The sequence below is a fragment of the Paraburkholderia sp. CI2 genome (genome assembly GCF_014201055.1).
Lineage (GTDB): Bacteria > Pseudomonadota > Gammaproteobacteria > Burkholderiales > Burkholderiaceae > Paraburkholderia > Paraburkholderia tuberum.
Map to the genome: position 1 here is coordinate 57,672 of NZ_JACHDL010000024.1, position 57,671 is coordinate 115,342.

A 57,671-nucleotide genomic window follows, 5' to 3' on the forward strand; every position below is an offset into this window, starting at 1 on the left:
TCGAGCAGCGCTTCAAGCCACGCCGTGCTGCTTGAACCACACGAGCGCGCGACGCCAGCCATCCTCGGCATCGGCCTTCCTGTAGCTCGGACGGTAATCGGCGAAAAACGCGTGACCCGCGTCGTCATAAACGACGAACTGCGAGGCGCGTCCTGCTTGCGGCCCTTGCGCGATCGCCTGCTTCATCTGCTCGAGCGTGTCCTGCGGATTGCTTTGATCCTGGCGCCCGTACAGGCCGAGCACCGGCGCATGAAGGTCAGCGACGAGATCGATCGGATTGGCCGGCGTCATCGCATTCTTCGCGCCGGTCACGCGACCGTACCAGGCGACCCCCGCCTTCACGCGCGGATTGTGTTCGGCATAGAGCCACGAGATGCGCCCACCCCAGCAGAAGCCGTTCACGCCGAGCCGGTTCAGGTCGCCGCCGTTTTCGCCGGCCCACGCGACGGCTGCGTCGAGGTCGGCCAGCACCTGCTCGTCGGGTACCTTGCTGAGCAGTTGCTCGCTCAGTTGCTGGATGCTCGTGTAGACGGTCGGATCGCCCTCGCGCTCGAACAGGTCCGGCGCGATCGCCAGATAGCCCAGTTTCGCGAAGCGGCGGCAGACGTCGGCGATATGCTCGTGCACGCCGAAGGCCTCATGCACGACGAGGATCACCGGCAGATGCGTCTTGCCCTTCGGCTGCGCGCGGTAGGCCGGTATCAGCGTGCCGAGCGAATGGAACGCCACCTCCCCTGCTTCGAGGCCGTCGCTGTCGGTATGAATGGTTTGCGCCGAGACCGGCAGCACCGCCGCCGCGAAGCCGGAGCCCAGCGTCGCCTTGATGAAGGTGCGCCGATCGAAAGGAACGTGCGGGATCAGACAGTCGACTTCAGGCTTCAGCATGGGGCGCTCCTCGAAGTATTGTTAGAGGCAACAGGATACGCCTTGCGCGCATCCCGTTGCACATTCAACTGAGGAGATCGTCCGCGCGCGTCAGTGCAGCTTGACGCGCGGCAGCGTGGTACGGCGCAACCAATGCGCGAAGGTGTCGAGCACCATGCGCGGATAGCCGTGCAGCGCCGCGATATGCAGCCGGTACAGCGACATGTACATGAAGCGCGCGAACAGCCCTTCGATCAGCATATTGCCGCCAATCACCCCGCCCATCAGATTGCCGACCGCGCTGAAGTGGCCGAGCGAGACCAGCGAGCCGAAGTCGCGATAAGTGAATTCCGGTAGTGGCCTGTTGTTGAGGCGCGCCGCCAGTCCTTTCATCAGAAAGCTCGCCTGCTGATGCGCGGCCTGCGCGCGCGGCGGCACGTTGCGCTCGTTGCCCGGCCACTCGCAGGCCGCGCAGTCGCCGAGCGCGAAGATGTTGTCGTCGATCCCGGTTTGCAGCGTACGGCGCACGACCAGCTGGCCGAGCCGGTTGACCGGCAAGCCGTCGAGCTGACCGAGCACCGCCGGCGCCTTGATGCCCGCCGCCCACACGGTCAGATCGGCCCGCACGGTGTGACCGCTCGCGGTGCGGATGTAGCCCGGCGCGACCTCGGCCACCGTCTCGCCGATCATCAGCTTCACGCCGAGCCTGGTCAGCAATTCGGCGGTGGCCGTGGAAACGCGCTCCTGCAACGCGGGCAGAATGCGCGGCCCCGCCTCGATCAGCACGATGCCGACGTCATGCCGCGGATCGAGCTTGTGCAAGCCATACGCGGACAACACCTGCGCGGTATTGCGCAACTCCGCCGACAACTCGACCCCCGTCGCGCCGCCGCCGACGATCGCCACCTGAATGCGCGGCTCGCTGGACGTCCACGTGCCGGGTCCCGGTCTCGACTCGACGGGCTCGTGTGCCTGATGCTCGGCGCGCATGCACGCCGCGATCAGGCGCTTGCGGAAACGCTCTGCCTCGCTAACCGTATCCAGTGCAATGGAGAATTCGGCCGCTCCCTTGACGCCGAAGAAGGCCGTGGTACTGCCGATCGCGATGATCAGCGTGTCGTACTCGAGCTCGCGTTCGGGCAGCAGTTCAGCGCCGTCGTCGTCCAGCACGGTGCCGAGCGTAATGCGTCGGTTCGTGCGGTCGAGTGCGGTCAGGTCGCCTTGCTGGAATGCGAAGCCATGCCAGCGCGCCTGCGCCGCGTACGGGAGCTCCTGCGTGAACGGGTCCATGCTGCCCGCCGCCACCTCGTGCAGCAGCGGCTTCCAGATATGTGTCGGATAGCGGTCGACCAGCGTCACCTGGGCCTGCGCGCTGCGCCCCTTCTTGTCGGCCCCATAGCGATCGCCAAGACGCGTCGCCAGTTCCAATCCTCCCGCACCTCCGCCAACGACGATAAATCGATGCATTGCACTTCTCCGTGTAGCCGATGAATTATCTGTCGCGACGCTGCGCATGAATGCGCCGTCCTGAACCGATTGTCCTCGACCCGCCTAAGAAGTCACAAGTCGCCAAAACCCATGTGTCACATGCGCACGACGTTATCGTGCGCATGTCACGGGCATGTCAATGCGCTTCCTCCCAGTTCAGGCCCGCACCGACCTCGGCGACGAGCGGCACCTTCAGCGCGGCGACGCCGCACATCAGTTCTGGCAGGCGCTTGCGGACTTCGGACAACTCAGCGTCGGGCACTTCGAGAATCAGTTCGTCATGCACCTGCATGATCATCCGCGTGCCGATCTTCGAGTCTTCGATCCAGTTCTGCACGGCGATCATCGAAAGCTTGATCAGGTCAGCCGCGGTGCCCTGCATCGGCGCGTTGATCGCGGCACGCTCGGCGGCCTGGCGGCGCGGACCGTTGCCGCCGTTGATCTCGGGCAGCCACAGACGACGGCCGAACACCGTTTCGACGTAGCCCTTCGCCTTCGCGCTCAAACGCGTCTCGTCCATATAGCGCGCGACGCCGGGATAGCGCGCGAAGTAGCGGTCGATATAAATCTTCGCCGCGTCGCGCGTGATGCCGAGGTTCGACGCGAGTCCGAACGCGCTCATGCCGTAGATGAGCCCAAAGTTGATGACCTTCGCGACGCGCCGCTGATCGCTCGACACTTCGAGCGGCGTCACGCTGAAGATTTCCGACGCGGTGGCGCGGTGAATGTCCTCGCCCTGCGAAAACGCGCGCAACAACGATTCGTCGCCCGAGATGTGGGCCATGATGCGCAATTCGATCTGCGAATAATCGGCGGAAACGAGCTTGTGCCCGAGCGGCGCGATGAACGCCTCGCGGATGCGCCGACCTTCGCCGGTACGCACCGGAATGTTCTGCAGGTTCGGATCGTTCGATGCGAGCCGCCCCGTCACCGCGACGGCCTGCGCGTAGTTCGTATGCACGCGGCCGGTGTGCGGATTGACCATGCGCGGCAGCTTGTCGGTATAGGTCGACTTCAGTTTCGACAGGCCGCGATGTTCGAGCAGAATCTTCGGCAGCGGATAGTCTTCGGCGAGCTTCTGCAACACCTCTTCGTCGGTGGAAGGCGCACCGCTCGGCGTCTTCTTGATGACCGGCAGTTCGAGCTTCTCGAAGAAAATCTGACCAATCTGCTTTGGCGAGCCGAGGTTGAATTCGCCGCCGGCCAGTTCGTACGCCTTGCCTTCGAGTTCGATCAGACGCGTGGCGATCTCACTGCTCTGCTGACGCAGTTTCTCCGCGTCGATCAGCACGCCGGTCCGCTCCATCTTGCGCAGTACGCGCGAAGTCGGCACTTCGATCTCGCGATACACGTGGTCGAGCGACTTCTCCGCGGCGATCTGCGGATACAAGGCCTGATGCAAACGCAGCGTGATGTCTGCGTCTTCGGCCGCATATTCGGCGGCTTTGTCGAGCGCGACTTCGTCGAAGCCGATCTGCTGCGCGCCCTTGCCCGCGACCTCTTCGTACTTGATCGTCTTCACGCCGAGATGACGCAGCGCGAGGCTGTCCATGTCGTGCGTGCGATGCGATTCAAGCACGTACGACTCGAGCAGCGTGTCATGCTCGACGCCGCGTATTTCGATGCCGTAATTCGCGAGCACCTGTTCGTCGTACTTCAGATGCTGGCCGACCTTCTTGTGGCCGGCGCTTTCGAGCCACGGCTTGAGCTTCGCGAGCACTTCGTCGCGCGGCAGCTGCACCGGCGCGTCGGGGCCGCGATGCGCGAGCGGCACATACGCGGCGCGGCCCGCTTCGACCGACAGCGACAAGCCGACGATCTGCGCGATCATCGGATCGAGCGACGTGGTCTCGGTATCGAACGAGGTCAGCTCGGCCGCATTGATCCTGTCGAGCCACGCGTCGAGCTGCTCCCATGTTTGCACGGTCTCGTAGTGGCGCTCGTGATCGACGGACAACGCGGGGGGCACGTCGGTTTCCGGACCTTCGACCGCATCGGCGATTTCGACTTCGCGCAGCCACGTCTTGAAGCCGTGGCGCGTGAACACCTCGCGCAACTCTTCGCGCGATTCGGGAAGGCTCGGCAAACTCTCCTCGATCGACACGATGTGCCCGGTCAGATCGCAATGACGCTCGACTGTGACGAGCTTGCGCGCCATCGGCAAAAAGTCCAGCGCGCGGCGCAGATTCTCGCCGACCGCGCCCTTGATCTCGCTCGCATGCCCGACGATGCCATCTAGCGACTCATATTGCGTCAGCCATTTGACCGCGGTTTTCGGACCGCACTTCTCGACGCCCGGCACGTTGTCGACGGTATCGCCGATCAGCGACAGATAATCGATGATGCGCTCCGGCGGCACACCGAACTTCGCGACCACGCCGTCGCGGTCGAGCGTTTCGTTGGTCATCGTATTGACGAGCGTCACGCGGTTCGACACGAGCTGCGCGAGGTCCTTGTCGCCGGTCGACACGACCACGTTCATGCCGAGCTTTTCCGCTTCGGTGCACAGCGTGCCGATCACGTCATCCGCTTCGACGCGATCGATCATCAGCAGCGGCCAGCCGAGCGCACGCACCGCGACGTGAATCGGCTCGATCTGACGGGCAAGATCTTCCGGCATCGACGGACGGTTCGCCTTGTATTCCGGATACCAGTCGTCGCGAAACGTTTTGCCCTTGGCGTCGAACACGCACGCGCTATACTCTGCTGTGACTTCCTTGCGCATGCGCCGCAGCATGTTGATCATCCCGTAGAGCGCACCCGTCGGGCCACCCTCGGGACCGCGCAGATCAGGCATCGCATGGTAGGCCCGGTACAGATAACTCGAACCGTCGACCAACAGCAGGGTCTTACCTTCAAGGCTTCGTTCTTCAGGCATTATGACTAAGAGAAAAGTGATTCCGAGTCTGCGATCGCTCGCAGATCAAGAGCGCGCAACGGCCAAGAAAGCCCGCGCATCGTGGCAGATGTTCACGATTATGGCAGAGTTTATCGAGGCGACCGAGTACCTGTCGGAGATTCGCCCGGCGGTCAGCATCTACGGTTCGGCGCGCCTGAAACCGAACTCGCCGTACTACAAACTCGCCACGCAGATCGCGCGCAAATTGTCGGATGCTGGCTTCGCGGTGATCTCCGGCGGCGGCCCCGGCATCATGGAAGCGGCCAACAAGGGCGCGCATGCGGGCAAGGCGCCTTCGGTCGGTCTGAACATCGAGTTGCCGCACGAGCAGTCGGGCAACCAGTGGCAGGACATCTCGCTGCGCTTCCGCCATTTCTTCACGCGCAAGGTCACGTTCGTGAAGAACTCGGACGCGGTGATCGTGATGCCCGGCGGCTTCGGCACGCTCGACGAACTGGCCGAAGTGCTCACGCTGATCCAGACCAAGAAGTCGCGCCATGTGCCGATCATTCTGGTCGGCGCCGAGTTCTGGGAAGGTCTGCTCGCGTGGTTCAAGAGCGCTCTGATTCCGATGGGTTTGATCAATCCGACCGACATCGATCTGATGCAGGTGATCGACAATCCGGACCAGGTGCTCGAAGCGGTGCTCAAGTTCTACGAAGACCGCGAGGAAGGCGAAGTTCATCCGGTCAAGTCGGAAGAAGACCGGATGTTCTACCTGTGATGGCAAGAGGCTGCGCGCCTCGCATTGCGCGTAGCACGATGCCCATCGTCGCGCACATGGCGGGCAGCCTTCGGGCTGCCCGCTTTCGTTTAGCAGGCCAGTTTGCGGCGCGCTGACTGTCAACCGGATTGGCGAACAAATCGTTTGCACGCTTGCCGTCCGGCGCTAACGTGCTCAGCTGGTACTCGAAGCTCGCAATCTGAACGAACTCACCTCACCCGAAGCCGCGCTCGCGCGCCGCGCACTCGTCGATGCTGCGACTGCCGCTGCTGCCGACGATGCTCGTGCTCACGCCGCTCAGCATTTATCTTGCTGCAAGGAGCGCGCGATGAACGACATGCTCGATTCCCTTGCGGCGATTTTTAGTCAGCTGTCGCTGCTCGCGTTCGGCGGCGGCAATACGATCCTTCCGGAGATGCAGCGGCAGGTGGTCGACGTGCATCACTGGATGCCGGCCAGCGAGTTCAGCGCGCTGTTCGCGCTCGCTCAAGCCGCGCCCGGCCCGAACCAGATGATCGTCACGCTGATCGACTGGCATGTGGCCGGCTGGGCCGGCATGCTCGTCACGTCGATTGCGAAGTTCGGGCCGTCGTCGCTCCTGACGATCCTCGCGCTGTATGCGTGGGACCGCTTCAAGGACCGTCCTTGGCGCCGCTTTGCGCAGCTGGGACTCGTGCCGGTGACGGCCGGCCTCGTCGCGGCGAGCGCGGCGCTGATCGCACGCGCGTCGAATCCGACCGCGATAGCGTGGGCGATTACTGCGTTCACGGCCGTGATGGCGACGAAGACGCGGATTCATCCGCTGTGGCTGCTGGCGGCGGGGAGCTTGATCGGGTTGACCCGGTTTCGGGCAGGGTTGAGCCGGCGAGCGTCACCTCGACAACCAACGAAGATTGGTTCCGACGTCGCTCGCGAGCCATCTTCAAAGCGGCACATCCAGCGTAAGCGGGCTGTTTATCAGTGCCTCGGCCTGAGTTACTGAAACGCGACTTCCGCGAAACTGCGCAGCTTGCGGCTATGCAATCGATGCAGCCCATTCATCCGCAGCAGTTCCATCGCCTTCACGCCGATCTGCAGATGCTGATCGACCTGCGCGCGATAGAACTGATCGGCCATGCCCGGCAGCTTCAGCTCGCCGTGCAGCGGCTTGTCCGACACGCACAGCAACGTGCCGTAAGGCACGCGGAAGCGGAAACCGTTCGCGGCGATCGTCGCGCTTTCCATATCGAGCGCGATTGCACGGCTTTGCGACAGCCGCTGCACCGGCTCGCGATGATCGCGCAGCTCCCAGTTGCGATTGTCGACGCTCGCCACCGTGCCCGTGCGCATCACGCGCTTCAGCTCGACGCCGTCGAGCTGCGTGACCTGCGCGACCGCGCGCTCGAGCGCGACCTGCACTTCGGCGAGCGCCGGAATCGGCACCCACAGCGGCAGATCGGCATCGAGCACATGATCTTCGCGCACATAGCCGTGCGCGAGCACGTAGTCGCCGAGACGCTGCGTGTTGCGCAGTCCCGCGCAGTGGCCGAGCATGATCCACGCATGCGGACGCAGCACCGCGATGTGATCGGTGATGGTCTTCGCATTCGACGGCCCGACCCCAATGTTGATCATCGTGATGCCGCTGCCGTCCGCGCGTTTCAGGTGATAGGCCGGCATCTGCGGCAGACGTGGCGGCAGCGTGCCCTCCTGCGCCTGCTCGCCGAGATTCTCGTTGTAGGTGATGACGTCGCCGGGCTCGACGAACGACGTGTATTCGCTGCGATAGGCGCGCAATTCCTCGTCGTCGGTACGGGCCATCATGCCCCGGCCGAGCTTGACGAATTCGTCGATATAGAACTGGTAGTTGGTGTACAGCACGTAGTTCTGCACATGCGTCGGCGAGGTCGCCGTGTAGTGCTTCAGCCGATGCAGTGAAAAATCGACGCGCGCCGCCGTGAACAACGCGAGCGGATGCGGCTCGCCCGGCAGCGGCTCGTACGTGCCGTTGACGATGCGGTCGTCGAGCAGCGCGAGGTCCGGTATATCGAAGATGTCGCGCATCAGGAACAGGCGCTCGCGGTCCAGATCGCCTTCGAGGTGGATGCCCTCGGCGAACGCGAAATGAATCGGAATCGGCTGGTCCGACACACCGACTTCGATCTGCACGTGATGATTCTTCGCCAGCAGCCGCAGTTGCTCGCGATAGTAGTTGCCGAACAGGTCTGGCCGCGTGACGGTCGTCTCGAACACGCCCGGCCCCGCGACGAAACCGTACGAGCGGCGTGAATCGACGTGCGTGTTGACCTCGGTACGCACGCGCACGAACGGATAACAGGCGCGCACGCGATGGTCGAACTGCTCGTTGCGGCGATAGCGCGCGAACGCATCGCGCAGGAACGACGTGTTCGCCTCGTAGATCGCGGCGAGGCGGGTGACGGCCTCGGCCGCGTCGTCGAAGCCTTCGGTTGGGAAGCTGTTGGCGGGAGTCTGCACCGTGCGCTGATTGATATCGTTGTTGATCATCATCGTTCACCCTTTTTGATGAGACGACATTACCACGGAACCCGCTGTTGCCAAATGTCGGCGGCGACGCTTGCAACAGCGCCCGCGAGAACGCGCAGGTTGCGCGAAACCGGCGCAAAATAAGGCTTGGCGCCCGTGCGTCAGGCCGGATTTGCTAGAATCCGGGCACCCAATCGGAGAATCACCATGAAGCTGCTCCTTCCCATCGCTGTTGCGCTGGCTCTGGCCTTCGGCAACGCCGCGATGGCTGCCCAGCCCGTCGACGAACCGCCGGCCGCCGGCGTGCCCCAGTCCGCCAATGAACGGGCCGGTCTGCCGGACCTGGACAAGATCAATCGTCCGGGCGCAGAGGTCAGCTCGAAGGTCGACATCAACGTTCCGCGCACGCCGAGCTTTCACGAAGTCAGCCCGAACGGCACCGAAATCACCGAATTCCGCGACAAGGGCAAGCCGGTCGAAATCGACGTGCATTCGAATTTCGGCACCCGCTACCAGATGAGCGCGTCGCCCGACACGTCGCCCACCGTCCACGACAGCGGCAAGCCCAGTACGCGCTTGCCATCGGTGAATCTCCACTATTGATCGTTACGAAAGCGGCACGCCGGCAACGGCGGCCGCGGCGCGAGCGCGCCCCCGCTTAATCCGATCGCGGCCGCTGCGCGATGAACCCGCGCTGAATGCGGCGACGCTTGCACTTCGCCGTTCCGCATTCGTCGCCCGCTCCGCCACATTCGTTTGTCTCACCTCGCACTGGCCGCACCGCGCCAGCCCGACCAACCTGATCCGACGTTTCCGCATGGCCGTCTTCACCGCTGTCAACGAATCCCAACTCGCAGAATGGATGAGTCACTACGATCTCGGCGATGTCGTCGAGTTTCGCGGCATTTCGTCCGGCATTGAAAACAGCAACTTCTTTCTGACGACGACGCGCGGCGAATACGTGCTGACGATTTTCGAAAAGCTGACAGCTGAACAACTGCCGTTCTATCTGAACCTGATGCGGCATCTTGCCGCGCATCGCGTGCCGGTACCGGATCCGATGCCGCGTCTCGACGGCGCGCTGTTCGGCATGCTGCTCGGCAAACCCGCGACCATCGTGACGAAGCTCGAAGGCACACCCGAACTCTCGCCGGGCGTCGAGCATTGCGTCGAGGTCGGCCAGATGCTCGCCCGCCTGCACCTCGCGGGCCGCGACTATCCGCGCTATCAGCCGAACCTGCGCAGCCTGCCGTGGTGGCGCGAAACCGTGCCGACGATCCTGCCGTATCTGGAAGGCGAGCAGCGCGATCTGCTGGCGTCCGAGCTTGCGCATCAGGAAGCGTTCTTCGCCTCCGTCGATTACGCGGCAATGCCCGCGGGCCCGTGCCACGCCGACCTGTTCCGCGACAACGCGATGTTCGCTCACGCGGCGCCCGACACCGGCCACGAAGTGCGGCTCGGTGGTTTCTTCGATTTCTATTTCGCCGGCTGCGACAAGTGGCTGTTCGACGTCGCGGTGACGGTCAACGACTGGTGCGTCGACCTCGCGACCGGCAAGCTCGACGCCGAGCGCACCGAGGCGCTGTTGCGCGCGTATCAGACGGTGCGGCCGTTCACCGTCGAGGAAAACCATCACTGGGGCGACATGCTGCGTGCGGGCGCATACCGTTTCTGGGTCTCGCGCCTGTATGATTTTCATTTGCCGCGCGCGGCCGAACTGCTGAAGCCGCACGACCCCGGTCATTTCGAACGCATTCTGCGCGAGCGCCTGCAGGGCGTCGCGAATCCAGGCATCCATACCTCATGCAACTGATCGAAGTCCCCGCGAAAACCGGCTATGTGTGGTTCCGCCAGGGTATCTGGCTATTCCGCAAGAATCCGCTCGCCTTTCTGACGCTGTTCTTCACCTATTTGCTGGTGATGACGCTCGTGTCGCAGATTCCGGTGGTCGGCGGCGTGTTGCCGCTATTGTTCATTCCCGGTGTCGCGGTCGGCTTCATGGCCGCATGCCGCAACACGATCGCGGGCAAACCGGTGTTTCCGACCATCCTTGTCGACGGCTTTCATTCGTACGGCCCGGTGGTCGCGCGGCGGCTGCTCGTGCTCGGCGTGCTGTATGTCATCGCCATGGCGCTCGTGCTGGCAGGCTCGGCGCTCGCCGACGGCGGCATGCTGCTGAAGGTGATGCTCGGCAACGCGTCGATGGACGAGAACACGATCGCCAACAGCAATATCCCGCTCGCGGTGATCACCGCGCTCGCGTTCTACATACCGGTCGCGATGCTGTTCTGGTTCTCGCCCATCCTCGCCGCCTGGCACGACGTACCGCCCATCAAGGCGATGTTCTTCAGCGTCGTCAGTTGCTGGCGCAATCGCGGCGCTTTCGTCGTATTCGCGGCGCTGTGGTTTGCGGTCGCAACGGTCGTGTCGATCGGGCTGTCCGCACTGATGCAGGCGCTCGGCGCGGCCGACTTCGCGTTCGCGATCCTGATGCCCGCGACGATGATCGTCACGACCATGCTGTACTGCTCGTTCTACGCGACCTATCGCGGCTGCTTCGGCGTGCAGACGCCGCAAACGCCGGATCTGCCGACCACGCCGGCGGCCTGATCCGTCGTTCCGGCGCGGGAGCCGTTCTGGCGCCCGCGCGCGCCGCGTGTTCCGCGCGCACCTTCCCGACGTCTCTGTCGACACACCTGTTCCCGACGCTCGGCATCCTGAATCGACTTGCGGCACAATGGTTTGCGTGCAATCCATTTGCACGCTCTTTTTGCCGAGATGAATCATGACCCAGCGCCCCGCTCTCCCCTTCACGCTCGACGAGCAACTGTGCTTCGCGCTCTACTCGACCTCGCTCGCGATGACGAAAGCGTACAAGCCGCTGCTCGAAAAGCTCGGACTCACGTATCCACAGTATCTGGCGATGCTCGTGCTGTGGGAAACCGACGAGGTCACCGTCAAGGACATGGCCGCGCGCCTGAATCTCGATCCGGCGACGGTCACGCCGCTGCTCAAGCGTCTCGAAGCGCAAGGACTCGTCGCGCGCGCGCGCGGCACCGACGATGAGCGCCTCGTCTACATTCGCCTGACGGGCGCGGGCAAGGCGCTCAAGCGTCAGGCGCGCGACGTGCCCGGCGAAATCTTCTGCGCGACGCAGCAGACGGCGGACTTCCTGCTGCGTCTGCGCGACGACCTCACACGCCTGCGCACGACGCTCAACGACTTCATGGACCAGTAGGGCGATAACTGAAAAGGACTAGTTCCGGTTCCATCGCAAAATTCATTTGCACACAAATGATTTGTGTACTATCTTGCTCACATGCCGCTTCGCTAGCGCTTCGCCAGACCGGCGAACCGGCAGCCAGCGGCAAACAAACCAACCCTGACACCCCAGACTAGGAACCGCACCATGAACATCCTCTACAAGGCAAGCGCAACGAGCACCGGCGGCCGCGACGGCCGCGCCGTATCGTCGGACGATGCATTGGACGTGAAGCTGGCGGCACCGCGTGAACTCGGCGGAAATGGCGCAGCAGGCACGAATCCCGAACAGCTGTTTGCAGCCGGCTACTCGGCCTGTTTCCTGAGCGCCATGAAGTTTGTCGCCGGCCAGCGCAAACAGGCCCTGCCGGCCGACACGCAGGTTTCCGCCGACGTCGGCATCGGTCCGAACGACAAGGGCGGCTTCGCGCTCGACATCGACCTGCGTATCACTCTGCCGGGTCTGGCTGCGGACGCTGCCAGGGAACTGGTGGATGCAGCGCACCAGGTCTGCCCGTACTCGAACGCTACGCGTAACAACGTCGCGGTTCGTCTGCACGTCGCTTGAGGTCAGGTCGGCCGTTGCGCCGATCAGCAATGCTCAAGAAGAACCGCTCACGGCGCATTACCCGGTGCCGTCGCGAGCAGCGCCCGCACCCTGCACAATAGGGCCGGGCGCTGATTGTTTTCGCGCGCACGGCACGCGTCCTGGGTAGCCGGTCCTCGACCACCTTCAGCCCGACCGCCTCTCCCGATGACATGCGCCCGCCGCCTGCACGACAGCTTCGACTCCGGCCTCGTCTGGTTCCGCCGCGATCTGTGCAGCACCGATCATGCCGCGCTGTAGTACGCGCCCAAGCATTGCGAGCGTGTCTGGTGCGTGTTCGTATTCGACACGACGATCCTGCAGCCGATTGTCGATGCCTGGCAGACGCGCCACCCAGGCGAGCCGGTGCAGGATCGCCACACTCGACCAGCTCGGCTTCGCGCCTGGCAACCTGACGGACTTGCAACTGCCCGCCGGCATGAGCGGCGCCCAACAGCCGCTCGACGATTTCCTCACGCGCATCGACAGCTACGCAGAACGGCGCGATTTCCCCGCTGCGAAAAGCCGAGCTGTCTGTCGGTGCATCTGCGCTTCGGCACGGTGTCGATCCGCACATTGGCGCGGCTCGCGTACGAGATGTCGCTGCAACCCGACGGCAAAGGCGCCGCGACGCGGCTGTCGGGACCGATCTGGTGGGATTTTTACTTCATGGTCCTCGCGCACCACCCGCGCCTCGCGAAAAGCGCGCCGTTCAAGCCGGAATACGAGCAGTTGCACCAGGAAAAAGGCCGCTCGGCCGACGCAGCGTTCGCCGCCTGGTGCGACGGCCGCACCGGCTATCCGCTCGTCGATGCCGCGATGCCGCAGTTGAACCAGACCGGCTATATGCACAACCGTCTGCGGATGGTCACGGCAAGCTTCCTCGCGAAGGATCTCGGCATCGACTGGCGGCTCGGCGAGCGATACTTCGCCGATTTGCTGAACGACTTCGATTTCTCGGCGAACAACGGCGGCTGGCAGTGGGCCGCCTCGACCGGCTACGGCGCGCAACCTTACCCCCGTATTTTCAATCCGGTCACACGATCCGAAAAATTCGACCCCGACGGCGCTTTATCAAACGATATCTACCGCAGCTCGCGAACTTGCCGGCAAAATGGATTCACGCGCGGTGGCTGGCCGGCGCGGAGCGGCTCGCGGAATTCGGTGCATGGTACTGGGCGGGAATTATCCCGAACGGATCGTCGACCAAGCAAAGGCCCGCGAGCGCACACTGGCCTGATACGGAAAGTGAGTGCCTGCTCACATTATTGAATAAGAAGGTCTGAAGGGGGCGAAGATGCGCCGTCTGCCGTCGCTGCTCGTGTTTTTGATCCTGACGCTGGCGGCCGGCTGGGCCGCGAGTCTGTCTCTGCCGGACGCGTGGTACACGGGCCTGCAAAAGCCTGTGTTCAATCCGCCGAACTGGGTTTTCCCACCGGTCTGGACCGTACTTTACGTGCTGATGGCGTTTTCCGCGTGGCGCGTGTGGAAGCGCGACGGCCTGACCGCGGCGATCGTACTGTGGGTCGTGCAGCTGGTGTTCAACGCCGCGTGGATGTGGCTGTTTTTCGGCCTGCATCGGCCGGAGACGGCGCTGATCGACATCCTGATTCTGCTGCTACTGATCGTGATGCTGACGTATGTGTTCTGGCGGCGCGATCGCCTCGCGGGCATTCTGCTCGTGCCGTATGTCGTGTGGGTCGCGTACGCCGCGCTTTTGAACTACGCGTTGTGGCAGCTGAATCCGGCTGCTTGAGTGGAGTCTGCCAAGCGAGAGCGAAGGCCGCGCGATGAGTAAAGGGGAGTGCGCGATGCGGGCAATGGCCTTGATGGCCAACCCCAAACACCAGCGCCTCACCACGCGCCGATGTTCCGATTGCTGACGGCCTGACGCCGATTACAGGCAGTCGGCTTAGCCGTAGTGCTGGCTCATCCACGACGGACGCGCGTTCGTCTCTTGATCGAGCTTGCGCATGCGGAATTCGAGATCGTAGAGATCGGTCGCTTCAGCGAGATAGGCGTCAGCGCGCTCCTTCGCGAGCTGGTCCGGCGACTTGGTCAGAAACAGGAACAGGCGGCTGATCAGATACATGGTTCACCTCGGCAGTGATAGCTAGGCGTTTACGCCCAAGGGATAACCCGCATTATAGGGAAAACCCTGATTTCATGCCACTGCTCATTTTCGAGGTGTTGCGCGGACGTCACCGCCCGACCGACGATGCCGCCAATCCTTCCGCGATGCGGCCCGCGTCCGTGCGACGCTGATGCCGGAAAAACTCCCACAGCATGGCGCTCGCGTCCGGGCCCTTGGACGAGTGGAAGGGCAGCGCATCGTCGCCGCCAGCCCATGCGTGACCCAGCCCCTGCACACGACAAACCCGTACCACGCGCCGCCCGCCGCGCAGATAATCGCGCATCACGACGCCATTTTTGCGGTCCTCGCGCGTCTCGCCGGCTTTGCGCGCGCCGTTTACGTCAATGAGGCGGTTCAGACGCAGAAACTGTGTCGCCAACTGGTCCGCGTTGACCGGCGCCACCACATGGTCGGCATCGCCGTGGACGATCAATGCCGGCATGCCCGGGTATTGCGCGACGTTCGTGGTTTCGTCGACGAGTTCCGCCGGCTCGCGACGCGCGCCGCGCCGCATCACGTCCATCGCGGTAATGCCGGAGCGCGCCTCGCCGAAAGCGGGGCCGGAATGCAGCGCGACCGCGGCGAAATGGCCGGGGTACTTGACGGCCAATAGCGCGGTCAGCCCCGCGCCCGCTGAAATCCCCGCCACGTAGACACGCGCGCGGTCAAAGCCGTGTTGCTCGACCAGCGAATCCACCAGCGACACGACCGCGCGCGCTTCCGCGCCGCCCGCGTTATCGCCGGCATCGTACCAATGCCAGCAGCGGTGCGAGTGCGCGTGCTTCGATTGCTCCGGATACACGACCGCGAAGCCGTAGCGGTCGGCGAGCAGGTTCATGCGCGTACCCTCGGCGAATTCGTCGATCGACTGCGTGCAGCCATGCAGCATCACGACCAGCGGCATCGCCTCATGCGCATGCCCGGACGGGATATAGAGCCCGTACTGCAGGTGATTGACCAGCCGGCCCGGCGCGGCCGGCGCGGAATGGAACGAGCGCGTCCACGCGCCGCTCGCCCACGCGGCCGCGCGTGGACGCACGCGCGACTCGCGCGGCGCTTCGCGTTTCATCGGCGTGCGTAGCGCGGCAGCCGGCTTCAGTGGATGAGCCTTGCTCGACGGTTTGGTGGTGGCGGCGCGAACCGGTCGCGCCTGCGCTCGCTTGGCGGTTTTTTGCGCGTGTTCGGTTTGGATCGCGAGCAGGCGCTTGAAACCACGCAGCCAGATTTTCGACAGGCTTTTTGCCATCGGCGATAACCTCGCAAAAGGGACAAAGGCGGACCCCAAAACTGCGGATCAGATGAAGTTGTGCAATGCACAATAACATCATTTTTCCTGCGGTGCTGAACACAGCGCCGCTCTTCGTGCCCCATTTCGATCGTCGCGAACCTTGCCGGGGCCCTGTCGTCAAACCACGTCGACGGCCGTTCGGCAGCTCACATTCGGCGTGCAAAAGCGCTGTGCGCCGCAAGACCGTCGCGCGACACCCGACTATACTGGCGGTTGATCTCCCGACGTGTCGATCCGGGCCGCATCGGCGTTTCGTGCCGGCCGCGCGCCGATTTCCACCAACCCGATTTCACGCGACCCGCGTCGCGCTCCCGCCATGCCCGATTTACCGATCCACCTGTGGTATTCGATCACCAGCCTCGGCGGCGCCGGCTTGACGCTGCCGCTCGCGCTCGCCATCGCGCTGTGGTTGGCGGTCGGCTACTCGTGGCGGCTCGCGGCCTGCTGGCTCGCGCTGCTCGGTACGGCGATCGGCGTCGTGACCTTGACCAAGCTCGCCTTCCTCGGCTGGGGCGTCGGCGTGCGCGAACTCGATTTCACCGGCGTCAGCGGTCACTCCATGCTGTCCACGGCCGTCTATCCGGTCGCGCTGTTTTTGATGCTATTGCCCGCGCGCCGCGCCGTCCGGCTGCTCGGCGTGCTCGGGGGGCTTGCCGCCGGCCTGGCGGTGGGCTTGTCGCGCGTCGTGCTGAGCGCGCATTCGCCGTCCGAAGCCGTGACTGGCTGCCTCGTCGGCGCGCTCACCGCGCTCGTGTTCGTGCGCATCGCGTGGAATGCGGAGCCGGGCCGGCTGTCGGCGCTCCCGGTCACCGTCAGCCTGATGGTGCTGGCAATCCTGATGCACGGCGTGCACGTGCCCACGCAGCGCTGGGTCACGCATATCGCATTGAAGGTGTCCGGCCACGACCGGCCGTTCATTCGCGCGAAATGGCTGTCCCCACGCGACATTCGACCGTCGGCCGCGCCGCTGTCGCAAACGCGCAATACGCTCCAGCCGATGCGCGCGTCGGACATCTGAGCACGCTGCGCCGGCCCTTCCGCCGCGTTTTCAAGCTTCCTTTTACAGTTTCGTAGCACTTCCCTCGCGCTTCACGCCATACGTGAAGCGCTGCGCCGAATCGACCGTTTCGCCCACCGCTATAACCGCGCATATATTACGATAGCGTTTTTAAGCTACTGCTTCCCGTTCACGTCAGACTCCAGGTCCTTCATGACACTCTCTTGCCATCTGAAGCAGTACGCGCTGTGCGTCGCAGCCGCCGTCGCCGTCGTGGTCAGCGTCAATGCCCACGCCGATGAACTGGTGGTCTCGGCCGCCGCCAGCCTGACCAATGCGTTCAAGGCGGTCGGCGACGCGTTCGAGCAACAGCATCCGGGCACCAAGGTTCTGTTGAACTTCGGCGCGTCCGACGTGCTGATGCAACAAATCGTCAAAGGCGCGCCCGCCGACGTATTCGCGTCCGCGGATCAGAAGGCAATGGACAAGGCCGCCGCCGAAAAGGTGATCGTGCCGTCGACGCGGCGCGACTTCGCCGCCAACTCGCTGGTGCTGATCGTGCCAGCCGACAGTCATTTCGCGCCCGCCAACCTCAATGCGCTGACGACCGCGAACGTCAAGCGAGTCGCGTTCGGCGATCCGGCCTCGGTGCCGGTTGGCCGCTACACGCAGGGCGCGCTTCAGGCCGCCGGCGTATGGGACGCGGTCAGCGCGAAGGCGGTGCTCGCGTCGAACGTGCGTCAGAGCCTTGATTACGTCGCGCGCGGCGAAGTCGACGCCGGCTTCGTGTTCGGCACCGATGCCGCGATCATGCCCGACAAGGTCAAGGTCGCGCTGAACCTGCCGACGCAAACGCCGATCGGCTATCCGATCGCGCAGGTCGAAGGCAGCCATCACGCGGCCGACGCGCAAGCCTTCATCGACTTCGTGCTATCGCCGGCCGGCCAGGCGGTGCTCGCGAAGTACGGCTTCAAGCCGGCGCATTGATTCACGGGGAGAGCACACGCTCATGCAACAGGCCTGGGTTCCGCTGCTGCTATCGCTGAAGGTCGCAGGATGGGCCACCGCGCTCACTCTCGTGCTCGGCGTCGCGGCCGCGCTCGGCCTGTCGCGCTGGCGCTCCGGCGCGCGCGACGTGATCGATTCGCTGCTGATGCTGCCGCTCGTGCTGCCGCCCACCGTGCTCGGCTATTACCTGCTCGTGCTGCTCGGCCGACGCGGCGTGATCGGCGCGTGGCTCGACCGCTTCGACATCCAGCTCGTCTTCACGTGGCAGGGCGCGGTGATCGCGTCGACGGTGGTCGCGTTTCCGCTCGTGCTGAAGTCCGCGCGCGCCGCCTTTGAAGGCGTCGATCCGCAGTTGGAGCGCGCGGCGCGCACGCTCGGCGTCAGCGAAGCCGGGGTGTTTTTCCGCGTGACGCTGCCGCTCGCCGCGCGCGGCATCCTCGCGGGCGGCCTGCTCGCGTTCGCGCGCGCGCTCGGCGAATTCGGCGCGACGCTGATGATCGCGGGCAATCTGCCTGGCCGCACGCAGACACTGTCGGTCGCGGTCTATTCGGCGGTGCAGGCCGGCGACGACAGCACCGCCAACTTCCTCGTGCTCGTGACATCGGTCGCGTGCGTGACGATCCTGCTGCTCGCGGGGCGTCTCGTGCCGCAGCACACGCTTCTGAGAGCCCGCTGACATGCCGCTCAACGTCGCCATCCGCAAGACCTTCGAGACCGCCGAGCGGCGCTTCACGCTCGACGTCGCGTTCAGCGCGAGCACGCAGCGGCTCGTGCTGTTCGGGCCGTCGGGCGCGGGCAAGAGCCTGACCTTGCAGGCGATCGCCGGCTTGCTGCGTCCCGATGAAGGGACCATCACGCTGCACGGCACCACCTTGTTCGATAGCGCGGTCGGCATCGATCAGAAGCCGCAGGCGCGCAAGATCGCGTATCTGTTTCAGGACTACGCGCTGTTTCCGCATCTGAACGTGCGGCAGAACATCGGCTTCGGGCTGCACCGGGGCTGGCTCAATCCGCGTGCGCGCGGCGCGCATGCGCAGGTCGATTACTGGCTCGATGCGCTCGAATTGAGGGGCTTGGCGGGCAATCACCCGGCGCAGCTGTCGGGCGGGCAAAAGCAGCGTGTGGCGCTCGCGCGCGCGCTGGTTTCGCAGCCGCGCCTGCTGTTGCTCGACGAGCCGTTTTCCGCACTGGATAGTGAGTTGCGCCAGCGCATGCGACGCGAGCTATCGGATCTGCAAACGCGGCTCGATATTCCGATGGTGCTGATCACGCACGATCCGGACGACGTCGCCGCATTCGGCGATCAGGTCGTGCAGGTCAGCAACGGCCGCGTGCGCGAGGATCATCCGTTCGCAGGATATGCGCGCAGCGAGGCGTCGCCTCGTTGAGCGGGTGGCATTGCGCCTTCGTTACGCCCCGGCAACCTCAATCCTTCACGCCAAGTATCACGCTCGACGCCTTGAACACCGCGACCGCGCTCGCGCCTTCCTGCAAACCGAGCATGTCGACGCTGCCGTTGGTGACGACCGCCGTGACCACCGCGCCGCCTTCGAGCCCGAGCGACACTTCCGTGTTCACCGCGCCGCGCTTCACGCTGTGCACGGTGCCAGACAACTGATTGCGCGCCGACAGGTTCAACGGCACATCGCGATCGCCATCACCCGGTACGAGCAAAACGACCCACGACGCCTTGATCAGCGCAAACGCCGCCACGCCGACCGCGAGCCCGAGGGCTTCGGTGCTTTCGTGCGTGAGCACGGCGACGATCGTATGGCCGCCGGGCAGCGCGAGCGACACTTCGTCGTTGACGGTGCCGCGCTCGATCGCCGACACCGTGCCGTAGAACTGATTGCGCGCGCTCGTCTTCACGCCGATGCGGCCGATCAGGTCCCAGTCCGTCGCGAAGCCCTCGCCAATCGCCGCGCCCGCGCGTTCGAGAAAGCGTCGATGCTCGCGCTCGACCGCGCGAAACGTCTCGATCAGCTTCACCGCGCGCGGCGTCAGCGTCGTGCCGCCGCCGCCCTTGCCGCCGGTCAGACGCACGACGAGCGGCTCGCCGGCGAGGTTGTTCATCGTGTCGATGGCATCCCACGCGCCTTTGTAGCTGATGCCGACCGCCTTCGCCGCGCTCGTGATCGAGCCGGTCTCGCCAATCGCCGCAAGCAGCGCGATGCGGGCCGCGCCGCCGAGCGTCTGCGTGCCCGCCTGAAACCAGACGGAGCCGCCGACTTCGAGGGCATCGCGGGGAGGATCGGGGCGGTCGACGGTCATGGCAGAGAGTGGTTGAGGGTACGTGGTAGGGCGGCGAATCATTATAGCGACGCGCTCTTCCGCCGCTGGCCCCTACGCTTGCCGCTCACCATGGCACGACTCTGCCGAGGTAGTCGAGGTAATGCAAACCGGCACGGCCGTCGTAAGCGTCGATCGTGCTGACCAGGTTCGGGATGCTTTCGTCGATGCCCAGACGCGCGTCCGGCCCGCCCATATCGGTTCGCACCCAGCCGGGCGCCATCAGCAGCAGGGTTCTGGTATCGCTTCGATGACGCGCGGCAAAGCTTCGCATGAACATGTTGAGCGCGGCCTTGCTGCCGCGATAGACCTCGTAGTTGCCATTCTCGTTGTTGGCGACGCTGCCCTGCCCCGACGACATCACGCCGATCGTGCCAGTCGGCCGAACGAGATCCTGCAGCGCCTCGACGACCCGCATCGGACTCAACGCGTTCGTCACCATCACGCGCACGAATTCGTCGGTCGATACATCCGCGATCGTTTCACTATCGTCGTTCTTGACGCCGGCGTTGACGAACAGCAGGTCGATCGGACGTCCTTCGAGGCGGCCCCGCAACGCGGCGACCTGTTCGGGCATCGTGATGTCGACCGTTTCGACTTCGAGTGCGTCATGTGACGCCGTCGCAAGCTGAAGGAGCCTGGTCGTGGAATTTTGCCTGCCGGTCGCGATGACTCGCCAGCCGCGCTTCAGATACTCCTCGACCATCGCGAAGCCGAGGCCGCGCGAGGCGCCGATCAGAAGCACGGTTTTTTGCTGGTTTGCGGGTTGCATGGAACGTTTCCTGTCGATGGACTCGGGTTAAAGCCGGTCCAGGAAATATAGTCCCGCGTGATACAGCGCGGAAGATGCAATGCTTGCACTTACCGACCGTGAATCGTCGACAATGAGCAAGCGCCCGAATCAGGAGACCGCGCGATGTCACCCTCTCGTGAATACTGGTTCCCAGCCAAACGCTATGGCTGGGGTTGGGGCCTTCCCGTGCGCTGGCAAGGATGGCTGACGCTGCTCGCGTATTTCGTGTCGCTCGGGGTGGTCGTTTTCCGGTTTCAACCCGCGGGTCATCCGCTCACGTTCGCCTTGCTGGTCGCGCTATTAACCGTGGCTCTCGTGGTCGTGTGCTGGCTGAAGGGCGAGCCGCCGCGCTGGCGGTGGGGTAAGGACTAGCAAGTCCGCTCAGCCACGCCAGCACCCACGTCTCTAGCCGGGTTTGCAGGTGGTCGGGTTCATTCGGTTTCGCTGTCGTCGGTGTCGGCATTGGAGTTGATTTCGTGTCGCATCGCCGAGCCTGCAAGTACGCTCGCTTGCAGGGGCGCGGCCTCCTTGCGCTCGCTGTACCGATCGGTCAGATAGTCCGAACGGTCCCGCACGAGCAGCGTGAACTTGATCAGTTCTTCCATCACGTCGACCACGCGATCATAGTAGGACGAGGGCTTCATACGGCCATCGGAATCGAATTCCTGGTATGCCTTCGCGACCGACGACTGATTGGGGATGGTCACCATCCGCATCCAGCGGCCAAGCACGCGCAGCGCGTTTACCGCATTGAACGATTGCGAGCCTCCGCACACCTGCATCACAGCCAGCGTGCGCCCTTGGGTCGGCCGTATTCCTGCGCTTTCGAGCGGCAGCCAGTCGATCTGATTCTTGAATACGGCCGTGAGATTGCCGTGGCGTTCCGGGCTGCACCAAACCTGCCCCTCCGACCACTCGGACAGCTTGCGCAGTTCGACGACCTTCGGATGATCTGCCGGGACGCTATCGGCGAGCGGCAGGCCGTGCGGGTCGAATACCCGCGTTTGCGCTCCGAAATGACGGAGGATGCGCTCGGCTTCGAGCGTCAGCAGCCGGCTATACGACGTTGCTCGCAGCGACCCGTAAAGCAGCAGGATGCGTGGCGGATGCGTTGAAGTCGTCACGGGTGCCAGCTTGTCCACGTCCGGTATATCGAGGTGAATAGGGCTGACGTTCGGCAGATCACTCATCACGATCCGTTTCTCCCCAAGTTGGGCGCGGCGTTCCGCTGCCCTGATTCGTACCATGCTTGCGAACGGTTCACGACCCCCACGACGAGCAGCATCACGGGGACCTCGATCAGAACCCCAACCACCGTCGCCAGTGCGGCACCCGAATGAAAACCGAACAGGCTGATAGCCGTGGCCACGGCGAGTTCGAAGAAGTTGCTTGCGCCAATCAGACTCGACGGGCCCGCGACGCAATGTGCGACGCCCAGCTGGCGGTTGAGCAGGTAGGCCAGTCCCGAGTTCAGAAACACCTGAATGAGGATTGGCACGGCGAGCATCGCGATCACCAGCGGCTGCTCAACGATCTGCTGACCCTGAAACGCAAACAGCAGGACCAGCGTTACGAGCAAGGCGCAGATGGACCAGGGACCGAGACGGGCAACGACGCTACGGAAATGCTCTTCGCCCTTTCGAAGAAAGCGTTGGCGCAGCAGTTGCGCGAGGATGACCGGGATCACTATGTAAAGGCCAACCGAAGCGATCAGTGTGTCCCAAGGCACTGTAATCGCAGACAGCCCGAGCAGCAACGCGACGAGTGGCGCGAACGCCACGACCATGATCGAGTCGTTCAGCGCGACCTGCGACAGAGTGAAATACGGGTCGCCCTTGCACAGCTGCGACCACACGAAGACCATTGCCGTGCACGGCGCGGCGGCGAGCAGGATGAGACCTGCGAGGTAGCTGTCGAGTTGCTCGACGGGCAGCCACGGCCTGAACACGTGACGAATGAACACCCAGCCCAACACGGCCATCGAGAACGGTTTGACGAGCCAGTTGACCGCGAGCGTCACGCCGATGCCGCGCCATTGGCTGCCGACCTGCTTCATCGCCGAGAAGTCGATCTTGATGAGCATCGGGATGATCATCACCCAGATCAGCACGCCGACGGGCAGGTTGACGTGCGCGACTTCCATGCGCCCGAGCGCCTGAAATGCGCCCGGCAACAACTGGCCGAGTATCACGCCTGCCACGATGCACAGCGCGACCCACACCGTCAGATAGCGCTCGAAGAAGCCGATAGCCGGGCGCGCGGCGGCACGAGCCTCAGCGCGACTCATTGGTTTCCTCTGCCGGACGCTCGCCAATGGCGCGCATTTCGCGCTGGATTGCGTCGTGGTTGAGCGCGTGCAGCGGCAGGTTCACGAACTGGCTCACGCGATTCATGATCTGTCGATAAACCTTGTCGAAAACTTCGCGCTTCTCGTCGTCGGTTCCCTGGCAGGCTGCGGGATCTTCAAAGCCCCAGTGCGCGCTGATCGGCTTGCCGGGCCAGATCGGGCAGACCTCGCCCGCGGCCTGATCGCATACGGTAATGACGAAGTCCATCTGCGGCGCGTTGGGGGTTGCGAACTCGTCCCAGCTCTTACTGCGCATCTTCGCGGTGTCGTAGCCCAGTGCCGCGCATTTCTCGATCGCGAACGGATTGACTGCGCCGGATGGATGGCTGCCCGCGCTGTACGCGCGAAACTGTCCTTTGCCAAGCACGTTGAACAGCGCCTCGGCCATGATGCTGCGTGCGCTGTTGCCCGTGCAGAGAATCAGTACGGAATATGGTTTGCCGCTCACGTGCGGCTCCGAAATGAAATGCTTGTCTGGGACGGAGCGCAGCAGGCTGCCGCGGATTCGTTTGCTGCCAATGCCTCCTGGGTATGAGATTGCCCATAGATGGGAGCCGATTCGAGGGTCAGAAAGGTTTCCCAGGCCACGCCTTGCGGATCGACGGTCCACGCCTTGTCCGACTTCGCGTAACAGCATGTCGTGCCGCTCTGGTGCTGCACGGGAACTTCAGCGGCGGCGAAGCGCGCGTTCATCTCTGCCAGTTCTTCATCGGTTTCGACCTGGATGCCAATGTGATCGACGCCAGGTTTCGCCCCGCGTTGCGAGATCGCGAAGTTCACGACGGGGTCGCTCAACTCCCACTTGCAGTAATCGCTCTTGATGACCGTCGGCTCGACGTTGCCAAACATCGCGCTGTAGAAGCGGATGCTGTCGGCAAGATTGTCCACAGCCACGTGAATGTGCATGCGTTTCATGTTTCGTCTCGGCAGCAGTTGGAAAGGTCGCTCGCGGCGCACGATGCACCGGAGCAGCAGTTCTCTGTGAGGAAGCCGATCAGCGACGTCATCGCGTCGAAGTTTGCGGTGTAGATGACGAAGCGCCCTTCCTGTCGCGGACTCACCAGTCCGGCGTGTGTCAGGTCTTTCAGGTGGAATGAAAGGCCGGAAGGCGAAATGCCTAACTGCTGCGCTATTTCACCAGCCGCCATGCCTTCGGGGCCGGCAACGACGAGCTGGCGAAAGATCGCGAGACGGGATTCGTGAGCGAGCGCGCCGAGCGCGCGTACGGCATTGATCGTGTCCATAAAGACACTATATCCACTTCATCGTTATATTTCGATATTTGTTGAAATATCGCAATTTGGTCGGTGGTTCGCTCTTTGATGACGCATGGCCGCTAGTCGGGACGGCTTGCGTACTGCGCAATCCCATTGCCGAACGACCAGTTCTCCTTCTCGACCTCGACGAGATTGATGAACACATCCTCGGACCGCACGCCCGGCGACTTCCCGAGTTCATCGACGATGCGCCGGTACAGCGCCTTCTTCTGCTCGACCGAGCGCGTGTTGCTGACGGTCAGCTGGATCACGACGAGATCGTCGCCGCGCTCGATATTCTGGTACTGCCGGTCGTAGATCATGTTGTCGGCCGTGTGCTCGGTGATCAGCATGAACATGTCGTCCTTCGGCACGTTGAACGTGGCCACCAGCGAGCGCTGGATGCCGGCGCTCAGCGCCTGGCGGTACTCGGCCGGCTTGCCGGCGCGCAGTGAGATCCGGGTGAGCGGCATGATGGCCTCCTTGTTTGCGGTGTTGGGTTGAACACAGCTTAGGCGCGCTCGGTCATAATAAACAGATATCCATGTCTATTTCATCCATTTCCATCCGAAATGAAAGTCCTCGATCTCGATGCGGTGCGCGCCTTCGTGCTGGTCGCCGATCTGCGCAGCTTCACGCGCGCCGCGGACGCGCTCGACACCACGCAATCGGCCGTCAGCCTGAAGCTGAAGCGACTGGAGGCGCACCTGGGCAAGCAGTTGCTGGAGCGCACGCCGCGCATCGTGCGTCTGTCCGCCGACGGCCACGCGTTTCTCGGCGCCGCGCGCGAGTTGCTGAACGCGCACGAGCGCGCGCTCGGCGCGCTGTCGGTGGAGCGGCGGCGGCTCGTGCTCGGGCTCAGCGAGCACGTTGCGGGCTCCGATCTGCCGCACCTGCTCGGCCGGCTCAACGCACACGATCCGGGCCTCGTGGTCGAGTTGCATATGGGCACATCGGCGGCGTTGCTCGCGCAGTTCGACGAACGCCGACTCGATGCGGCGATCGTCCGCTACGGCGCCGACGAACCGCCGCGCGATGACGCGCAGACGCTATTCAGCGAACCGCTCGGTTGGCTCGCGACGCCGACATGGCTGCCGCGAGTCGGTGAGCCGCTAGCGCTCGCGCTATTGAGCCCGCCGTGCAACGTGCGTGACGTCGCGTTGCGCACGCTGACGGCGGCGGGGATCGCCTGGCAGGAGGTGTTTGTGGGTGGTGGCGTCGCGGCAGTGGGCGCGGCTGTGGCCGCTGGGCTCGCCGTGTCGCCGCTCGCGCGTCGGGTTGCGCCGCGCGGTCTGATCGACGTCGGCGTGCGGCTCAGCTTGCCGGCGCTGCCGGAATCGCGTGTGACGCTGCATTCGCGCGTGCGCGAGGCCCGCTCGGCGGAAACGCTGCGGCTGCTTGCAAACGGCCTCGCCACGGCGTGACGCCAAGACCGATGCCACACCGCGCCGCGCCGCGCCGCGCCGCTCGAAGCAGCCTTAGTGGATGATTGGCGGCAGCGAACCGCTGCTGGCGGTCGCCGGATTGGGCACGGAGGCCATCGGCGCGATGTCGCTAACGTTTGCGGACGCGTCCGACGAAGTCCGCACGGGCGGTTTGATCAGATTCGCACGGGAAATCACGGGCTTCGCCGCGACCTTGTCCACATGCGGACGCGCGGTGTGAGCCGCCGCGAAATCGGCGTGCACGACCTTGCCCTGAGCCGGCTTCGCGTGCGCCAGTTGCACATGTGGCTGCGCGTGCTTCGCGGTCACGGTGGCGTGCGACCGGTTCGGGCCCGACGCCGCGACTTTCGTACCGCCTTTCACGTTCCCGCCCGCCACGAGATGTTTCTCGCCGTTCCCATGCGCCGCAAGTTTGCCGCCGTGGGCCGCGCCGGCCGACGCGACATGGGTTGCCGCGTGCCGGGCGCTCGCCGTCTGCCGCGCATGCGCACCAGTTTTGGTCTTGATGCCGCCCTTGGCGCCCGCCTTCACTTTCACCGCCTCGGGTTTTTTCCGCGCGTGCGCCTGTTGGGTAACGTGTCCGCTCGCGATATGCCCGCTCGCCTCCGGCGGATTCCACACTTCCCCATAACCGGCAGCCAACGCCATCTCCGACACACACCACACGGCCAGCGCCGCTGCTACTGCTCGAACCCGCATCTGCTGCTTCTCCTGATCGACGACTGCCAAAACGAGCCGGGATTATATTCTCTTGCAAAAATCCACTTTTGGACTAATATTCTTAAAAAGTACACATAGGGACTTACCCGCAATGACTCACGCTGCCCGAATTTCCTCGCCCGAGGCATCGCCGCGACGATCGCTTTCGGAACCCACGCTGACGCAGATGTCCGCGGCCGGTCTGCGTGCGTTCTTCAACATCGCGCGCGACTGGGACCTGAGCGCCGACGAGCAGATCGTGCTGCTCGGCAAGCCGGGCCGCTCGACGTTCTTCAAGTGGAGGGCGACGCCCGAGACCGCGCGCCTCAGCCACGACACGCTGGAGCGACTGTCGCTGCTGCTCGGCATCTACAAGGCGCTGCAGATTCTGCTGCCGCAGCCGAGCGCCGCCGACACCTGGGTCAAACGCCCCAACAGCGCGCCGCCGTTCGGCGGCAAACGCGCGCTGGACCGCATGCTGGCGGGCAACATCAGCGATCTCGTAGCCGTGCGCCAGTATCTCGACGCAATGCGAGGCGGCTGGGCGTGACGCAACCGCAATGGCAGGACCGCTGGACCAGCACAGCGCTCGACTGGTCGCCCGCGTATCGCGTGATTCCGACGCGCTTTCCGGCCATCAACCTGTTCGATCGGGTCGCATCGCCGGAGGATTTCGACGCGCTGTACGCGCTCGAAGCGATGACCAACGACCGTTTGCGCACAGAAATCGGCGAACTCGATCTGGTGCCGCGCGAGGAGCGCCGTTTCGGGCCCGGCTACGGGCCGATCATGGCCGCGCTCACGCATCTGAATCCGCTCGGCAGCCGCTTTTCCGACGGCACCTACGGCGTGTTCTATTGCGCGCGTTCACGCGCGACGGCGATCGCCGAAACACGCTATCACACGGGTCAGTTTCTCCAGGCGACCGCCGAGCCGCCGATGCGTCAACAGATGCGTCTCTACACGGTAGTCGCACAAGGCAGCGTGGTCGACTTGCGTCGCGACCCCGAGTTCGATCCCGCCGTGCTGTCGCCCGACGACTACCTTCCCGGACAGGCGCTCGGGCGCGCGGTACGCGCGGCGGGCGCGCCGGGCATCGTGTATCCGTCGGTGCGCGACAGCGCTGGCGAATGCCTCGCGGCATTCCGCACGATGCTGCTGCGCGACTGCCATCACGCGGCATACCTCGAATACAACTGGAACGGCAGGAGCGTCGATATGGTGTTCGAGTTGAATCAGGTCGGGTGACAGAAGAGCGGCGAAGCAGCGCGGCGACTTCAGCCGTTCAAGGCAAGGCCAATTCCGCCGCCCCTTCCGCGCGCGCGGCCTCGACCGAGATCGACCAACGACGCAACGCCTGCGGCTGCACGATCGTCAACGTGCCGTCCGGCCCGAACGCGCCCGTATCGATGAACACTTGCGAGCCGATCTGCGTGATGTCGCGCACCGGCGTATGGCCGCAATAAGTCAGCGACAGCCCGCGCTGCCGCAGCGGATCGCCGTTGCCCAGCGCGAGCTCGCGACCCCACAGCAATTGCTGGCGCGTTTCGGCCGAATAATTGCCCGCGTCGAGCTCGGCGTCGGAGCCGAAAAATTCGGCGTGCAGAACGTTGAAGCGCGCCTTGCCGCTGCCGATCACGCGCACGAGCGGCAGCGTGCGCAGATGCTCGGCGTAATAGCGCAGGCGCTCGTCGGGCACGTCGACCGCCCACGCGCCGCCGATGCCGTACCACCACTGCCGCCGCAAGCGGCCGTCGGCGACCGCGCACAGCGCGTCCTCGTGATTGCCGAGCACCGCATGGAACCACGGCTTCGCGAGCAGCGCGAGCGCCTGCTCCGAGTGCTCGCCCCGATCGACCAGATCGCCGACCGAAAACAGCCGGTCGCACGTCGGATCGAACGCGATCTGACGCAGCAGGTAGCGCAAAGCGTCGACGCAGCCGTGCAGATCGCCGACCACGAAATCGCGGCCGGCCTCGTTGGCGTCGTGATGCTGAACGAAGTTGGCGGGGATGGAATTCATCCCACCATGATAATGCGGCCGACGCGCACGCGTATGCGGGGTGCCTATCGTATTCGCACGCTTCATCGATCAAGAAAGACATCGAACGACGCAAAAATGACGCTGAAACGCCACATTTGCGGTATGCGTTACCGGAAATGCACGTTTGCGCGAGTCACTCCTGGCGCGCGCCCGAGTCGTCCCGCGCGCTATTGCAGCGTGCGCAGCTTCGCCACCTGGTCGGCCGCGATCGTCGCCTGCGGATTGCCGAACTGTTTCGTCACGTAGTTGGTGATCGCCGCGATCTGCTCGTCGTCGAGATGGCCGCCGAACCCGGGCATCAGCACGTCCGCGTGCGCGGTCGTGCGATTCACGCCGTGCAGAATGACCAACGCGAGATTGTTCGCGTCGTTCGCGCCGACCGTCGAGTTGTGGATCAGCGACGGATACGCGCCCGGCGCGCTCGCGCCCACGCCCTGCCCGGTCCAGCCATGACAGGTCGCGCAATTGGCGACGAACAGCTGCGCGCCGTTCACGCCGGTGATCGCGGTGCCGCGCATGGCGGTGACGTCGCTGGCCGGCTTGCCCCATTGATGACGGGGACGCGCGTCGCCGCCGCTCACGGCCGGCACCGAGCGCAAGAACACGACGATCGAGCGCAGATCCACCGGCGTCAGGTACTGCGTGCTGTTCGCGACCACTTCGCCCATCGGGCCGGCCGCGTTTGCGCGGCTCGGCGCCGCGCCGGTCGACAGATACGACTTGAGTTCGTCGTCGCGCCAGTCGCCGACGCCGCTCAGCTTGTCCGGCGTGATATTGAACGCATGCCAGCCGGCCTGCACCGCACCGGAGAAACGCGCGCTCGACTTCAGCCCCTGCATGAAATTGCGCGGTGTATGGCATTCCTCGCAATGCGCGAGCCCTTCGACCAGATACGCGCCTCGGTTCCATTCAGGGCTCTGTTTCGGGTCCGGCACGAAGCGCCCCTCGGTGAAGTTGAACAGGTTCCAGAACACCATTAGCCAGCGCTGATTGAACGGGAACTTGAGGCTGTTCGAGGGCGGCGTGTAGTGAATCGGCGCGAGCGTGTTCAGATACGCGCGAATCGCGAGCACGTCCTGTTCGGTCACGCGTGTGTAGGCGGTGTACGGGAACGCCGGATAGAGCCGCTCGCCGCCTTTGCCGATGCCTTCGTGCATCGCGCGCATGAAATCGGCGTCGCTCCATTGGCCGATGCCGGTGTCGGGATCGGGCGTGATGTTCGGCGTCACGATCGTGCCGAACGGTGTGCTGATCGGCAGGCCGCCCGCGAATGGGCGCGACTTGTCCGCCGTATGGCAGGCCGCGCAATCGGCAGCACGGGTCAGGTATTGGCCGCGCTTCACGAGTTCGCCATTCGCGGCCTTGCCGGCGAGCATGGCCGGGCCGCCGACCGAAGCCTGCGCCGCGTCGTCGGCGCGCGCCTGGGTGATCGGCATTTCGTCGGTCGAGTTTGCGTCCGGGCCGTGCGACTCGTGCCACGCCATCGACAGCGCAAACAGCGAAAACGCGGCCGCGAGCGCCGCGCCGCCGAAGCGGCGGCGCTGGTTGACGTGCATCAGCACAGGGTCCGGCTGCGCGCGACAGGTGTTCTTCGTCATTGTGGCTCTCCGGTCGGCGCTCAGATTTCGCGCTTCAGCTTGTCGCCCAGTTTCAGCGACAGTGCAGCGATCGTCAGCGTGCAGTTCACCGACGCGGCGGTGGGCATCACGCCGCTGCTCGCGATGAACAGGTTCGAATGATCGTGCGTGCGGCAGTCCGCGTCGACGACCGAACTCGCCGCATCGCTGCCCATGATCGTCGTGCCCATGATGTGATTGTTGGGCGCGAAGCTGTCGTCGAACGAGACCTCGGTGCCGCCGAATAGCGTCGCGATCTGCGCATACAGTTCGTGCGTATTGGCGGCGCTCTTCTTCACGTAGTCGTTGATCGAGTAGTAGATCTCGGGCTGAGGAATCCCGAGCGCGTCCTTGTGATCTGCCGACGGCACGATGCGGTTCTGCGGCTCCGGCAGATGTTCGTGAAAGCTGTTGATGTTCAGCGTGCGCGCCGCGCGGTTGCGAATCTGCCGGTCGAGCTCGGCGCCGGTCAGGCCTTTTTTCAGCAGGTCGGCGGTGACGCCCATCGTCGGCACGCCGTTCGACAAATGCAGCTTCTTCGCCGCGTAATCGGAGCGGAACGCGCCGTCGCGGAAGTTGACGATCGAGGTCATCTCCATCGGGCCACGGCCGGGCCACAGCGGTTCGTTGGCGAGAAACGTGACGCCGGTGCCGGGATGGTCCATCAGGTTGCGGCCCACCTGATCGGAGCTGTTGCCGACGCCGTGCGGGAATTTGTCGGAGGTCGACATCAACATCAGCTTCGGCGTTTCGATGCCGTTCGCCGCGAGCACGAACAGCTTGCCGGTGACGCGTGTGCTATTGCCGTTCGGGTCCTTGTAGTGGACCGCCGTGATGAGCCCTTTGTCGTCCGCTTCGATGCGATACACGACCGCTTCGGGAATCAGTTTCGCGCCGGCCTGCTCGGCCTTCTCCGCGTGAATCACGCCGTTGTACATCGCGGCGATCGGGCAGATCGGCATGCAGTTATTGTTGCCGCAGCAGGTGGGCCGCGCATCGTACGGCCGGCTGTTGCGCGCGACCGGTTCGGGCACGACCTTGAAGCCCTGCGCGTTGAGCACGTCGCTGAACCGCTGATCCATGTACGACAGTGGCAGCTGCTGCATCGGATAGGGCTTCGAGCGCGGCGAACCGAGATCGATCGAACTATCGGGACCGGACACGCCGAGCTGCACTTCGGCGGCCACGTACCACGGCTCGAGCGTTTCGTACGGATACGGCCAGTCGCGCCCGACGCCATACAGCTTGCGCAACTGGAAGTCCGACGGCAGCAGCCGCCACGCGGCGGCCGCCCAGTGCCAGGTCGTGCCGCCGACGAGCCGCACGTATTGTGAGTTGTACGGATAATCGCCCTTCTGGATCAGGTAGTTGTTCGCGGGCGCGTACTCGGGATGCGGCGCGTAAGGCGTCGACGGATACGGCGTCGCGAAGTCGGACCTGGCCGGCGAGTTGCGAAAGTTCTCGACGATCTGCCAGCGCGGAATGCGCGGCCCCGCTTCGAGCAGGATCACCGACGCGCCCGCCAGCGCCAGCTGATGCGCAACCAGACTGCCGGCGACGCCGGAGCCGACCACGACGATATCGGCGGATTGTGTGTTTGCCATCGTTTCTCTCTTCGATGCCCTGCCTGTTGCGGGCTTTGTTCGTGCGACGCTTGCGGGTCCGGCGTGCTGGTTGCGCTGCTGGCGTGGCCCGCTCGCGGGCTCGCGCGGCTCACGCGGACGTCGGCTTCCGCGTCCAGTAGAACGGCACGTCGCGGCAATAGGAGGGAATCGTGAGCACGTCTTGCACGGGCTCGAACATCAGCGCCTTTTCATACGCGATCACCTGGACGTGCGGCATGTCGCCGACGAGGCCCAGGTACCACGCGCGCATGATCGCGCCGACCGTTTTGGCGAGCGCGGGCTGGTCGGTCTGCAGCGCCTGTGTGACCGTATCGGACGGCACGCCGCCGTGGCCTTGCAGCCACGTGTTGAGCGCCGCGACGTTCTGCGCGAACTGGTTGTCGGCACGCGACAGCGCATCGTAGACACGTTGGCCAAGCACGGTATCGAAACTGCTACGACCGGTGAGGTGTTGCGAAAGCGCGAGGAAGGCATCCAGTCCGCCCCCGGCTGGCCGCGTATCGGCGAAGGCGGGCGCGATCCACGCCAGCGAACGGCTCGCGCCGGCGAACGCGAGCGCTGCGGCCGTCGCGCACGAGCCGAGCACCCAGGCCCTGCGCGAAGCGGAAAACGACGGCGGCAAGCCGGTGAAACGTGTGGCATTGCGATAAGACTTCGCTCCTTGCCGATGCGTCACGTGGGGATGCGCATCGTTATCCTCAGGAACATCTGTCATGGGGGCTCCAGATGATGAGTCGTTCTCGACGAGCAGCGCGGCGAGGGCATGATGCCGTTCGCCCGCCGCTTCGTTTGCTCTTCCCCAAACCTGGTCTTACGCCGCTTCAGCGGTCTCGTATCCGTGCGCGTGATTCACGCGCGCCGCATGTGCGGTGTTGCATGCATGATCGCAACGATTGCTGCCGTTATCTAGCAATTGCCTTTCAACTGAAAGCGGCGCGCAAGGCCGCCGCGAAAGACTATAGCCTGTGACCCACCATTCGACAATCGGTCCGCGTTGCACACGTAGAATCCGCGACACCGACTGCCCTACACTTCGTCGTTCATCGAATCCATGTCCATCAACTACTATCCCCAGCTTCTTCGCAATCGGCCCCGCACGGTGATCGGCCTCGTGATCGGGATCGTCGTCGCGTTCCTCGTGCCCGGTCATACGAGTCCGATCGCCCGCACACTGATCGGCTGGGACGCGGCCATCTGGAGCTACCTGCTGATGATCTGGGTGCATATGGCTCTTGCCGACGAGCACCGCGTGCGCGAATACGCGATGCGCGACGACGAAAACGCGGGCGTCGTGCTGGTCGTCATCTGCGTCGCGACGATCGCGAGCGTCGCCGCGATCGTGCTCGAACTCGCGTCGGCCAAGGGCGCGGGCGGCGCAACGACCGTCTGGCACTACCTGCTGACCGGTCTGACGCTGATCGGCGCATGGTTTCTGATTCCGACGATCTTCACGCTGCACTACGCGCGCCTCTACTACGACACGGACGCGCAAGAGACCGCGTTGAAGTTTCCCGATCACCATTTGCTGCCGAACTACTGGGACTTCCTGTACTACTCGTTCACGATCGCGGTCGCGTCGCAGACTTCCGATGTCGTGTTGCGCTCACGCGAAATTCGCCGCGCGACGCTCGCCCAATCGGTCCTGTCGTTCTACTTCAACGTCGCGGTGCTCGGCCTGTGCGTGAACATCGCGGCGGGGCTGCTGGGTTCGTGACAAGGCCGCTGCGCGGCGTTCGGGTGAATTTCATGCGAGTGCCACGCGCGTGCCACATGGCTGCCACGTGAGCGGCACCCAGGCTTCACGCGTCCGCTTGAACCGCATTCCGTGCAACGCGGGCCGCCCGTGTAAAACCGGCCCCACACCACCCCGTTTTACATGCCGGCCACCCGCGGCGTGCGTAACAATGCCCGCATTTTTGCGCGCGCTCCGTGCGCGCGCGCACCTTCGGCACCCGCCATCTCACCGTAACCTCCCCGTTTCCGCGCTAGCGCGGTGCCCGGCTGCCCGCGCGTTGGCACACGGTTTGCTCCTTTCCGCGACGAGTGACGACCAGTCCCGCGAGACCGGCGTCTGGCGTCAAAGCACCCGCGACTGGCCAGCGGCGCGACGATCTTTGCACTACATTGACCAGTACGTGCCCCCGCTGACGCATCGCGCGGTAGCCGGCTCGGGAAGCCCAATGAGCGCTGTGATCGCATGCCAAGTGCATCCACACCGCAGCAGGACAACTCTGGAAACGACCGATGGAATCTCCAAACGGGTACGCGCCGCGGATTTACTTTTTTCATTCTCTTCTCGTCGGGCCCCTCGATGCCTGGCCCGCGCAGTTCGCTCATGCGGCCGGGCTCGGCTTCGATCATGCGTTGATCGGCGGGCTGTTCGAGCCCGGCCAGGCCGGCCATGGCCAGGTGGTCGGCAATCACGCTCGGCTGAATCCCGTGTTCGAGGCGCAGCATTCGGTGCACGACGCCGTGCGCATGCTCGCCGATGCCGCGCGCCGCAACAACCTGACGCTGCTGGTCGATCTCGTGATCGACCGCATGGCCGCCGACGGCGTGCTGTACAGCGAGCATTCGGACTGGTTTCACGCGCGTGAGTCCGAGCTCGCACGGCTCGATCCGCGCCACGTGCATCGCGAAGACAACGTTGCCTACGCGAATTTCGACGACCCCGCGACGAGTGCCTCGCTGAGCGTCTGGTGGACCCAGCAACTGCTCGCGCTCGCCGAGGCGGGTGTCGGCGGCTTCCGTTTCGATTCGCCGCATCGCGTGCCGGCTGCCGTATGGCGGCACCTCGGCGATGAAGTGCGAGCGAAGCATCCGCGCGTGCGCTTTCTCGCGGCAACGCCGGGCCTGTCGCGCGGCGATCTGCCCGGTCTCGAAGCAGCCGGCTTCGACAGCGCGTTTTCGTCGGTGCGCTGGTGGGATTTCCGTTCGAGCTGGATGGCCGAGGAGCATGCGGCGCTCGCGCGCGTTGGTGCGCCGATCGCCTTTCCCGAAGCGCCGTACGGTACCCGCCTCGCCGCCGAGCTGAGCGACGTCCATGATGCGGCGATCGTCGAGCGGGCGTATCGACGCGCGCTGTTCACGTCGGTTGCATTGGGCAGCGGCTGGATGATGCCGATGGGCTTCGAATATGGCATCGCCGAACCGATGTCGCAAACGCGCGGCGACGCCGCGCAGTTCGCCCGCGCCGCGCAGTCGCGCCGCTTCGATCTGAGCGCCGCCGTCACCCAGGCCAACGACTTCGCGCGCAACACGCCGACGCTGCACGCGAACGGTGAATTGCGCCCATTGAGCGGCCCCGGCGCATCGGCCGCGGTTCTGCTGCGCGGCGACGCAGCCGATCTGCGCGACGCCAGCGAAGCAGTCCTGATCGTCGTGAATCCCGAACTCGGCGCGCCAGTGCGCGTCGATCCCGCGCGCTTCCTCGCGGGCGTGCCGGGCAGCTTTACGCGCTTCGCGCCGCTCGATGCGCGCGGCCGAACCGAACCCGCGGCACTCGCGCCGTTCGCGCTCGCGCCCGGTGCGGTGCGGCTGCTGCGCGCGTTCGCGGAACAGCCGATCTGCCTCGCGCCGCCGATCGACAAGGCGAACAGCAAGCGCAGCGGCCGCAAGACAGTGCTCGACGCGATCGAAGCGCCGCGCGTCGCGATCGAGAGCGTGTCGCCGTCCGTGGAAAACGGCCGCTTCGCGGCGAAACGCAGCGTCGGCGAGCGCGCGGAAATTCGCGCGGCGATCTTCGCCGAAGGTCACGACAAGATCGCGGCTGCCGTGCTGTGGCGCGCGGCCGACGAAACCGCGTGGCACGAAGAACTGATGTCGCCCGCGCCGCCGGCCGGGCTCGACTTGTGGAGCGCGCGCATTCCGCTCGAGCGGATCGGCCGCTACGAGTTCACCGTGATCGCGTGGCGCGACGACTTCGCGTCGCTCGTCGAGCACATCCAGAAGAAGCTGAAGGCGAACCAGACCGTCGAGATAGAACTCGACGAAGCCGCGCATCTGTTCGCGCTCGTGCTCGCCGAAGTCGAGACGACCGAAGGCGCCGACAAGGAGCCGCTCGAACACATCGTGCGCGACTTCCAGAAGGCCGACGCCGAACAGAAGCTCGCAGTGATTCTCGCGCCCGCCACAGCGAAGGCAATGACCGCTGCGCGCCATCGCCCGTTTCTGAGCCGCGACCAGGTGACCTACAAGATCGACGCGGAACGCACGGCCGCCCATTTCGCGAGCTGGTACGAGATCTTCCCGCGCTCGATGAGCGACGACGAATCACGCCACGGCACGTTCGCGGACGTGAGCGCGAAGCTGCCGCGCATCCGCGACATGGGCTTCGACGTGCTGTACTTCCCGCCGATCCACCCGATCGGCCTCGCGAACCGCAAGGGCCGCAACAACACGCTGACCACGCAGCCGGGCGATGTGGGCAGTCCCTATGCGATCGGCGCCGCCGAGGGCGGTCACACCGCCGTGCATCCGCAACTCGGCACGCTCGACGATTTCAAGGCGATGCTCGCCGCCGCGCATGCGCATGGCCTCGAGATCGCGCTCGACTTCGCAATCCAGTGCTCGCCCGATCACCCGTGGCTGAAGGAGCATCCGACGTGGTTCGCGTGGCGCCCCGACGGCACGCTGCGCTACGCCGAGAATCCGCCGAAGAAGTATCAGGACATCGTCAACCCGGACTTCTACGCGCACGACGCCAAGCCCGGCCTGTGGCTCGCATTGCGCGACGTGATCCTGTTCTGGGTCGACGCGGGCGTGCGCATCTTCCGCGTCGACAATCCGCACACCAAGCCGTTGCCGTTCTGGGAATGGATGATCGCTGACGTGCGTGCGCGCCACCCCGACACGATCTTTCTCGCCGAAGCCTTCACGCGGCCGCGCATGATGAACCGGCTCGGCAAGATCGGCTTCTCGCAGTCGTACACGTACTTCACGTGGCGCGAGTCGAAGCGCGATTTCACCGAGTACATGGGCGAACTCACGCAGACCGGCGCGCGCGATTTCTATCGGCCGAACTTCTTCGTCAATACGCCGGACATCAACCCGCGCCATCTGCAATCGCAGGGACGCACGGGCTTTCTGATCCGCGCGGCGCTGGCCGCGACACTGGCCGGCCTGTGGGGCGTGTATAGCGGCTTCGAACTGTGCGAGGCCACCGCGCTGCCGAACAGCGAAGAGTATCTGGACTCCGAAAAGTATCAGTTGCGGGCGTGGGACTGGCACCGGCCCGGCAATATCGTCGGCGAGATCACCGCACTGAACCGCATCCGTCGCGCGAATCCGGCGCTGCAAACGCATCTCGGTCTCACGTTCCTCGCCGCGCACAACGACCACATCCTGTGCTTCGAGAAAGCGACCGAATCGCGCGACAACGTGATCGTCGTCGCGATCAATCTCGATCCGTTCAACGAACAGGGCGCGGACATCGAGTTGTCGTGGGACACGTTCCAGCGCTGGCATCTACACGATCACGCCACGCTCGAAGTGATCGACCAGATGACCGGCGCACGCTTCGAATGGCACGGACGCTGGCAACACGTGCGGCTCGGCTCGGGCCAACCGTTCTCGATCTGGCGCATCGCGCCGCTAGGTGGCCTGCCCGCCGATCGCCCCGAGGACAGCGACCACGATCCCGACAGCGCTCCTCACGCAGACGCTGCCAACCCAACCTGGATGGAAGGTGGAACATGAAGCGCGACGATCCAGCCCAAACCGCGCACGAGGCGCAAACGGCCGTGGCCGTCGGCACCGCGGCGAAGGTACGCACGCGCCGCCGCGGCAAACCCGCGGCCCTCAGCGACGATCCGCTGTGGTACAAGGACGCGATCATCTATCAGGTGCACATCAAGTCGTTCTTCGATGGGAACAACGACGGCGTCGGCGATTTCCCCGGTCTGATGGCCAAGCTCGACTACATCGCCGAGCTCGGCGTCAACGCGATCTGGCTGCTGCCGTTCTATCCGTCGCCACGCCGCGATGACGGCTACGACATCGCCGACTACCGCAACGTGCATCCCGACTACGGTCAGCTCGCGGACGTGCGGCGCTTCATCCAGGAAGCGCACGCGCGCGGCATCCGCGTGATCACCGAGCTCGTCATCAACCACACGTCGGATCAGCACCCATGGTTCCAGCGCGCGCGGCGCGCGAAGCCCGGCTCGAACTATCGCAACTACTACGTGTGGTCCGATACCGATCAGAAGTACCCGGAGACTCGCATCATCTTCATCGACTCGGAACCGTCGAACTGGACGCACGATCCGGTTGCGGGCGCGTACTACTGGCACCGCTTCTACTCGCACCAGCCCGATCTGAACTTCGACAATCCGGCGGTGTTGAAAGAGGTGCTGCAGGTGATGCGTTTCTGGCTCGACATGGGCATCGACGGGCTGCGGCTCGATGCGGTGCCATACCTCGTCGAACGTGAAGGCACCAACAACGAGAACCTGCCTGAGACGCACGAGATCCTGAAGAGGATTCGCGCGACCATCGACGCCGAGTACCCGAACCGGATGCTGCTCGCCGAGGCGAACCAGTGGCCCGAGGACGTGAAGGAGTATTTCGGCAACGAAGACGAATGCCATATGGCGTTCCACTTCCCGCTGATGCCGCGCATCTACATGTCGATCGCGAGCGAAGACCGCTTCCCGATCACCGACATCATGAAGCAGACACCGGAACTCCCCGAATCGAACCAGTGGGCGATCTTCCTGCGCAATCACGACGAGCTGACGCTCGAAATGGTCACCGATTCCGAGCGTGACTATTTGTGGAACACCTATGCGAGCGATCGCCGCGCACGTTTGAATCTCGGCATTCGCCGCCGTCTCGCGCCGCTGATGGAGCGCGACCGCCGCCGCATCGAGCTGATCAACTCGCTGCTGCTGTCGATGCCCGGCACGCCGGTCATCTACTACGGCGACGAACTCGGCATGGGCGACAACATCCACCTCGGCGACCGCGACGGCGTGCGCACGCCGATGCAGTGGTCGTCGGATCGCAACGGCGGCTTCTCGCGCGCCGACCCTGAGCAACTGGTGCTGCCGCCCGTGATGGGGACGCTGTACGGCTTCGATGCGGTCAACGTCGAAGCGCAGAGCCGCGACCCGCATTCGCTGCTGAACTGGACCCGCCGCATGCTTGCGACGCGGCGCGCGAAGCAGACCTTCGGACGCGGCACGATCCGCTTTTTGAAGCCGGAAAACCGCAAGATTCTCGCGTATCTGCGCGAGATGCCCGGCGAGGCGCCGATCCTGTGCGTCGCGAATCTGTCGCGCGCGCCGCAGGCAGTCGAGCTCGAGCTGTCAGAATTCAACGGCTTCGTGCCGATCGAGATGACCGCCGATTCGGTGTTCCCCGCGATCGGTCAGCTGACCTATCTGCTGACGTTCCCGCCCTACGGCTTCCTGTGGTTCATGCTGTGCGAAGGCGGCGGGCGTCCGACATGGGCGCAGGCGCATTCCGTGCCGCTGCCCGAGTTCGTCACGATCGTGATCCGCGAGGGGCAGACCGGGCCGACTCCCGAAAACGTGCGGCTGCTCGAATCCGAGGTGCTGCCGTCGTGGCTGAGCCGGCGCCGCTGGTTCGCGTCGAAAGATCAGAAGATGCACGCGGTGCGGCTCGCCGCGCTGACCACGATCCCGAACGGCGGCTTCGCGTTCACCGAAATCGAAGTGGACGTCGGCAACCACACCGAACGCTACGTGGTGCCGATCGCGCTCACATGGGGCGGCGAAACCACCACGCCGCTGTTCCTGCAATTGGCGCTTGCGCGCGTGCGGCGCGGCCGCACCGTCGGCCATCTGACCGACGCGTTCTCGCTGCCGATCTTCGCGCACAACGTGCTGCGCAAGCTGCGCGAGCGCGCGGTCGTGCCGACCGTGCAGAAGAGCGAGATCAAGTTCCTGCCGACCGAGCGCTTCGCCGAACTCGACGCTCTCGGCGAGCGGCCCGAGATTCGCTGGCTCGCGGCCGAACAGAGCAACAGCTCGCTGATCGTCGCCGATGCCGCGGTGCTGAAGCTGGTGCGGCGGCTCGTCAGCGGCATCCATCCGGAAGCGGAAATCAGCCGCTATCTGACGCAGCTCGGCTATGCGAACACCGCGCCGCTGTACGGCGAAGTGGTGCGCGTCGATCCCGAGGGCGTGCCGCATACGCTGGCGATCCTGCAGGGCTTTATCGACAATCAGGGCGATGCGTGGAACTGGTCGCTGGATTATCTGCGCCGCTCGGTCGACGAACTCGCGATCGCGATCGACACCGAAACGCAGAGCGTACCCGATCGCACGAACGAGTCGATTCTGCTGGACGGTTACGGCGAACTCGCGGGCATCATCGGCCGCCGGCTCGGCGAGTTGCACGTCGCGCTCGCCACGCCGAGCGACGACCCCGCGTTCGCGCCGGAACCGGCCAACGCCGACCAGGTGAAGGCGTGGGTCGACGCGACGCAGACGATGCTCGCGGCCGCGCTCGATCTGCTCGCGACGCGCATCGCGGGCATGAGCGACGCGGACACGAAGGGGCTCGCGCAAAGTCTGATCGATCGCCGCGCCGCGCTCGTCGAGGCCGTCGCCAAGCTGGTGCCGGGCGACGCGGGCGCGTTGCGCATCCGCATCCATGGCGACTTCCATCTCGGCCAGGTACTGGTCGCGCACGGCGACGCGTATCTGATCGACTTCGAGGGCGAGCCCGCGCGTTCGCTCGACGAGCGTCGCCAGAAATCGAGCCCGTTGCGTGACGTGGCGGGTCTGATGCGCTCGCTCTCGTATGCGAGCGCGGCCGCGCAATCGACCACCGAAAGCGCGCCGCAACAGACCGCCGATCGCAAGCGCGCGCTGTTCGAGCGCTTCCGCGCGCACGCGACCAGCGCGTTCCTCGCGGAATATCGCGCGGCCGCCGCGCAGTCGCCGACGCCGCTCGTCGCGCCCGAATCCGAAGAGGCGCTGCTCGATCTGTTCCTGATCGAGAAGGCCGCCTACGAAATCCGCTACGAAGCGGCCAATCGGCCGACGTGGCTCGGCTTGCCGGTGCGCGGCCTCGCGGCGCTCGTGAGCCGTCTGCTCGGCGACACCGGTGCGCCGCCGCACAGCGTTCCGTCAACCCAGGCGCCTGGCGCCGCCACGCCGCCTAACCCGGCCGAGGGCGACTATGAGTGAGCATGATGCGGCCGCAGGCCTTCAACCCGTCGATATCGACGCGCTCGTCGAAGCGCGTCACCCCGATCCGTTTTCGCAGCTCGGGCTGCATCAGACGGACGCGGGGCCGATCGTGCGCGCGCTGCTGCCGAACGCCGCGCACGTCACCGTAATTTCGCGCGCTGATGGCGCGACGCTCGGCGAACTCGAACAACTGCGCCCTGGCCTGTTCGCGGGCCGCATCACCTCGGCGATGCCGTATCGCTTGCGCATCGACTGGCATGGTGTGGTGCAGGAAGTGGAGGATACCTATTCGTTTGCTCCGGTGCTCGGCGACGAGCCGCTCGAACGTCTCGCGCGCGGCGATCCGTACGCGGTGCTCGAATGTCTGGGCGCGCGGCCGGTCGACGTCGACGGTGTGCCGGGCGTGCGCTTTGCGGTGTGGGCGCCGAATGCGCGGCGCGTGTCGGTGGTCGGCGACTTCAATGCGTGGGACGGCCGCCGCCATCCGATGCGGCTGCGTCACCAGGCGGGCGTGTGGGAGCTGTTCGTGCCGCGCGTCGGCGCCGGCACGCGCTACAAGTACGAGCTGCTGTCGCGCGACGGCCATCCGCTGCCGCTGAAAGCCGACCCGTGCGCGATGCAGACGGAAAAGCCGCCGGGCACCGCATCGATCGTCGCACACGTCGACGAGATCGAGCAGTTTCCGTGGGGCGATCACGAGTGGATCCAGTCGCGCGCCGACAAGCAGACCGCGCGCACGCCGATCACGATCTACGAAGTGCACGCGGAGTCGTGGCTGCGCGTCGCCGAGGAAGGCCAGCGTGGTCTCGTCTGGGAAGAGCTCGCCGAGCGGCTGATCCCCTATGCGAAGAGCATGGGCTTCACGCACATCGAATTTCTGCCGATCGCCGAGCATCCGTTCGGCGGTTCGTGGGGCTATCAGCCGCTCGGGCAGTTCGCGCCGTCCGCGCGCTTCGGCAAGCCCGAGCAGTTCGCGCGTTTCGTCGATCGCGCGCACGAAGCAGGGCTCGGCGTGATTCTCGACTGGGTGCCCGCGCATTTCCCGAACGACGCGCATGGCCTGATCGATTTCGACGGCACGCCGCTCTACGAGCATGCCGATCCGCGCGAAGGCTATCACCAGGACTGGAACACGATGATCTACAACCTCGGCCGCAACGAGGTCAGCGCGTTCCTGATCGCGTCGGGGCTCGCGTGGTTGAAGCGCTATCACGTCGACGGCCTGCGCGTCGATGCGGTCGCGTCGATGCTGTATCGCGACTACTCCCGCGCGGCCGGCGAGTGGGTGCCGAACATCTATGGCGGCCGCGAGAATCTCGAATCGATCGCGTTCCTGAAGCGGTTGAATCACGAGGTCCGCTATGTGCCGGGCGCCCCCGGCGCGATCACGGTCGCCGAGGAATCGACCGCATGGCCGGGCGTGACCGCGCGCCTCGCGGACGGCGGCCTCGGCTTCGACTTCAAGTGGAACATGGGCTGGATGCACGACACCCTGCACTACATGCACGAAGATCCGATGTATCGCCAGTATCACCACCACAACATGACGTTCGGCATGGTGTACGCATATTCCGAGCACTTCGTGCTGCCGCTTTCGCACGACGAGGTGGTGCACGGCAAGGGCTCGCTGCTCGGCAAGATGCCCGGCGACCGCTGGCAGCGTTTCGCGAATCTGCGCGCGTACTTCGGTTTCATGTGGACGCACCCAGGCAAGAAGCTGCTGTTCATGGGCGGCGAATTCGGCCAGATGGCGGAGTTCGACCATGACGGCTCGCCGCATTGGCATCTTCTCGACGATTCGAACCACCACGGCGTGCAATTACTGGTGCGCGACCTGAACCATCTGTATCGCAACGAGCCCGCGCTGCATCTGCTCGACAGCGAACCGGGCGGCTTCGAATGGTTGATCGGCGACGACAGCGGCAACAGCGTGTTCGCCTATCGGCGCACCGACGGCGCGGGCCAGGAGTTCGTCGTGGCGTGCAACATGACGCCGGTGCCGCGGCTCGGCTATGGGCTCGGCATGCCGCGCGGCGGACGCTGGGTGGAAGTGCTCAATACCGATGCAGGCGTGTACGGCGGCTCGAACATGGGCAACGGCGGGCTGATTCATTCCGACCATGTATCGAGCCACGGCAGGCCACATTCCGCCGCGCTGACCTTGCCCCCGCTCGCGACGATCGTATTGCGCGCGGACTGAGCAAACGTGCCGTAACCCGGGCGCGCGGCGCACAGGCAGCCGCCGCGCGCCCGTTGCATGAAGACCCAGGCAGACCCGAGCTCTAGCTCGACAATCAGAACAGGAAAGGGAAATCATGTCGCATGCGTTGCCCGACCGGTTGCTGCCCGGCTCGCCGTATCCGCTCGGCGCGAACTGGGATGGGCTGGGCGTCAACTTCGCGGTGTTCTCGGCCAATGCGCAGAAAATCGAGCTATGCCTGTTCGACTCAACCGGCCGCAAGGAGATTCGCCGCTTCACCATGCCCGAATGCACCGACGAGATCTGGCACGGCTATCTGCCGAACGCGCATCCGGGCACCGCGTACGGCTTTCGCGCGCATGGGCCGTATCAGCCGCATTTCGGGCATCGTTTCAATCCGCACAAGCTGCTGCTCGACCCGTATGCGCGCAAGCTCGTCGGGCAGTTTCGCTGGTCCGACGCGCTGTTCGGCTATCGCGTGCATTCGAATCGCGCGGACCTTTCGATCGACCGGCGCGATTCCGCGCCCGCGATGCCCAAGTGCGTCGTGATCGACGAGGCGTTCGACTCGTCGCACGACAGGCGGCCCGACGTGCCGTGGGGCGAGACCGTGATCTACGAAACGCACTTGCGCGGCGCGTCGATGCTGCGCTCTGATCTGCGCCAGCATGAACGCGGCACGTTCGCGGCGCTCGCGTCGCCGGAGTTCGTCGAGCATTTGCTGAAGCTCGGCGTGACCGCGGTCGAGCTGCTGCCCGTGCACGCGTTTCTGAACGACCGCTTCCTCGTGGAGCGCGGCCTGCGCAATTACTGGGGCTACAACACGGCAGCGTTCTTCGCGCCGGAGCCGACCTATCTGAGCACGCACCGGCTCGACGAAATGCGCATCGCCGTGCGCCAGCTGCACGCGGCCGGCATCGAGGTGATTCTCGACGTGGTCTACAACCACACTTGCGAAAGCAATGAGATGGGCCCGACCATTTCATGGCGCGGCCTCGACAATGCCAGCTATTACCGGCTGATTCCCGGCGACGAGCGTCACCATATCAACGACACGGGCTGCGGCAACACGGTCAATCTGCCGCATCCGCGCGTGCTGCAGATGGTGATGGATTCACTGCGCTACTGGTCGACCGCGTTCAATATCGACGGCTTCCGTTTCGATCTCGGCGTGACGCTCGGGCGCGAAAGCCACGGCTTCGATCCGGGCTCGGGCCTGTTCGACGCGTTGCGCCAGGACCCGGTGCTATCGCAACGCAAGCTGATTTCCGAGCCATGGGATCTCGGCCCTGGCGGCTATCAGCTCGGCAATCATCCGCCGGGATTCAGCGAATGGAACGACCGTTTCCGTGACACGGTGCGACGTTTCTGGCGTGGCGATGCCGGCCTGCGGCCCGACCTCGCCGCGCGCCTGACCGGTTCGGCCGATCTGTTCAACCGGCGGCATCGCAAGCCGTGGGCGTCGATCAACTTCGTCACGTCGCATGACGGCTTCACCTTGGCCGATGTCACCGCGTACGAGCAGAAGCACAACGAAGCCAACCTGGAAGACAACAACGACGGCCACAACGAGAATTGCAGCCGCAATTGGGGTCTCGAAGGCGCGACCGACGACCCCGCGATCCTCGCGACCCGCCGTCGGGTGTCGCGCTCGCTGATCGCGACAGTGATGCTCGCGCTCGGCACGCCGATGCTGCTGGCCGGCGACGAAGCGCTGCGCACGCAGCGCGGCAACAACAATGCGTACTGTCAGGATAACGACCTATCCTGGATCGACTGGGACCTCGCGGATTCGCCGGAAGGTCAGCGCATGACCGAGTTCGTCGCGCGCGTGATCGGGTTGCGCAAGCGCCATCCGCTGCTGCGTGAAACGCGCTTTCTGTTCGGCGACCGCGAAGTGCTGCCCGGCCTGTTCGACGTCGGCTGGTTCGACGAACACGGCGATCCGCTGACGATCGAAGCGTGGCAGGACCCGGAGGGACGCGCGTTCACGTTGCGTCGCGCGGGTCCGGGCCTGAATGGCGAAACCGAAGTATTGTTACTGATGCTCAACGCTCACGAGGAACCGCTGCAGTTCGCGCCTCCCGCGCCGCACCTGGAATGGCATGTGCTGTTAGACACGGCCGATCCGGAACGCGCGCCGCAGCGGCTCGCGACGGCCGAACTCGAGGTCGCCGCGCACGGCCTCGTGATACTCGCCGCGCAACCGACCGGTGAAGCGGATTGGCAAGCCGGCTGGGTGGCTGGCGCGCAGCACGGGCCGCGGCTGTTGACCGCGCTGCCGCCCGATCCGGGCGCGCAGACCGCAAACGACGATGGTTCGCAATGAACGATGCACTGCGGCGACCTGGTTCGAGCGTGGACAAATCGCACCGCAGCCCGGGTGGCAAGAATGTTGCGTCGCAATGCCTGCTTGCGTTGCGTCGCATTGCCGTCCAGGCTCGTTAGCAGATTCGAATGGTGAAGACATGTCTGAAAGTCCGATTGATCCTCACACGCATCGTCACGCGCACTGCCTGCCGTTCAGCGCGCAGTTGATCGGCGCGAGCGGCCAGCGACCGCGCACGCGGTTCCGTTTTTGGGCACCGTCGTGCAACAGCGTGCAGGTGGTCGTCGAAAACGGCCCCGCGCAAGGCGCGCACGACATGGCTCCGACCGGCAACGGCTGGTTCGAGACCACCGTCGAGAGCGGCGCGGGCACGCTGTATCGGTTCCAGCTCGACGACGGGCAGGCGGTGCCCGATCCGGCCTCGCGGTTCCAGCCGCGGGACGTGCACGGCCCGAGCGAGGTCATCGATCCGCGCGCCTACCATTGGGAACACACCGAATGGCACGGGCGGCCCTGGGAAGAAACGGTGCTGTACGAATTGCACGTCGGTGCGATGGGCGGGTATGCGGGCGTGCAAAAGCGCCTGCCCGAGCTCGCCGCGCTCGGCGTCACCGCCATCGAACTGATGCCGTTGAACGACTTTCCCGGTCGTCGCAACTGGGGTTACGACGGCGTGTTGCCGTACGCGCCCGACTCCGCATACGGCCGCCCCGAAGAACTGAAGGCGCTGATCGACGCCGCGCACGGTGTGGGCCTGATGGTGTTTCTCGACGTCGTCTACAACCACTTCGGACCGGACGGCAACTATCTGCATACTTACGCGGAGCCGTTTTTCCGCGCAGGCGTGAACACGCCGTGGGGCCCCGCGATCGACTTCGAGCGCAGCGAAGTCAGCGACTTCTTCACCGACAACGCCGTCTACTGGATCAACGAGTACCGCTTCGACGGACTGCGCTTCGATGCGGTGCATGCGATCGACAATTCCGGGTGGCTGCGCGAGCTGTCGGACCATATCCGCGCGCGCGTGCAGCAGGGCCGTCACGTGCATCTGGTGGTCGAAAACGAGCACAACAGCGCGAGCCTGCTCGACGCGCATTTCGACGCGCAATGGAACGACGACGCGCACAACACGCTGCACGTGCTGCTGACCGGCGAAACCGAAGGCTATTACCACGCGTATGCCAACGAACCGATTCGCCGGCTCGCGCGAGTGCTGGCCGAAGGCTTCGCGTATCAGGGCGAGCCGTCGCCGCTGCACGATGGTGCGCCGCGTGGCGAAGCGAGCGCGCATCTGCCGCCGACGTCGTTCGTGATGTTTTTGCAGAACCACGATCAGATCGGCAACCGTGCATTCGGCGAACGTCTGCGCAAGCTGACCTCGGATGACGCGCTGCGCGCCGCGACCGCGTTGCTGTTGCTGTCGCCGCAAATTCCGCTGCTGTTCATGGACGAGGAGCATGGTTCGACGCAACCGTTCCTGTTTTTCACCGATTACACCGGCGATCTCGCCGACGCCGTGCGCGAAGGGCGGCGCCGCGAATTCGCCCGCTTTGCCGCGTTCAGCGATGAGAAACGCCGCGCACAGATTCCCGATCCGAACGATGCCCAGACCTTCGCCGCCTCGTCGCCACCCGCGCCCGATGTAAAGCCGACGCCGGATCGGCTCGACTGGATGCATTACTACAAGTCCGCGCTCGCGGTGCGCGCGAAGCTGATCACGCCGCGCCTGAAACATACGAAGGCGTGCGGCGCGACCGTGCTGCGCGATGCCGGTGGCGGCGACGCGAACGCGCTGATCGCGCGCTGGAAACTCGGCGACGGCGAAACGCTGTCGATCGCGCTGAATCTGTCGCAGCAGAACGCCGCGTTCGACGCCATCCCCGACGGCAAGATCATTTTCGAAACACCGCCGCGCGCGCGCGAACAGGCCGAAGCGCGGGTGTTGCCCGCGCATGCGTGCATTGCGTGGCTGACCGGCGACATCAACGAATTCGCGAGCCGCCACGATGCGCGCATCGCATCGCACGAGGAGCAGCGCGCGTGACGACCCGACGCCCCAACGACAGGCTCGCCGCGCTCGCCACCCGCGCAGGCTTCGAGGTGGAGTGGCAGGACGCGCACCACAATACGCAACACGTGCCCGAAAAGACACTTGGCACGCTGCTCGCACGCATGGGTCTGCCGTGCGGCAACGCCACGGATATCCGCCACAGCGCCGCTGCTCTGGAGGCCGAACTATCGGGCCGCCGGCTGCCGCCGCTGATGACCGCGGTGATCGGGCGCGGCATCGCGCTGCCCGCGGCCGCGGTCAGGTCGGGCAGCCATTACCGGATCGAGCTGGAGAGCGGCTCGATCATCGACGGCCGCTTCACCGCACCGAAAGGCGAGGAAGCGCTGCTCGCGCCGATCGACGAAACCGGCTATCACACGCTCGTGATCAACGACCAGCGCATGACGCTCGCGGTCGCGCCGCCGCGCTGCTACACCGTCGCCGACGCGTGGCGCACGCTGCACGGCGGCGGCGGCGGCGGCGGAGAAGGCGAACGCGAAGCCGCGCCGCCACTGTGGGGCATCGCCGCGCAACTGTATGGCTTGCGCCGCACCGGCGACGGCGGTATCGGCGATTACACGGCGCTCGCGCAACTTGCGCGGCACGGCGCGCAGCGCGGCGCGCACGCGCTCGCCGTCAGTCCGACCCACGCGATGTTCAGCGCGCAGCCCGAGCGCTTCAGCCCGTACGCGCCGTCGTCGCGTTTATGGCTCAACGTCACGCATATCGATCCGGCCGCGGTGTTCGGCGCGGATGCGTCCGCGTCCGCATCGGCGCCGGCCGGCAACGCGTGGTCCAAATATGAAGAGCTGCCGCTGATCGATTGGCCGCACGCGACCCCGCTGAAGCTCACGGTTTTGCGCGCGCTGTACGAGCAGTTCAGCGCCAACGAGCGCCCGCAGCACTCGCCGCGCGCGCTCGAATTTCACGGCTTCTGCGAACGCGCGGGGCGCGCGCTCGAAGATCATGCGCGCTTCGAAGCGCTGCAGGCCGCGCAGCTCGCGCAAGGCGGCGACGGCCATTGGCGCAACTGGCCCGATGCGTTGCGCGACCCACGCAGCCCCGAAGTCGAGGCGTTCGCCGCCGCGCATCGCGACGAGGTCGACTTTCATCTGTTCCTGCAGTGGCTGGCATCGCGCGGGCTGTTGCACGCTCAGCACACCGCGCGCGAAGCCGGCATGGCGGTCGGCCTGATCGCCGATCTCGCGGTTGGTTGCGACAGCGCCGGCAGTCATGCATGGTCCTATCCCGACGACATGCTGCAGGGCGTGTCGGTCGGCGCGCCGCCCGATCTCTTCAACCAGGCCGGCCAGTCGTGGGGACTCACGACCTTTTCGCCGCGCGCGATGCGCACGCAAGGCTTCGCCGCGTTCATCGACATGCTGCGCGCGGCGTTCGCGCATGCCGGCGGCATCCGCATCGATCACATCCTCGGCTTGCGGCGTCTGTGGCTCGTGCCCGAAGGCGAAAGCGCGCGCAATGGCGCGTATCTGCGCTATCCGCTCGAAGACCTGCTGCGGCTGATCGCGCTCGAATCGTGGCGGCATCGCGCGATCGTGATCGGCGAGGACCTCGGCACCGTGCCGTCCGGGTTTCGGGAGCGGCTCGACGAGCACGGCATCGAGGGGATTCGCGTGCTGTGGTTCGAAGGCGCCCCCGACGGCAACGGCTTCAAGGCGCCGGCCGATTGGGACCGCTACGCGGTCGGCACGACGACCACGCACGATCTGCCGACCGTCGCCGGCTGGTGGCGCGGCAGCGACATCATGTGGCGCAACCGCATCGGCCAGACGATGGCGCGCGCCGACGGGCGCGATCCCGAGGAAGCGGCGCTCGAAGAGCGCGCGCAGCAGCGCGCCGACTTGTGGCGCGCGTTCCAGCAAGCGGGCGTGGCCGCGCCCGATGTCGCGCCGCCGGACGCCGACAACGCGCCGGTCGACGAAGCGCTCGCATTCGTCGCCGCGACACCCGGGCCGCTCGTCACGTTTCCGCTCGAAGACCTGCTCGCGCTCGACGAGCAGCCGAACCTGCCGGGCTCGATCGACGAACATCCGAACTGGCGCCGCCGCATGACGCTGCCCGTCGACGCGATGTTCGACGACCCCGTGTTCACCGACCGCCTGCTGGCCGTCGACGGCGCGCGCCGCGCCGCCGCGCGTTCATCCAACACTTCCGCGGAGCCTGACACGCCATGACCGTTCCACGCTCCACACTGCGCCTCCAGTTCCATCGAGGCTTCACGTTCGACGACGCCGCGCGGCACATCGACTACTTCGCCGCGCTCGGCATCAGCCACCTGTACGCGTCGCCGATCACGACGGCCGAGCCCGGCTCGATGCACGGCTACGACACCGTCGACTACACCGAGGTCAGTGCCGAATACGGCGGCGAGTCGGGCCTGAAGCACCTCGTCGACACGCTGCGCGCGCACGACATGGGGCTCATCGTCGACATGGTGCCGAATCATATGGGCGTCGGCGGGTCGAGCAACGCGTGGTGGCTCGACATCCTCGAATGGGGCCGCCACAGCGCGTATGCGCGTCATTTCGACGTCGACTGGCATTCGCCCGATCCCGCGCTGCGCGGCAAGGTGCTGCTGCCGACGCTCGGCGCGTCGTACGGCGAAGAACTGGCGGCGGGCCGCATCGGGCTGCATTTCGCGGCCGACAGCGGACGCTTTCATATCGGCTACGGTCCGCACGTGTTCCCGATCTGCCCGGTCGATTACGCGGCCATCCTGCAAGGCGCCGACCGCGCCGATCTGAGCGTGCTCGCGAATCGCTTTCAGGGGCTCACCACGCAGCCCGCCGATCAGGCGCGCGCCGCCGAGGCGCGTGACGCGCTGCGCGAGTTCGTCGCGCGCGAAGGCGAGTCGGCGATCGAGTTCGTGCTGGAGACTTACGCGCCTGAGGATCCGGTCACGCGCGACCGGCTGCATCGGCTGATCGAGCGGCAGCATTTCCGGCTCGCGTGGTGGCGCACCGCCTCCGACGAAGTGAACTGGCGGCGCTTCTTCGACATCTCGACGCTCGCCGGCGTGCGCGTCGAGCGGCCCGAGGTGTTCGAGGCGGTGCACGCGCTGATCTTTCGCCTCTATCGCGAAGGGCTCGTCGACGGCTTGCGGATCGATCACATCGACGGGCTCGCCGAGCCGCGCGAATACTGCCAGCGTTTGCGCCAACGGCTCAGCGAGTTGCGCGACACCGCGCCGTATGTGGTGGTGGAGAAGATTCTCGGCCGTGGCGAGCCGTTGCGCGACGACTGGCCCGTCGACGGCACGACGGGCTACGACTTCATGAACGACGTCGGCGCGCTGCTGCACGATCCGGCCGGCGCGGACCCGCTCGCCGGTACGTGGGCCGAACTCACCGGCCGCAGCGCGCGCTTCGCCGATGAAGCGCACGCGGCGCGGCGCAAGATTCTCGCGGAAAACTTCTCCGCGGAACTGGACCGCGCGGCGCGCGCGCTGCATCGGATCGCACGCGATTCGCTGAGCACGCGCGACTTCACGTACCCGGCGCTGCGCCGCGTGCTGACCGAACTGGTCGTGCATTTCCCCGTGTACCGCATGTATCCGCCGGGCGGACTGCGCAGCGCCGCCGACAACGTCTATTTCGAGGAGGCGCTCGCGGGCGCGCGCGCTTCGCTGCCGCGCTCGGACCATGCGGCGCTCGAGCGCGTGAATGCGTGGCTCGGCGGCAGCGCCGAAGAGGCCCCGGCCGCGCGGCCCGGCGCGCAGTCGCAGCAGCAGGCGCAAGGCGGCGGAGCGTCGCCGCATGCGGGCTCGTCCCGGCGCAGCGCGCAAACGCTGTTTTCGCAGCTGACCGCGCCGCTCGCCGCCAAGGCGATCGAGGACACCGCGTGCTATCGCTACGGCCGTCTGCTGTCGCGCAACGAAGTCGGCTCGGACCCGGGCGAGTTCGCGCTGTCGGTGGAGCAGTTTCATGCGGGCAATCTCGAGCGCGCGCAACGTTTTCCTCATGCGATGCTTGCGACCGCCACGCACGATCACAAGCGCGGTGAAGACGTGCGCGCGCGGCTCGCGGTGCTCAGCGAGATCGCCGACGAATGGGGCGCGACGTTGCGCGCATGGTCGACGTTGAACGCGCCGCAGCGTCGAGCGCTCGACGGCACGCCGATCAACAGCGTGAGCCAGGACAAGAGCGACGCTTGGGCTCCCGGCCCCGCCGCCGAGGTGATGCTGTATCAAACGCTGGTAGGCTGCTGGCCGCCGCCGCTGCGCGCCGACGACGAAGCCGGCGTCAAGGAGCTAGCCGAGCGCGTCGCGCAATGGCAGTTGAAGGCGCTGCGCGAGGCGAAGCTGCAGACCAGCTGGCTTGCGCCCGACGAAGCCTACGAAGCCGGCTGCCGCGAATTCCTGTTCGGCATCCTTGCGCCGCAGCGGCGCGACGCCTTTCTGAAGGAGCTGTCGGCGTTCGTCGAGCGCATTGGTCGCGCGGGCGCGCTCAACAGCCTGCAGCAGACGGTGCTGCGTGTCGCGTCGCCCGGGATCCCAGATCTTTATCAAGGCACCGAGCTGTGGGACTTCAGCCTCGTCGATCCGGACAATCGGCGGCCCGTCGATTTCGCGAAACGCGAGGCGTGGCTGCCGCAGACGCAAACGCCGCCGTCGGAATTTCTGGCGGACTGGCGCGACGGGCGCGTAAAGCTCGCGGTGATCCAGCGCGTGCTGGCGTTGCGCGCGCATCTGCCGGAGCTACTGAGTCAGGGCGCGTATCTGCCGCTCACGGTGCGCGGCGCGCATGCGTCGAGTGTGATCGCGTTCGCGCGGCGGCATGGCAATGCGTGGGCCGTGGTGATTGCCAGCCGGTTGGCCGCGCGACTGCTTGGCGATGATGCTGGTCTGCCGCTCGTCGAGCCGGCGCAATGGGCGGATACGGCCATCGAAATGCCGCCCGATCTGTCGGCGCGTGCGCTGTTCGATTGGCTGAGCCCCGCCGCGCCGAAAGTCGACGATCACGGGCTGCTGTATCTGCGCGACGCGCTCGCCGCGATGCCGGTCGCGGTGCTGGTGGAGGATGGGGTGCCTCGAAGCTGAGGCGGCTAAAAAGGGTTGAAGCTTCGGGTTGGCTCGGCCCTCAACCGCCCTCGTCGTCGAACAGCTTCGGATACACGCGCACGAGCACGATGCGCGGTCCCTTCATCTTCTTGACCACGACGTCGAAGTCTTCGAACTCGACGCGCTGCCCTTCGCTCGGCAGATCGTTGAGCGCCTGGATCACGAGCCCGCCCACCGATTCGGCCTTGCCTTCCTCGATGTCGATACCCAGAGCACGTTCGAGCGACACCACCGGCAAGCTGCCCTTGCCCATCAGCGTGCCGTCGTCCATGCGGGTCCAGTCGGCGTCTCCCTGGCGGAATTCATCGTGGATCTGCCCGACCAGCGCGCCGAGCAGGTTGTCGAGCGTCAGGAAGCCGATCGGTTTCGCGTTCTTGTGGCCGACCAGCGCGAAGTGCGGCGCGCCCTTGCGAAAGCGCCGGAACAGTTCGAGCGCAGGCATGTCCGGCTTCACGTACTGCACGGGGCGGACGTAGCGCGACAGGTCGTCGAGCGTGCTGCCCGCCTGGCGCGCGAGCAGCAGGTCCTTCAGATGGATCATGCCGGCCACGCGTTCGCCGGATGCATCCTCGAATAGCGGATAGCGGCTGAAGCGGTGCCGCGCGACCACCTGCATGTTGTCGCGCAGCGGCAGATCGCGCCGCAGGCACACCATTTCATGCGACGGCCGCATCAGGTCCGATACGGTCATTCGCGAGAAGTCGAGCGAGTGCGCGATCGTGTTCCATTCGTCCTGGCTGTACGCGCCGGTCGACGCACCGAGTTCGCTCGCGACGTTCGCGCGGCGGCCGCGCAGGATCAGCTTGAGTTCCTCGGTCGAGTAACGCGAGTCGTGACCCTGGTCGGTATCGAGCCCCGCGGCCTTCAGCACCGCGTTCGCGCTCGTGTTGAGCAGCCAGATGGCCGGGTACATGGCCCAGTAGAAACCGTACAGCGGCGTCGCGGTCCACAGCGAAATTTTCTCCGCCTCGCGAATCGCGAGCGACTTCGGCGCGAGTTCGCCGACCACGATATGCAGGAACGAAATACACGAAAACGCGAAGAACAGTGAAATGCCATGCATCAGCTTCTCGGACTCGACGCCGATCACGGTGAAAAGCGGCATCAGCAGTTGCGCGAACGCCGGTTCGCCGATCCAGCCGAGGCCGAGCGACGCGAGCGTGATGCCGAGCTGACACGCCGACAGATACGCGTCGAGCTGTCCGTGCACCTTCGCGAGCAGACGCCCGCGCATGCCATGCTGGGTGGCAAGGCTTTGCACGCGGGTCTGCCGCAGTTTGACCAGACCGAATTCGGCGGCGACGAAAAAGCCGTTGAGTGCAACCAGAAACATTGCACCGATAAGAGCGACAACCTGGATCAAAGCGACGGGCTCCGGCAACAAAAGTTGTCAGTATAGGGGCTGAAAGATCGATGAAATCCTGATTGTGCGCCAACGCATTCGCGCGCGACGCTCATTTCGGCGCCGCCGCGCTGAACGGCACGCGCAGCACGAGCGTGGCGGGGGTCGCGGTGACGCCGTCCGCTTCCGTCGTATCGCTTTGCTCGAAGCTTCCGCCGTGCGCCTCCGCGACGCGTTTGCACAACGCGAACACCCACGCGATGCGCTTCGCCTCGCGCGGTTCGCCCGCCTGCTTGCGCGCGAACGCTTCGAGCACATGCGGCAGCGCGGCGTCGTTCAACGCGGCCTCGTTCGGCTCGTACGTGACGCTCGCATGCCATGTGCCGTTGTCCGCGCGCGCGGCCAGTGCGACCTCGGTGCCCCGCGCGCTCGCTTCGACGGCGAACGTCAGCATCAGCCACACCGCGGCGGCGAGCCGAGCGCGGTCGCCGTTCAGTTGCTCGGTGGCGATCTTCGAGTCGAGCCGCACTTCGACGCCGCGCGCGCGGGCGAGGCCGGCGCGGACTTCCTCGACGGTTTCGTCGAGCAGCGGATGCAGCGGAAAGGGTTCATACGTGAGCGCGAGCGATTTCGTTTCGGCGCGCGTCGCATCGACGATCGTCTCGAGCAGCTTCACCTGCTGATCGACGCCGCTGCGAATGCCGGTGATCGCGCGCTGTGAATTGGGATCGTTCGCGTCGAGCTTGCGCTCGAGCACGTACGCCCAGCTATGAATCGCATTCAACGGACCGCGCAGGTCGTGCGACACCAGCGACAGCACGTGATCGCGCATGAACAACGCGGTTTCCGCGCGCAGCAGCGCGCTGCGTTCGGTGATGACGAAGCCGGCCGACGCCGGCTGGGCGCCAGCAGTCCCGTTGGGTGACGTAGTCACGATCGAGTCCTCTCAGGCAATGCTGGATGATGGGGGGAAGCCCCATTATAGGCATCCCGTTCGGACCGACCAGTCGAGGCCGAATCGCAACGCGGAACGCAATCCGCATGCCATGCGCGGAGCCGGACCCGACTCCGCGATCGACGTCAACGCGCCTACAATGTCGGTTTTACGTTTTGATCTGAGGAGCAACGCATGTCGACTGTGACGACCGAATCCGGCCTGAAGTACGAAGATCTCGTGGAAGGCACCGGCGCCGAAGCCGTGGCCGGCAAGACCGTGACCGTGCATTACACGGGCTGGCTGACCGACGGCCAGAAGTTCGATTCGAGCAAGGACCGCAATGACCCGTTCGCGTTCGTGCTGGACGGCGGCATGGTCATCAAGGGCTGGGACGAAGGCGTGCAAGGCATGAAGGTCGGCGGCAAGCGCAAGCTGACCATTCCGCCGCAACTCGGCTACGGCGTGCGCGGCGCGGGCGGGGTGATTCCGCCGAACGCGACGCTCGTGTTCGAAGTCGAACTGCTCGAAGTCTGAGTCACGTCTGAGTATTGTCGTGAGCCACGCCGCCGTCACCGCCCCCAACGTTTCGCTGCGCTGCTATGGCGCGATCGAAGCGTCGGACGTGCACGACTTCCACCAGGTCGTGCTGGGGCTCGACGGCGCAATGGTGATGGCGGTTGACGGTGTCGCCGAGCAGATCGACGCCGGCTCCGCATGGCTGATCCCGGCCGGCGCGCGGCACGATTATGCGGGTGTCGGCACGAACCGGCAGCTCGTGCTCGATTTGCCTGCGGCGTCGCTGGCGGTGCCCGAGCGGTTGTTCGAGCGCGCGCGCGCCGTGGCCGTTGATCCATCGCTCGCACAGCTCGTGCACGCGATTGCCGCGCATGCTGCGGGCGGCGTGGGCGAAGCGCAAGATAATGCCTTCGGTCACCGTCGCTTTCATTGGGATGCTGCGGCACGCCTGGGCGCCGCGCTTGTCGCCGATTCCGGGGCACTTGCCGGTGTGCAGAGCGAAGGCGTTCGTCTCGATTTCGCGCGCATCGACCGCTGGCTGCGCGCGCATCTGTCCGAGCCGCTGAAGATCGCGGACCTCGCCGCGCACTGCGGCTTCGGCATGCGGCGTTTTCATCAACTGTTTATCGATGCGTTCGGCGAGACGCCGCATCGCTATTTGCAGCGGCTGCGGCTCGACACGTCGATCACGCTGCTTGCGGACGCGCGTCTTTCGTTGACCGATATCGCGCTCGAGATCGGCTTCGGCGATCAGAGCGCTTACACGCACGCGTTCACGCGGCGTTTCGGGCTGGCGCCCGGGCAGTGGCGCGCGTTGCGGCACTGAGCGCGGCGGAGGTGGCGCGGAGGGCTTTGAGACCCTTGAGGCCATTTGAAGCCTGTATGCCGCGCACAGGTTTTGCCCTGCCTGTCAGCTTTCGAGCCCACATTGCAGATCCGCACGGATATCGCCCGCGTTTTCAAGCCCCACCGCAAATTCGAGCCCCGGATAGAACACGCGATTGACGGCCGGATGCGAGTCGAGCCAGCGCGCGATTTCGAGCACATTCGCCGACTGCTTCTCGACGCGCAGCGACAACGTTTCCATGCCTTTCAACAGTACCCACGCGTTGAACGCGGACAGCGTCGGCCCGGCGCTGCGTACGAACGGAAACACCTTTTCCATGATGATTTTCTTCGAACCGACCAGCGCGCCGCCGAGCACACGGCCCTGGCCGTCGAGGAAGCTGGTCGCAGAATGCATGACGACGTCCGCGCCGAGCTTCAGCGGCTGCTGCAACGCCGGGCTGCAGAAGCAGTTATCGACGACGAACAGCGCATTCGCGTAATGCCGAACTTGCTGAAGATCTGCGAGAACATGCCGAGCGTCGAGCCGAACAGCGCCCGCGAGCTGACGAGGTGATCGCCCGCCTGCAACGTCGACATCACGACCGACATGATCGCGGCCATGCCTGAAGCCGTCGCGATGCAAGCCTCGCCGCCTTCGAGTTTGGTTCTGGTCTCCAGGTTTCCGTGGCTGCCTCCGCGGCTAAATAAGGCAGCAACAAAAAAGCCCGCTTTTGCGTCGGCATAAGCGGGCTTCATGTGCGGGGAGGCTGGAGCCAGGGCGGACGACTGTCGCGTTCCGCCCTTCGCTTTAGCTGTTTCGGGTTGCCCCGCGTCCGCAAGCTGAGATCAAATCGACGCAAGCCAACATGTTAATGCGCTCGGGGCGCGGTGTGTACGCTCAACCCACCGACAGTTGCAGATGCAGCTGCGAACGCGCCGGGCCGCCACCGTCGATCGCTTCGCTCGCGGCATCGCGATCCGATTGCGACGACGGCGCGAGACGCGCGCTTTCGATGCGGTCGAGGTATTCGGTCGTGATGTCGCCGGTCACGTAGTTGCCGTCGAAGCACGAAGCCTCGAACTCCTTCAGCGCCGGATTGATATCGCGCACCGCCTGCTTCAGCGCATCGACGTCCTGATACACGAGGTGGTCCGCGCCGATCATGCGCGCAACTTCCTCGTCCGAGCGGCCGTGCGCGACCAGTTCGCCGCGCGTCGGCATATCGATGCCGTAGACGTTCGGGAATTTCACCGGCGGCGCCGCCGACGCGAAAATCACCTTGTTCGCGCCCGCATCGCGCGCCATCTGCACGATTTCATGCGACGTCGTGCCGCGCACGATCGAGTCGTCGACGATCAGCACGTTCTTGCCCTTGAA

Annotated in this window: 47 protein-coding genes and 3 pseudogenes (1 of these 50 only partly in view); 27 read left to right on the forward strand and 23 right to left on the reverse strand. The window is 65.2% G+C overall.

Annotated elements, in window-relative coordinates:
- Positions 1–12: 12 nt before the first annotated feature.
- The 3 genes from HDG32_RS27455 to polA all read right to left on the reverse strand — a co-directional run bounded on the left by HDG32_RS27455 (position 13) and on the right by polA (position 5,230).
- Positions 13–885: a dienelactone hydrolase family protein gene (locus tag HDG32_RS27455; RefSeq protein ID WP_184072180.1), complete on the reverse strand. Its 873-nt coding sequence runs from the start codon at positions 883–885 to the stop codon at positions 13–15.
- Positions 886–975: 90 nt separating this feature from the next.
- On the reverse strand, positions 976–2,331 hold the full coding sequence (locus HDG32_RS27460) for an NAD(P)/FAD-dependent oxidoreductase (RefSeq protein WP_184072181.1): 1,356 nt from the start codon (positions 2,329–2,331) through the stop codon (positions 976–978).
- Between the two features lie 157 nt (positions 2,332–2,488).
- The gene (gene polA / locus HDG32_RS27465) at positions 2,489–5,230 is read right to left on the reverse strand and encodes a DNA polymerase I (RefSeq protein ID WP_184072182.1); all 2,742 of its coding nucleotides are present in this window, start codon (positions 5,228–5,230) and stop codon (positions 2,489–2,491) included.
- Between the two features lies 1 nt (position 5,231).
- Here polA and HDG32_RS27470 point away from each other — a divergent pair, with 1 nt between their 5' ends.
- Both HDG32_RS27470 and HDG32_RS27475 read left to right on the forward strand, forming a co-directional pair.
- Positions 5,232–5,975 (forward strand): TIGR00730 family Rossman fold protein, encoded by a 744-nt coding sequence (locus tag HDG32_RS27470; protein ID WP_035471771.1) that lies wholly within the window; start codon positions 5,232–5,234, stop codon positions 5,973–5,975.
- 328 nt (positions 5,976–6,303) lie between these two features.
- Positions 6,304–6,816: pseudogene (locus HDG32_RS27475) on the forward strand (chromate transporter); the annotation flags it as partial.
- A 134-nt stretch (positions 6,817–6,950) separates the two neighbouring features.
- On the opposite strand, the gene HDG32_RS27480 reads toward HDG32_RS27475, so the two are convergent.
- Positions 6,951–8,477, reverse strand: coding sequence for an AMP nucleosidase (locus tag HDG32_RS27480; RefSeq protein WP_409259241.1), 1,527 nt, complete (start codon positions 8,475–8,477; stop codon positions 6,951–6,953).
- A gap of 189 nt (positions 8,478–8,666) precedes the next feature.
- On the opposite strand from HDG32_RS27480, the gene HDG32_RS27485 reads away from it, so the two are divergent.
- From HDG32_RS27485 to HDG32_RS27515, 7 genes and pseudogenes are all read left to right on the forward strand, one after another.
- Entirely contained in the window at positions 8,667–9,062 is a 396-nt protein-coding gene (locus HDG32_RS27485; protein WP_184036200.1) for a hypothetical protein, read from the forward strand.
- A gap of 214 nt (positions 9,063–9,276) precedes the next feature.
- Complete coding sequence (locus tag HDG32_RS27490; protein WP_184072183.1) at positions 9,277–10,272, forward strand: homoserine kinase; 996 nt, start codon at positions 9,277–9,279, stop codon at positions 10,270–10,272.
- Positions 10,263–11,069, forward strand: coding sequence for a BPSS1780 family membrane protein (locus HDG32_RS27495; protein WP_184072184.1), 807 nt, complete (start codon positions 10,263–10,265; stop codon positions 11,067–11,069). Before HDG32_RS27490 ends, HDG32_RS27495 begins: the two co-directional genes overlap by 10 nt.
- Positions 11,070–11,244: 175 nt before the next feature.
- Complete coding sequence (locus HDG32_RS27500; protein WP_184072185.1) at positions 11,245–11,697, forward strand: MarR family winged helix-turn-helix transcriptional regulator; 453 nt, start codon at positions 11,245–11,247, stop codon at positions 11,695–11,697.
- Positions 11,698–11,868: 171 nt separating this feature from the next.
- Positions 11,869–12,288 carry an organic hydroperoxide resistance protein gene (locus tag HDG32_RS27505; RefSeq protein WP_184072186.1) on the forward strand — a complete coding sequence of 140 codons (420 nt, stop codon included), beginning with the start codon at positions 11,869–11,871 and terminating at the stop codon, positions 12,286–12,288.
- 186 nt (positions 12,289–12,474) lie between these two features.
- A pseudogene (locus tag HDG32_RS27510) lies at positions 12,475–13,546 on the forward strand (cryptochrome/photolyase family protein).
- 57 nt (positions 13,547–13,603) lie between these two features.
- Entirely contained in the window at positions 13,604–14,062 is a 459-nt protein-coding gene (locus HDG32_RS27515) for a TspO/MBR family protein (RefSeq protein WP_090808383.1), read from the forward strand.
- A gap of 156 nt (positions 14,063–14,218) precedes the next feature.
- On the opposite strand, the gene HDG32_RS27520 is transcribed toward HDG32_RS27515, so the two are convergent.
- Positions 14,219–14,398 carry a DUF3563 family protein gene (locus HDG32_RS27520; protein ID WP_090808381.1) on the reverse strand — a complete coding sequence of 60 codons (180 nt, stop codon included), beginning with the start codon at positions 14,396–14,398 and terminating at the stop codon, positions 14,219–14,221.
- 109 nt (positions 14,399–14,507) lie between these two features.
- Positions 14,508–15,686 (reverse strand): PHB depolymerase family esterase, encoded by a 1,179-nt coding sequence (locus HDG32_RS27525; RefSeq protein WP_184072187.1) that lies wholly within the window; start codon positions 15,684–15,686, stop codon positions 14,508–14,510.
- Positions 15,687–16,044: 358 nt separating this feature from the next.
- Here HDG32_RS27525 and HDG32_RS27530 point away from each other — a divergent pair, with 358 nt between their 5' ends.
- The 4 genes from HDG32_RS27530 to HDG32_RS27545 all read left to right on the forward strand — a co-directional run bounded on the left by HDG32_RS27530 (position 16,045) and on the right by HDG32_RS27545 (position 19,121).
- Complete coding sequence (locus tag HDG32_RS27530) at positions 16,045–16,746, forward strand: phosphatase PAP2 family protein (protein WP_184072188.1); 702 nt, start codon at positions 16,045–16,047, stop codon at positions 16,744–16,746.
- A 192-nt stretch (positions 16,747–16,938) separates the two neighbouring features.
- Positions 16,939–17,712, forward strand: coding sequence for a molybdate ABC transporter substrate-binding protein (modA, locus tag HDG32_RS27535; protein WP_184072189.1), 774 nt, complete (start codon positions 16,939–16,941; stop codon positions 17,710–17,712).
- 22 nt (positions 17,713–17,734) lie between these two features.
- Positions 17,735–18,409: a molybdate ABC transporter permease subunit gene (gene modB, locus HDG32_RS27540; RefSeq protein ID WP_184072190.1), complete on the forward strand. Its 675-nt coding sequence runs from the start codon at positions 17,735–17,737 to the stop codon at positions 18,407–18,409.
- A gap of 1 nt (position 18,410) precedes the next feature.
- Positions 18,411–19,121: a sulfate/molybdate ABC transporter ATP-binding protein gene (locus HDG32_RS27545; RefSeq protein WP_184072191.1), complete on the forward strand. Its 711-nt coding sequence runs from the start codon at positions 18,411–18,413 to the stop codon at positions 19,119–19,121.
- Positions 19,122–19,158: 37 nt separating this feature from the next.
- Here the strand turns inward: HDG32_RS27545 and HDG32_RS27550 are convergent, their stop codons facing one another.
- Both HDG32_RS27550 and HDG32_RS27555 read right to left on the reverse strand, forming a co-directional pair.
- Complete coding sequence (locus tag HDG32_RS27550) at positions 19,159–20,004, reverse strand: TOBE domain-containing protein (protein WP_184072192.1); 846 nt, start codon at positions 20,002–20,004, stop codon at positions 19,159–19,161.
- Between the two features lie 85 nt (positions 20,005–20,089).
- Positions 20,090–20,794 (reverse strand): SDR family NAD(P)-dependent oxidoreductase, encoded by a 705-nt coding sequence (locus tag HDG32_RS27555; protein ID WP_184072193.1) that lies wholly within the window; start codon positions 20,792–20,794, stop codon positions 20,090–20,092.
- 144 nt (positions 20,795–20,938) lie between these two features.
- Here HDG32_RS27555 and HDG32_RS27560 point away from each other — a divergent pair, with 144 nt between their 5' ends.
- Complete coding sequence (locus tag HDG32_RS27560) at positions 20,939–21,187, forward strand: hypothetical protein (protein ID WP_184072194.1); 249 nt, start codon at positions 20,939–20,941, stop codon at positions 21,185–21,187.
- 59 nt (positions 21,188–21,246) lie between these two features.
- Here the strand turns inward: HDG32_RS27560 and arsH are convergent, their stop codons facing one another.
- The 6 genes from arsH to HDG32_RS27590 form a co-directional block, all read right to left on the reverse strand.
- Positions 21,247–22,008 (reverse strand): arsenical resistance protein ArsH, encoded by a 762-nt coding sequence (arsH, locus tag HDG32_RS27565; RefSeq protein WP_184072195.1) that lies wholly within the window; start codon positions 22,006–22,008, stop codon positions 21,247–21,249.
- Positions 22,005–23,102: an ACR3 family arsenite efflux transporter gene (gene arsB, locus HDG32_RS27570; RefSeq protein WP_184072196.1), complete on the reverse strand. Its 1,098-nt coding sequence runs from the start codon at positions 23,100–23,102 to the stop codon at positions 22,005–22,007. The genes arsH and arsB overlap by 4 nt, the downstream gene beginning before the upstream one ends.
- The gene (locus tag HDG32_RS27575; protein WP_184072197.1) at positions 23,089–23,610 is read right to left on the reverse strand and encodes an arsenate reductase ArsC; all 522 of its coding nucleotides are present in this window, start codon (positions 23,608–23,610) and stop codon (positions 23,089–23,091) included. The genes arsB and HDG32_RS27575 overlap by 14 nt, the downstream gene beginning before the upstream one ends.
- A complete protein-coding gene (locus HDG32_RS27580; protein ID WP_184057496.1) occupies positions 23,607–24,077 on the reverse strand; it encodes an ArsI/CadI family heavy metal resistance metalloenzyme in 471 nt (156 codons plus the stop codon). The genes HDG32_RS27575 and HDG32_RS27580 overlap by 4 nt, the downstream gene beginning before the upstream one ends.
- On the reverse strand, positions 24,074–24,406 hold the full coding sequence (locus HDG32_RS27585; RefSeq protein WP_018424160.1) for a helix-turn-helix transcriptional regulator: 333 nt from the start codon (positions 24,404–24,406) through the stop codon (positions 24,074–24,076). The genes HDG32_RS27580 and HDG32_RS27585 overlap by 4 nt, the downstream gene beginning before the upstream one ends.
- A gap of 92 nt (positions 24,407–24,498) precedes the next feature.
- Entirely contained in the window at positions 24,499–24,891 is a 393-nt protein-coding gene (locus HDG32_RS27590; RefSeq protein WP_184072198.1) for a tautomerase family protein, read from the reverse strand.
- 99 nt (positions 24,892–24,990) lie between these two features.
- On the opposite strand from HDG32_RS27590, the gene HDG32_RS27595 reads away from it, so the two are divergent.
- Positions 24,991–25,842, forward strand: a complete 852-nt coding sequence (locus HDG32_RS27595; RefSeq protein ID WP_184072199.1) for a LysR substrate-binding domain-containing protein — start codon at positions 24,991–24,993, stop codon at positions 25,840–25,842.
- A gap of 54 nt (positions 25,843–25,896) precedes the next feature.
- Here HDG32_RS27595 and HDG32_RS27600 read toward each other — a convergent pair whose 3' ends face one another.
- Positions 25,897–26,562 (reverse strand): hypothetical protein, encoded by a 666-nt coding sequence (locus tag HDG32_RS27600; RefSeq protein ID WP_184072200.1) that lies wholly within the window; start codon positions 26,560–26,562, stop codon positions 25,897–25,899.
- Between the two features lie 187 nt (positions 26,563–26,749).
- Between HDG32_RS27600 and HDG32_RS27605 the strand changes: the two genes are divergently transcribed.
- Positions 26,750–27,112, forward strand: a complete 363-nt coding sequence (locus HDG32_RS27605) for an MbcA/ParS/Xre antitoxin family protein (protein WP_018424156.1) — start codon at positions 26,750–26,752, stop codon at positions 27,110–27,112.
- Positions 27,109–27,810 (forward strand): RES family NAD+ phosphorylase, encoded by a 702-nt coding sequence (locus tag HDG32_RS27610; protein ID WP_184072201.1) that lies wholly within the window; start codon positions 27,109–27,111, stop codon positions 27,808–27,810. Before HDG32_RS27605 ends, HDG32_RS27610 begins: the two co-directional genes overlap by 4 nt.
- 37 nt (positions 27,811–27,847) lie before the next feature.
- Here the strand turns inward: HDG32_RS27610 and HDG32_RS27615 are convergent, their stop codons facing one another.
- The 4 genes from HDG32_RS27615 to HDG32_RS27630 form a co-directional block, all read right to left on the reverse strand.
- Entirely contained in the window at positions 27,848–28,585 is a 738-nt protein-coding gene (locus HDG32_RS27615) for a metallophosphoesterase (RefSeq protein WP_260336613.1), read from the reverse strand.
- A gap of 188 nt (positions 28,586–28,773) precedes the next feature.
- Positions 28,774–30,204: a cytochrome c gene (locus HDG32_RS27620; protein WP_184072203.1), complete on the reverse strand. Its 1,431-nt coding sequence runs from the start codon at positions 30,202–30,204 to the stop codon at positions 28,774–28,776.
- Between the two features lie 20 nt (positions 30,205–30,224).
- Positions 30,225–31,826 (reverse strand): GMC family oxidoreductase, encoded by a 1,602-nt coding sequence (locus HDG32_RS27625; RefSeq protein ID WP_184072204.1) that lies wholly within the window; start codon positions 31,824–31,826, stop codon positions 30,225–30,227.
- A gap of 109 nt (positions 31,827–31,935) precedes the next feature.
- Positions 31,936–32,562 carry a sugar dehydrogenase complex small subunit gene (locus HDG32_RS27630; protein ID WP_184072205.1) on the reverse strand — a complete coding sequence of 209 codons (627 nt, stop codon included), beginning with the start codon at positions 32,560–32,562 and terminating at the stop codon, positions 31,936–31,938.
- Between the two features lie 336 nt (positions 32,563–32,898).
- Here HDG32_RS27630 and HDG32_RS27635 point away from each other — a divergent pair, with 336 nt between their 5' ends.
- From HDG32_RS27635 to treY, 8 genes are all read left to right on the forward strand, one after another.
- Positions 32,899–33,561 carry a DUF1345 domain-containing protein gene (locus tag HDG32_RS27635; protein ID WP_184072206.1) on the forward strand — a complete coding sequence of 221 codons (663 nt, stop codon included), beginning with the start codon at positions 32,899–32,901 and terminating at the stop codon, positions 33,559–33,561.
- A gap of 530 nt (positions 33,562–34,091) precedes the next feature.
- Complete coding sequence (locus tag HDG32_RS27640; protein ID WP_184072207.1) at positions 34,092–37,544, forward strand: maltotransferase domain-containing protein; 3,453 nt, start codon at positions 34,092–34,094, stop codon at positions 37,542–37,544.
- Entirely contained in the window at positions 37,541–41,008 is a 3,468-nt protein-coding gene (treS, locus tag HDG32_RS27645) for a maltose alpha-D-glucosyltransferase (RefSeq protein WP_184072208.1), read from the forward strand. The genes HDG32_RS27640 and treS overlap by 4 nt, the downstream gene beginning before the upstream one ends.
- A complete protein-coding gene (gene glgB, locus HDG32_RS27650; RefSeq protein ID WP_184072209.1) occupies positions 41,001–43,211 on the forward strand; it encodes a 1,4-alpha-glucan branching protein GlgB in 2,211 nt (736 codons plus the stop codon). Before treS ends, glgB begins: the two co-directional genes overlap by 8 nt.
- Positions 43,212–43,326: 115 nt before the next feature.
- Positions 43,327–45,540: a glycogen debranching protein GlgX gene (gene glgX / locus HDG32_RS27655; protein WP_184072210.1), complete on the forward strand. Its 2,214-nt coding sequence runs from the start codon at positions 43,327–43,329 to the stop codon at positions 45,538–45,540.
- Between the two features lie 139 nt (positions 45,541–45,679).
- Positions 45,680–47,584 carry a malto-oligosyltrehalose trehalohydrolase gene (gene treZ / locus HDG32_RS27660; protein WP_184072211.1) on the forward strand — a complete coding sequence of 635 codons (1,905 nt, stop codon included), beginning with the start codon at positions 45,680–45,682 and terminating at the stop codon, positions 47,582–47,584.
- Positions 47,581–49,785, forward strand: coding sequence for a 4-alpha-glucanotransferase (gene malQ, locus HDG32_RS27665; protein ID WP_184072212.1), 2,205 nt, complete (start codon positions 47,581–47,583; stop codon positions 49,783–49,785). Before treZ ends, malQ begins: the two co-directional genes overlap by 4 nt.
- Positions 49,782–52,649, forward strand: a complete 2,868-nt coding sequence (gene treY, locus HDG32_RS27670) for a malto-oligosyltrehalose synthase (protein WP_184072213.1) — start codon at positions 49,782–49,784, stop codon at positions 52,647–52,649. The genes malQ and treY overlap by 4 nt, the downstream gene beginning before the upstream one ends.
- A gap of 40 nt (positions 52,650–52,689) precedes the next feature.
- Here the strand turns inward: treY and HDG32_RS27675 are convergent, their stop codons facing one another.
- Both HDG32_RS27675 and HDG32_RS27680 read right to left on the reverse strand, forming a co-directional pair.
- Positions 52,690–54,033 (reverse strand): hemolysin family protein, encoded by a 1,344-nt coding sequence (locus HDG32_RS27675; protein WP_184036049.1) that lies wholly within the window; start codon positions 54,031–54,033, stop codon positions 52,690–52,692.
- A 91-nt stretch (positions 54,034–54,124) separates the two neighbouring features.
- Positions 54,125–54,946, reverse strand: coding sequence for a sensor histidine kinase KdpD (locus HDG32_RS27680; protein ID WP_184072214.1), 822 nt, complete (start codon positions 54,944–54,946; stop codon positions 54,125–54,127).
- Positions 54,947–55,141: 195 nt separating this feature from the next.
- On the opposite strand from HDG32_RS27680, the gene HDG32_RS27685 reads away from it, so the two are divergent.
- Both HDG32_RS27685 and HDG32_RS27690 read left to right on the forward strand, forming a co-directional pair.
- Positions 55,142–55,483, forward strand: a complete 342-nt coding sequence (locus HDG32_RS27685; RefSeq protein WP_090808322.1) for an FKBP-type peptidyl-prolyl cis-trans isomerase — start codon at positions 55,142–55,144, stop codon at positions 55,481–55,483.
- Positions 55,484–55,502: 19 nt separating this feature from the next.
- Positions 55,503–56,291, forward strand: a complete 789-nt coding sequence (locus tag HDG32_RS27690; RefSeq protein WP_184072215.1) for a helix-turn-helix domain-containing protein — start codon at positions 55,503–55,505, stop codon at positions 56,289–56,291.
- 84 nt (positions 56,292–56,375) lie between these two features.
- Here HDG32_RS27690 and HDG32_RS27695 read toward each other — a convergent pair.
- A pseudogene (locus HDG32_RS27695) lies at positions 56,376–57,049 on the reverse strand (PLP-dependent transferase).
- Between the two features lie 142 nt (positions 57,050–57,191).
- Positions 57,192–57,671, reverse strand: partial view of an amidophosphoribosyltransferase gene (gene purF, locus HDG32_RS27700; protein WP_090810350.1) — the 3' end only. It continues 1,071 nt past the right edge of the window; only the last 480 of its 1,551 coding nucleotides appear in the window; its start codon lies off the right edge, out of view; its stop codon occupies positions 57,192–57,194.

What these genes read in the sequence shown, in the direction of transcription:
- treY (WP_184072213.1), top strand. Translation starts at nt 49,782, where the DNA reads ATGACCGTTCCACGCTCCACACTGCGCCTCCAGTTCCATCGAGGCTTC.
- modA (WP_184072189.1), top strand. Translation starts at nt 16,939, where the DNA reads ATGACACTCTCTTGCCATCTGAAGCAGTACGCGCTGTGCGTCGCAGCC.
- arsB (WP_184072196.1), bottom strand. Translation starts at nt 23,102, where the DNA reads ATGAGTCGCGCTGAGGCTCGTGCCGCCGCGCGCCCGGCTATCGGCTTC.
- glgX (WP_184072210.1), top strand. Translation starts at nt 43,327, where the DNA reads ATGTCGCATGCGTTGCCCGACCGGTTGCTGCCCGGCTCGCCGTATCCG.
- HDG32_RS27490 (WP_184072183.1), top strand. Translation starts at nt 9,277, where the DNA reads ATGGCCGTCTTCACCGCTGTCAACGAATCCCAACTCGCAGAATGGATG.
- HDG32_RS27500 (WP_184072185.1), top strand. Translation starts at nt 11,245, where the DNA reads ATGACCCAGCGCCCCGCTCTCCCCTTCACGCTCGACGAGCAACTGTGC.
- HDG32_RS27635 (WP_184072206.1), top strand. Translation starts at nt 32,899, where the DNA reads ATGTCCATCAACTACTATCCCCAGCTTCTTCGCAATCGGCCCCGCACG.
- HDG32_RS27560 (WP_184072194.1), top strand. Translation starts at nt 20,939, where the DNA reads ATGTCACCCTCTCGTGAATACTGGTTCCCAGCCAAACGCTATGGCTGG.
- HDG32_RS27520 (WP_090808381.1), bottom strand. Translation starts at nt 14,398, where the DNA reads ATGTATCTGATCAGCCGCCTGTTCCTGTTTCTGACCAAGTCGCCGGAC.
- HDG32_RS27515 (WP_090808383.1), top strand. Translation starts at nt 13,604, where the DNA reads ATGCGCCGTCTGCCGTCGCTGCTCGTGTTTTTGATCCTGACGCTGGCG.
- HDG32_RS27550 (WP_184072192.1), bottom strand. Translation starts at nt 20,004, where the DNA reads ATGACCGTCGACCGCCCCGATCCTCCCCGCGATGCCCTCGAAGTCGGC.
- HDG32_RS27485 (WP_184036200.1), top strand. Translation starts at nt 8,667, where the DNA reads ATGAAGCTGCTCCTTCCCATCGCTGTTGCGCTGGCTCTGGCCTTCGGC.
- HDG32_RS27590 (WP_184072198.1), bottom strand. Translation starts at nt 24,891, where the DNA reads ATGCCGCTCACCCGGATCTCACTGCGCGCCGGCAAGCCGGCCGAGTAC.
- HDG32_RS27685 (WP_090808322.1), top strand. Translation starts at nt 55,142, where the DNA reads ATGTCGACTGTGACGACCGAATCCGGCCTGAAGTACGAAGATCTCGTG.
- HDG32_RS27605 (WP_018424156.1), top strand. Translation starts at nt 26,750, where the DNA reads ATGTCCGCGGCCGGTCTGCGTGCGTTCTTCAACATCGCGCGCGACTGG.
- HDG32_RS27620 (WP_184072203.1), bottom strand. Translation starts at nt 30,204, where the DNA reads ATGACGAAGAACACCTGTCGCGCGCAGCCGGACCCTGTGCTGATGCAC.
- treZ (WP_184072211.1), top strand. Translation starts at nt 45,680, where the DNA reads ATGTCTGAAAGTCCGATTGATCCTCACACGCATCGTCACGCGCACTGC.
- HDG32_RS27625 (WP_184072204.1), bottom strand. Translation starts at nt 31,826, where the DNA reads ATGGCAAACACACAATCCGCCGATATCGTCGTGGTCGGCTCCGGCGTC.
- HDG32_RS27525 (WP_184072187.1), bottom strand. Translation starts at nt 15,686, where the DNA reads ATGGCAAAAAGCCTGTCGAAAATCTGGCTGCGTGGTTTCAAGCGCCTG.
- HDG32_RS27460 (WP_184072181.1), bottom strand. Translation starts at nt 2,331, where the DNA reads ATGCATCGATTTATCGTCGTTGGCGGAGGTGCGGGAGGATTGGAACTG.
- HDG32_RS27580 (WP_184057496.1), bottom strand. Translation starts at nt 24,077, where the DNA reads ATGAAACGCATGCACATTCACGTGGCTGTGGACAATCTTGCCGACAGC.
- modB (WP_184072190.1), top strand. Translation starts at nt 17,735, where the DNA reads ATGCAACAGGCCTGGGTTCCGCTGCTGCTATCGCTGAAGGTCGCAGGA.
- HDG32_RS27470 (WP_035471771.1), top strand. Translation starts at nt 5,232, where the DNA reads ATGACTAAGAGAAAAGTGATTCCGAGTCTGCGATCGCTCGCAGATCAA.
- HDG32_RS27530 (WP_184072188.1), top strand. Translation starts at nt 16,045, where the DNA reads ATGCCCGATTTACCGATCCACCTGTGGTATTCGATCACCAGCCTCGGC.
- HDG32_RS27505 (WP_184072186.1), top strand. Translation starts at nt 11,869, where the DNA reads ATGAACATCCTCTACAAGGCAAGCGCAACGAGCACCGGCGGCCGCGAC.
- treS (WP_184072208.1), top strand. Translation starts at nt 37,541, where the DNA reads ATGAAGCGCGACGATCCAGCCCAAACCGCGCACGAGGCGCAAACGGCC.
- HDG32_RS27615 (WP_260336613.1), bottom strand. Translation starts at nt 28,585, where the DNA reads ATGAATTCCATCCCCGCCAACTTCGTTCAGCATCACGACGCCAACGAG.
- HDG32_RS27545 (WP_184072191.1), top strand. Translation starts at nt 18,411, where the DNA reads ATGCCGCTCAACGTCGCCATCCGCAAGACCTTCGAGACCGCCGAGCGG.
- polA (WP_184072182.1), bottom strand. Translation starts at nt 5,230, where the DNA reads ATGCCTGAAGAACGAAGCCTTGAAGGTAAGACCCTGCTGTTGGTCGAC.
- glgB (WP_184072209.1), top strand. Translation starts at nt 41,001, where the DNA reads ATGAGTGAGCATGATGCGGCCGCAGGCCTTCAACCCGTCGATATCGAC.
- HDG32_RS27555 (WP_184072193.1), bottom strand. Translation starts at nt 20,794, where the DNA reads ATGCAACCCGCAAACCAGCAAAAAACCGTGCTTCTGATCGGCGCCTCG.
- HDG32_RS27455 (WP_184072180.1), bottom strand. Translation starts at nt 885, where the DNA reads ATGCTGAAGCCTGAAGTCGACTGTCTGATCCCGCACGTTCCTTTCGAT.
- HDG32_RS27495 (WP_184072184.1), top strand. Translation starts at nt 10,263, where the DNA reads ATGCAACTGATCGAAGTCCCCGCGAAAACCGGCTATGTGTGGTTCCGC.
- HDG32_RS27600 (WP_184072200.1), bottom strand. Translation starts at nt 26,562, where the DNA reads ATGCGGGTTCGAGCAGTAGCAGCGGCGCTGGCCGTGTGGTGTGTGTCG.
- HDG32_RS27595 (WP_184072199.1), top strand. Translation starts at nt 24,991, where the DNA reads ATGAAAGTCCTCGATCTCGATGCGGTGCGCGCCTTCGTGCTGGTCGCC.
- HDG32_RS27640 (WP_184072207.1), top strand. Translation starts at nt 34,092, where the DNA reads ATGGAATCTCCAAACGGGTACGCGCCGCGGATTTACTTTTTTCATTCT.
- HDG32_RS27585 (WP_018424160.1), bottom strand. Translation starts at nt 24,406, where the DNA reads ATGGACACGATCAATGCCGTACGCGCGCTCGGCGCGCTCGCTCACGAA.
- HDG32_RS27630 (WP_184072205.1), bottom strand. Translation starts at nt 32,562, where the DNA reads ATGACAGATGTTCCTGAGGATAACGATGCGCATCCCCACGTGACGCAT.